We start from the raw sequence: 54807 nt of genomic DNA, 5'->3' as shown, positions 1-54807 counted from the left end.
GCATCACCGATCCCGCGGAAGCGGTCACCGAAGGAATCGCCACCGCGCTGGAGTGGCTACCCGCGGACAAACACATCGGTCTACTGCTGGCCCGAGATCGCGCCAACGCATTCACCGCGGACGTCACCTCGGAGGTGGCCCTGGGATTCGCCGCCGCGATGTTGCGACGCTTCGACGTCGATTGGGGCGCAGCCGGTTTGACCGATGACGACTTGACCGAGCTCGGCGAGCACCTGCTACGGATCATCCAGTCGTTCGTGATCGACCCCGGGCGCCCGCCCCGGCAGGGTGTCGAGCTGCGGCGATATCTGCGCCGCTGGGTCGGCCTCACGGTCGCGAAGGAGCAGCCACGAGGGGAAGACCCGTCGAACACCGCCGGAGGCTAGCCCCGGTCCTTGCCCGTGTGCATCTTGACCGCGGCATCGACGTTGGCCTTCTTGTCCTCGCCGGCGCCTTTCGCCGCGGCCTTCTTGCGCTTCGCCATGACGGCACCGACCGCGCCGTTGAACGCTGACCCGAGGGGAAACCCGAGATAGTGCGTGAGGAAGACCGCCATCTCCTTGAGTTCATCCTCGGTGAGTTCCTCGTTGAGCAGCGCGGCGTTGATCTGAATTTCGGCCAGATCGCGACTTCCCAGGGCGGTCACGGCCGTCAGCGTCATGATGCGTTTGTCGCGCATCGACAATCCCGGTCGGGTCCAGATGCTGCCGAACAGGTGGTCGACGGTCAGATCGAAGTACGCGTCGCCCTCGATGTTGGGCATCTCCCAGCCATAGACCTCGTTCATCTTCTCGAGGCCCTTGCGGCGCAATTCGTCCATCATGTCTCTTTCTGTGCGTGTGGTACTCCCAGGCCGGCCGCCAGCCGCTGCAACGCCACCTCGGCGAGCGGCAGGTCGACCGCTACGGCCTCGCCGAGAGCCAGCGCCAGGCTGAGATCCTTCTCCCCCAGCCCGCGGGTGTGCAGGAACGGCTGGTACAGAAAGTGGTCGGGCTCAAGGTCTTTCATATCGTCGCGCACCATTATCGCTCCCGGGCCACCCGTCAGCGCATCAGTGTGCCGTACCACTCGGCCCAGCGCTTGCAGGTCCAGCCCTGCCGCATCGGCCAGTTTCATGGCCTCGCACGCCGCGACGTAGGAGGTGAAGGTCAACATGTTGCGGGCCAGCTTCATTCGCGTCCCCGCGCCCGGCTCACCGGCATGGATAACCATGGATGCCCACTGCTTGAACGCCGGCTTGGCCCGCTCGTAAACTTCGCGCTCGGCGCCCACCATGACGGCGAGCTCACCCTTGTCTGCCGCACCCCCGCCGCCGCTGACCGGCGCGTCGACGACATGGATCTGTCGCTCTTTCAGTTCGGCGGCCAGCTCGACTGCGGTGGTGTCGCTGATGGTCGAGTGGATCGCGATGATGGTGCCGGGCTTGGCGTGGGCGGCGAGCTCGCCGACGACCTCGCGCACCTGCGCGTCGTCGAGCACGGTGACGCTGATGAGATCGGCACCGGCAACGTCGGTGACGCTGTCGGCTAGCGTCGCACCGGCTTCGGCCAGCGGTGTCATCGCCTCGGCTCGGACGTCGTAGACGATCACCCCGCCCGGCCAGTCGACCAGCCGTTTGGCCATCGGCGCGCCCATTTTGCCGAGGCCGATGTACCCGAGCTTCATGTCTGTCATGAGCGGATTATCTGCCCGCCGTCGACGTTGAAGATCTGCCCGGTGATCCAAGACGCCTCGTCGGACAGCAGGAACAGGCACATCCCGACCAGGTCCTCCGGAGTTCCCATGCGGGACAAGGGAAGACCCTTGACGATGTCGCTGACGATCTCTTGGGGGGTGGTGGTGCGGTTGGCCTCGGTGTCGATGGGGCCGGGCGCGATCGCGTTGATCCGGATCTTCTGGCCGCCCAGTTCGCGGGAGAGCTGTTGGGTGAGGCCGTTGATGCCGACCTTCGCCAGGCCGTAGAAGTTCGAGTACAGCCACGCGGCGGTGGAGGACTGGTTGACGATCGCTCCGCCACCGCGTTTGGCCATCTTCTTGTAGACCGCACGCGTGCACCAGAGCGCGCCGTCGAGGTTCACGCTCATGAACCTCTTGTAGTAGTCGGGGTCGACGGTGAGCAGGAAGTCCAACTTCATGCCCCCGAAGATCGCGGCGTTGTTCACGAGGTAGTCGATGCCGCCGAACTCGGCCAGCGTGCGGTCGGCCATCGCCTTGGCCGACGCCGGGTCGGAAACATCGACCGGAACGGCCAGCGCCGTGCCGCCGTCGGCGACGATCTGCTTCGCCACGCCCTCGGCGGCCTCGGCCTTGATGTCGGCGACCACCACCGCGGCGCCCTCACGGGCCAGCGCCTCGGCGTACGCCTGCCCGATGCCTCCCCCGGACCCGGTGACGATGGCGACTTTGTTCTCGAATCGCATGCTTTCGAACTCCTCTAGTTGACCGCTGTCGCAATGGTCTTGATTTCCAGGTACTCCTCGAAGCCAGCCACACCCATCTCGCGGCCGTTTCCGGATTGCTTGTACCCGCCGAACGGTGCGTCGGCGGAGTACCAGACGCCGCCATTGACGTTGATCGTGCCCGCGCGGACCCGCGCGGCAACCCTCGCCGCCCTATCCGGGTCGGCGCCGAACACGGTGCCCGACAACCCATATGGCGAGTCGTTGGCAATGCGCACGGCGTCGTCGTCGCCGTCGTGCGGAATCACGGTCAAGACGGGGCCGAAGATCTCTTCGCGGGCGCAGCGGGCGTCGTTGCCCAGCCCCGCTATCACGGTGGGCTCGATGAAGAACCCGGCCTCACGGTCGGCCGGCCGGCCTCCCCCGCAGGCGAACGTCCCGCCCTCGGCGATCGCCGAGTCGAGATAGCCCAGTATCCGGTCGCGTTGGCGGGCCGAAATCACTGGCCCGCAGATGGTTCCGGGGTCGGTGGGGTCGCCGGCCTTGATGCCTCCCATCGTTGCCGCCGCGATGGCGACCGCTTCGTCATACCGCGCCCGCGGCACCACCAGCCGGGTGGTGATGGCGCATCCCTGCCCGGCGTGCATGCACACCGAGAACCCCGCCACGCCCACTGCACCGCCCAAGTCGGCGTCGTCGAGCACGATGAACGCCGACTTGCCGCCCAGCTCGAGGAAGACTTTCTTGATCGTGGCGGCGCCGTCGGCCATCACGCTGCGGCCGGTGGCGGTCGACCCGGTGAACGAAATCATGTCCACCCGAGGGTCTTTGGCCAACAGCGCACCCACGCCGTGGTCGCTGGACGTGACGATGTTGATGACGCCGGGCGGAAAGTCGGTGTGCTCGGCGATGAGTTCCCCCAGCACCGCGGCGCACCAGGGGGTGTCCGGGGCGGGCTTCAGCACGACGGTGTTTCCGGCGGCCAGGGCGGGGCCGATCTTGGCGAGGTTGATCTGGTGGGGAAAGTTCCACGGGGTGATGGCGCCGACGACACCGACGGCCTCGCGCGCGATGGTGCGCCGGGTGGCGATGCCCATTGGCGACGCCTCGCCGAGATCCCGGCTGTACTCGTAGGATTCGGCGGTATCCGCCGCGAATGCCAGGTCGTTGACCGGGACTTCCAGCTGTGCGATCGCGGTGAGCATCCGCGGCGCGCCGACTTCGGCGATGGTCAACTCGCGCAGCTCTTCGAGGTGCGACTGCATCGCTTCGCGCAACTGCCGCACGCACCGCACCCGCAATTCGGTGTTGCGGGACCAGTCCGTGTCGTCGAAGGCGCGCCGCGCGGCATCGATGGCGCGGCCCATGTCGCCGGCGTCCGCGTCGGCGGCCACCCCCAGCACTTCCTCGGTAGCCGGATTGATCGTCGGGAAGGTCCCCGCGCTTCCCGGAGATAGCTTGCCGTCAATGAACAGTGCGCTCGCGCCGTCGGCCAGCAGCGTTGTTTGGGCCATTTCGCTCCCACCTTTGGGATGACAGGAAAACAGTCGAATGGACAGTTGTCCGATATTGTCCCTTCGAACCATAGCCGTGGGCCGGGCACGGGTGCAAGAGCCGATACCGCCAGGGGCCCGATGTCCGCCACAAATACGCAGTTCACTGGCATATTTACGGACCGGCCTTGCTTCGTGCCCGCCGCGTCCGATAACGTGGACACGTGTCCAGCGATGCACTGGCTACGGTCGCATCCCACGCCGAGCGCCAGACCGGAGCGACCTTGCGCAACCGCCGCCAGGAGGAGACCTTCCGCAAGGTCCTGGCCGCCGGCATCGAAACGCTGCGCGAGAAGTCCTACGCCGACCTGACGGTGCGCGCGGTAGCGGCCCGCGCCAAGGTGGCTCCTGCCACCGCCTACACCTACTTCTCGTCGAAGAACCACTTGATCGCCGAGGTGTACCTCGACCTGGTGCGGCAGGTCCCCTACTTCACCGACGTGAACGATCCGATGGCGGTCCGGGTAGAGCAGACGTTGCGCCACCTGGCGTTGGTGGTCGCCGACGAGCCCGAGGTGGGCGCGGCGTGCACGACGGCGTTGCTGTCCGGCGGCACCGATCCCGCGGTGCGCGCCGCGCGCGACCGGATCGGCGCCGAGATCCACCGCCGCATCGCGTCCGCGATCGGGCCCGGCGCCAACCCTGCCACCGTCTCCGCGCTCGAGATGGCCTTCTTCGGCGCGCTGGTGCAGGCCGGCAGCGGCCAGTTCACCTACCGCGAAATCGCCGACCGGATCGCCTTCGTGGTGAACCTCGTCCTGGCCGGCGCCGACCAGCCAGGGGGCGATGGATGACCGTGCACGTCGGGGACCACGAGTTGGTCCTGGATCCCTACGACTACAACTTCCACGAGGATCCCTACCCGTACTACAAGCGGCTGCGCGACGAAGCCCCGCTATACCGCAACGACGAGCTGAAGTTCTGGGCGTTGTCGCGGCACCAGGACGTGCTGCACGGCTTCCGCAACAGCACCACGCTGTCCAACAAGTACGGCGTCTCGCTGGACCCGGCGTCGCGCGGTCCGCATGCCAGCAAGACGATGTCGTTTCTGGCGATGGACGATCCGGCCCACCTGCGCCTGCGCACGCTGGTCTCAAAAGGTTTCACGCCGAGGCGCATTCGTGAACTCGAGCCGCGCGTCACCGAGATCGCGACACAGCACCTCGACGCGATGCTGGAAAGGGCTGGGTCTTCAGCGGACGGCGCTGACGACTTTGTCGACTATGTCGACGAATTCGCCGGGAAGCTGCCCATGGATGTCATTTCCGAGCTGATGGGTGTTCCCGAGCCGGATCGAGTTCAGGTCCGGGCCTGGGCCGACGGGGTGATGCACCGCGACGAGGGTGTTACCGACGTGCCGCCGGAGGCGGTCGAGGCCTCCATCAACTTGATCGTCTACTACCAGGGGATGGTGGCCGAGCGGCGCAAGAAACCCACCGACGATCTGACCACCGCGCTGCTTCAGGCCGAGATCGACGGCGACCGGCTCACCGACGACGAAATCCTCGGTTTCATGTTCCTGATGGTGATCGCGGGCAACGAGACCACCACCAAACTCCTTGCCAACGCCGCGTTTTGGGGGCACAAGAATCCCGATCAGCTGGCCCCGGTCTACGCCGACCTGTCCCGGGTGCCGCTGTGGGTCGAGGAGACCCTGCGCTACGACACCTCCAGCCAGATCCTGGCCCGCACCGTGTCCGCGGGGCTCACCCTCTACGACACCACAATCCCCGAGGGCGACGTGCTGCTGCTGCTGCCGGGGTCGGCCCATCGCGACGAGCGGGTGTTCGACAATCCCGACGACTATCTGATCGGGCGCGAAATCGGGCCCAAGCTATTGAGTTTCGGTAGCGGCGCACACTTTTGCCTGGGCGCGCATTTGGCCCGGATGGAAGCCAGGGTTGCGCTCACCGAGTTGTTCAAGCGAATCCGCGGATATGAGGTCGACGAGGCCAACGCCGTCCGCGTCCACTCCAGCAATGTCCGCGGATTCGCTCACCTACCCATGCGCGTGGAGGTCCGCTGAATGCCCCGCTTTGACCCCTTGCCCGAACGTCGACCGGCGATCGTGGCCGGCGCCTCCTCCGGCATCGGAGAGGCCACCGCGATCGAGCTCGCGGCGCACGGCTTCCCGGTCGCCCTGGGTGCCCGCCGGGTCGAGAAGCTCAACGACATCGTCGGGAAGATCAACGCCGATGGCGGCGAGGCGGTCGGATTCCACTTGGACGTCACCGACCCGAACTCGGTGAAATCTTTTGTCGCACAGTCAGTCGCCGCGCTCGGCGACATCGAGGTGCTGGTGGCCGGCGCCGGCGACACCTACTTTGGCAAGCTCGCCGAGATCACCACCGACGAGTTCGAATCACAGCTGCAGATCCACCTCGTCGGCGCCAACCGGTTGGCCGCCGCGGTGCTGCCCGGCATGCTCGACCGGCAGCGCGGTGACCTGATCTTCGTGGGATCCGATGTGGCCCTGCGCCAGCGGCCGCACATGGGCGCCTACGGCGCGGCCAAGGCCGCACTGGTCGCGATGGTCACCAACTTCCAAATGGAGCTCGAGGGCACCGGCGTGCGTGCCTCGATCGTGCACCCCGGACCCACGAAGACAGCCATGGGCTGGAGCCTGCCGGCGGACAAGATCGGACCCGCCCTGGAGGACTGGGCCAAGTGGGGACAGGCCCGCCACGACTACTTCCTCCGCGCGGCGGACCTGGCTCGAGCCATCACCTTCGTCGCCGAGACACCCCGCGGGGGCTTTATCGCCAACATGGAGCTTCAACCCGAAGCACCGTTGGCCGACAAGAAAGACCGCCAGAAGCTCGCGCTCGGGGAAGAAGGGATCCCAGGACAGTGACCTCTTCGCGAACCGACGATGCGGCGCGAGGCACGCGCGCCGAGGAGGAGTGAGCAAATGACTCCGCGAACCGACGATGCGGCGCGAGGCACGCGCGCTGAGGAGGAGTGAGCAGATGACCACAGCTATCGTGCCGCGGGTTTCCGGTGGCGAAGAAGAGCACGGCCACCTCGAGGAATTCCGCACCGACCCAATCGGTTTGATGAAGCGCGTCCGCGAGGAATGCGGCGACGTCGGCTGGTTCCAACTGGTCGACAAGCACGTCATCCTGCTGTCCGGCGCCGGCGCGAACGAATTCTTCTTCCGCTCCGCGGACGAGGATTTGGACCAGGCCGAGGCGTACCCGTTCATGACGCCGATCTTCGGCCAGGGCGTGGTGTTCGACGCCAGCCCCGAGCGGCGCAAGGAGATGCTGCACAACTCGGCGCTGCGCGGCGAGCAGATGAAGGGCCACGCCACCACCATCGAGGGCGAAGTCAAGAAGATGATCGCCAACTGGGGCGACGAGGGCGAGATCGAGCTGCTCGACTTCTTCTCCGAGCTGACCATCTACACCTCGACGGCCTGCCTGATCGGGCTGAAATTTCGCGAGCAGCTCGACCACCGGTTCGCCGAGTACTACCACGAGCTAGAACGTGGCACCGACCCGCTGTGCTACGTCGATCCCTACCTGCCGATCGAGAGCTTTCAGCGCCGAGACGAGGCCCGCGTCAAGCTGGTTGCGCTGGTGCAGGAGATCATGAACCACCGGCTGGCCAATCCGCCGAAGGACAAGGCAGACCGCGACATGCTCGACGTGCTGGTCTCGATCAAGGATGACGACGGTAATCCGCGTTTCTCGGCCGACGAGGTCACCGGCATGTTCATCTCGCTGATGTTCGCGGGGCACCACACCAGCTCGGGAACCTCGGCGTGGACGCTGATCGAGTTGATCCGCCATCCCGAGGTCTACGCCGAGGTGCTGGCAGAGCTCGAGGAGCTGTACGCCGACGGCCAGGAGGTGAGTTTCCATGCGTTGCGGTCGATTCCGAAACTGGACAACGTGGTCAAGGAAACCCTGCGCCTGCATCCGCCGCTGATCATCCTGATGCGGGTCGCCAAGGGCGAGTTCGAGGTCGAGGGCTTCCCCATCCACGCCGGTGACTACGTCGCGGCCTCCCCGGCGATCTCGAACCGAATCCCCGCGGACTTCCCCGACCCGGACGCGTTCAAGCCCGATCGCTACAACAAGCCCGAGCAGGCCGACATCGTCAACCGGTGGACATGGATTCCGTTCGGCGCGGGGCGGCACCGCTGCGTCGGGGCCGCCTTCGCCCAGATGCAGATCAAGGCGATCTTCTCGGTTCTGTTGCGCGAGTACGAGTTCGAGATGGCGCAGCCGGCGGACAGCTACCACAACGACCACTCCAAGATGGTCGTGCAGCTTGCCCGGCCGGCCAAGGTGCGCTACCGCAAGCGCAATGCGTAAGGAGTAAGTCCTATGGGCGGATTCAGGATCGAAGCGGATCTGGATTTGTGTCAGGGCCACGCCATGTGCGAACTGGAGGCGCCCGATTACTTCCGGGTGCCCAAACGGGGCAAGGTCGAAATCGTCGACCCCGAGCCGCAAGAGGACGCCCGCGACGAAGTGGAGCGCGCGGTCGATATGTGCCCGACACATGCACTGTCCATCAAAGAGAAAGAAGACTGACCCATGAATTCACCGGCGTCATTCCCGCGTGAGGAACTCGACGAGTGGGTGCAATCCTGGCTGCGGGCCAACAAGGACTGCGAGAAGGCGGGCGACTGGCGGCCGCTGGCCGGCTTCTACGCCGCCGACGCCACCTATGGCTGGAACATCGGGCCCAAGGAAGACGTGATGTGCGTGGGCATCGACGAGATCCGCGACATCGCGCTCGGCCTGGAGATGGAGGGCCTCGAAAACTGGCAGTACCCGTACCAGAAGGTCCTCATCGACGACCGCCAGGGCGAGATCGTCGGTTTCTGGAAGCAGGTCGTGGTCGACGGCGACGGCGGCCGGCAGGAGATCTACGGCATCGGCGGCAGCTGGTTCCGGCTCAACACCGACAAGCTCATCGAATGGCAGCGCGACTTCTTCGACTTCGGCCACGTCCAGGCGCTGTACCTGGATTTGATGAAGGCCGGCAAGCTGTCCAAGGGCATGCAGAAGCGGATCGAGCGCAGCCTCGCCGGCGAAAGGCTGCCTGGCTACTACCCGCTCGGCAAGGCGCCCGTCCCGATTTGGTGATCCCCCCGACCGGTTGGTGGTCCCCCGCTTGTCTACACTCCGGTGACGCACGTCATAATGGTGTGACGAACGAGAACACGTTCTACAAATGCCGTCGGGGCCCTGACCGGCCGTCTTTCCGAACTTTCGGTCAGAGCTTGCTAATGGAGGTCGTTCATGAAGACAAAAGGCGCACTGATCTGGGAGTTCAACCAGCCGTGGTCGATCGAGGAGATCGAGATCGGCGACCCGCAGGCGCATGAGGTCAAGATCCAGATGGAAGCGGCGGGCATGTGCCACTCCGACCACCACCTGGTCACCGGCGGCATCCCGATGGCGGGCTTCCCGGTCCTCGGCGGTCACGAGGGCGCCGGGATCGTCACCGAGGTCGGGCCCGGCGTGGACGACATCGCCCCCGGCGACCACGTGGTGCTGTCCTTTATTCCGTCGTGCGGGGCATGCCCCACGTGTCAGGCGGGCCTGCGCAACCTGTGTGATCTCGGCGCCGGGCTGCTCGGCGGCGCCGCGGTATCCGACGGCACCTTCCGCATCCAGTCCCGCGGCCAAAACGTCTATCCCATGACGCTGCTGGGCACGTTCTCGCCGTACATGGTCGTGCACCGCAGCTCGGTGGTGAAGATCGACCCGTCGGTGCCCTTCGAGGTGGCCGCCCTGGTCGGCTGCGGCGTCACCACCGGCTACGGTTCGGCGGTCCGCACCGCCGACATCCGGCCGGGCCAAGACGCCGCCATCGTCGGCGTCGGCGGCGTCGGCATGGCGGCGCTGCAGGGTGCGGTCAGCGCCGGCGCCCGCTACGTCTTCGCGATCGACCCGATCGAGTGGAAGCGCGACCAGGCGCTCAAGTTCGGTGCCACCCACGTCTACCCCGACATCAACGCCGCGCTGGCCGGCATCGCCGAGGTCACCTACGGCCTGATGGCCCACAAGGTCGTGGTCACCGTGGGCGAGCTGCACGGCGCCGACGTCGACGCGTACCTCAACATCACCCAAAAGGGCGGCACCTGCGTGCTGACCGCCATCGGCAGCCTGCTGGACACCAACGTGACGCTGAACCTGGCGATGCTCACCCTGATGCAAAAGAACCTGCAGGGCACCATCTTCGGCGGCGGTAACCCGCAGTACGACATCCCGCAACTGCTGTCGATGTACAAGGCCGGCAAGCTCAACCTCGACGACATGATCACCCGCCAGTACCGGCTCGAGCAGATCAACGACGGCTACCAGGACATGCTGGAGGGCAAGAACATTCGCGGCGTCATCCGGTACACCGACGCCGATCGGTAGCCGGCCATAGGTGAGCCGGTGACCGCCGGCTTCCCGAATCTGTTGACGCCGGGACGAATCGGCGCCATGACGGTGCGCAACCGGTTGGTCATGTCTCCCATGGAGACGATGTACGGCACCCCGGACGGGCTGCCGTCGCAACGCACCCGCGACTACTTCGCCGCCCGCGCCGAGGGCGGCGTGGGGCTGATCACGGTGGGCGCCACCGGCGTCGACCATCGGCATCCCGAGACCCCCGGCGGCCTGCACCTGGGCACCGACGACGCGGTCGGCGCGCACCGGGCGCTGGTGGAGGCGGTGCACGAGCACGGCGCCAAGGTCCAGCCGCAGATCGTGCACGCAGGACCCGACGGCCTGGGCCCGGAGATCTTCGGGGTCACGTCGCTGGGGCCGTCGGTGATCCCGTCGTATCTGACCGGGCGACCATCGGCCGAGATCAGCAAGCCGCAGCTGTGCGAGGTGCTCGATCTGTTCAAGGCCGCGGCGCGCCGCGCCGCCGAGGCGGGCTACGACGGCATCGAGTTGCACGCCGCGCACGGCTACATGCTGCTCGGGTCTTTCCTCGCGCCGCAACGGAATCGGCGCACCGACGACTACCGCGGCGACTCGCCGCGCGGCCGGGTGCGGGTGCTGCTGGAGGCGCTGGCCGCGATCCGCGCCGAGGTGGGCGACGACCTGCCCATCACCTTGCGCATCTCCGGTTACGAGCGCGTAGCGGGAGGGCGGCCGATCTACGAGACCGCGCTGCTAGCACCACAATTGGTGGCCGCCGGCGTGAACGCGTTCCACGTCAGCGGCGGGGTCATCGACCGGCTCGTCACCGGCATGGTCAACGGCGCCGACGACGGCGAGGAGGTCAACGTCGGCGCGGCGGCGGCGGTCAAGCAGGTGGTCGACGTACCGGTGATCGCCGTCGGCCGGATCCACGACCCGGTTGCGGCCGAACGGATCCTGGCCGACGGGCGCGCCGATTTCGTCGCGATGGGGCGTCCGCTGCTGGCCGACCCGCAGCTCCCGCGCAAACTGCGGTCCGGGCAGGCGCACCGGATCCGCAAGTGCATCTCGTGCGAAAACTGCATCGACGCAATGGAGCAACGCTTCTCCGTCGACTGCGCCGTCAATCCCCGCACCGGCAAGGAGCGCGAACTGGCCGCGCCGCCGGCCGACCGTGCCAAGCGCGTCGTGGTGATCGGTGGCGGGCCGGCCGGGCTGGAGGCCGCTCGGGTGGCCAGCGAGCGCGGCCACCGCGTCACGTTGTTCGAGCGCAGCGGCCAATTGGGGGGCGCTGCGCTGGGCGTCGGTGCTGCATCCCGAAAACCAGCCGTTCCTGCGCTACCTGCGCGACGAGATCCGGCTGAGCGCGGTGGAAGTTGTCTTGGGCCAACGCGTTTCGGCCGACGACATGGTCCGGGCCGCGCCCGACGCGGTGGTGGTGGCGACCGGTGGCCACGTCGCGGTGCCCACCATTGCGGGCGACGACCTGCCGCACGTGCATACCGGGCCCGGGCTGCGCGAGTTGCTCGGCGGTCACGCCGAATCCAGCGACCCGGCCTGGCAGCGGCTGGGCGCTTCGCTGCTGGCCGGCTGGAGGCAGCGGCTGGTGCGCCCCGCCGCGGTGCGGCTGGCCACCCGCGCCTGGATGCCGATCGGCCGGCGCGTCGCCATCATCGGCGGCGACCTGGTCGCCCTCGAGCTCGCCGAGTTCCTCGCCAGCCGGGGCCGGCTGGTGTCGATCCTCGAGGCCGGCAAGGACATTGCCCCCGAAGTGGGCAACAAACGCAAGACCGAGCACATGGACCGCCTGGACCGGCTCGGCGTCACCGTGCATGTGCGGGCCGTCGTCGAACGGATCACAACCGAGGCGGTGGTGTTCACCCCCGCCCATGGCGCCACCCGCGGGCTTGCCGCCGACAGCGTCGTCATCGCCGGAACGGTCCAACCCGACACCACCCTGTTCGACGCGCTCGTCGCCGTCATGCCCGGCGCCGAGGTGCACGCCGCCGGCGACTGCAGCGGCCTTGGCCTCATCCGCAAAGCCACCGAGGAGGGCGCGCGCGCCGCGTGCGCGATCTAGAGACAGGAGAAGAATAATGACCGACACCGCAGAATCCCAGGCATCTCAGGCCTCACCCGCGCTCGCCGCGTCGCAGAATTCGTGGCGGTGCGTGCAGGCCCACGACCGGGAGGGCTGGCTGGCGCTGTTGGCCGACGACGTCGTCGTCGAGGACCCGATCGGCAAGTCCGTCACCAACCCCGACGGCATGGGGGTCCGCGGCAAGGAGGGCGTCGCCGCGTTCTATGACAACAACATCGCGGCCAACCAGCTGACCATCACCTGCGAGGAGACGTTCCCGTCGAGCTCGCCCAACGAGATCGCCCATATCCTAGTGCTGCGCAGCAGGTTTGAGGGCGGGTTCACCAGCGAGGTGCGCGGGGTGTTCACCTACAAGGTCAACGACGCCGGGCTGATCACCAACATGCGCGGCTACTGGAACCTGGACGCGATGAAGTTCGGCAAGGAGGAGTGAGGCGGCCATCGGCCGGCAGCGATTTTCCTAGCGGCGCGTAAAAGTCAGGTGCGTGACGCCGCTGGGACTGCTCACCGACTCCACCCCGAATCGCCGCTCGAGCCCTTCCAGCCGCTCCCACAGTGATTCCCCGCGCCCCAGGATGATGGGCACCAGCACGACGTGCAGTTGGTCGACGAGGTCGGCGGCGAGGAATTGGCGGATGGACGAAGGTCCCCCGCCGAGGCGAATGTCTAGATCTCCCGCGGCTTTTCGGGCCAGTTGAAGGGCTTCCTCGGGACTGGCGTCGATGAAGTGGAAAGTGGTGCCACCTGCCATCTCGATCGAAGGTCGGGGATGGTGGGTGAGCACGAAGACCGGGGTATGAAATGGCGGGTCGGCGCCCCACCAGCCCTTCCATTCCTCGCCACCGTCTTGGCCAGTCCATGGGCCGCGCTGCGGCCCAAACTTGTTGCGTCCCATGATCTCGGCGCCGATTCCCGGCCCCCACTTGCTGGCCATGGCGTCGTCGATGCCGGTAGTGCCGCCCGGCTCGCCGTGCATCGCGTGGAAGGCGCGCGTCGCGAAAAACCACTCGTGCAACCGATGCCCGGCATGCCCGAACGGCGCGTCCAGGCTTTGGCCACTACCGGTGGCGAAGCCGTCGAGGGAAACCGAGAGGTTGTGCACGCGCACCTGTGACATGGCGAAATCTCCTGAGCATCTATCCGCGTTGTGGATCCTTGCCAGGATTGACCATCACCACCCGTCGAACTCATCGCCGAGATTGCCGTCACGGTCGTGGTGTGGACGGCGACCACAGCCGTGGCGGCAATTTCGCCGCACATATGCTGGGGCCATGGCGTCGATCTTCACCAAGATCATCAACCGTGAACTTCCCGGCCGCTTCGTCTACGAGGACGACGACATCGTCGCGTTCCTGACGATCGAGCCGATGACCGAAGGGCACACGCTGGTGGTGCCGCGCGCCGAGATCGATCAGTGGCAGGACGTCGACGGCGCGGTGTTCGCCCGCGTCATGGCGGTCAGCCAGCTGATCGGCAAGGCCGTGTGCAAGGCGTTCAGGACCGAACGTGCCGGGATGATCATCGCCGGGCTGGAAGTGCCGCACCTGCACGTGCACGTCTTCCCCACCCGTAGCCTGAGCGACTTCGGCTTCGCCAACGTCGACCGCAATCCGTCACCGGATTCCCTGGACCAGGCGCAGGCCAAGATTAAGGCGGCGCTGGAGCAACTGACCGGCTAAACGGCCGCGGGCACGTCGCTCACGCGGGGCAGCGTGACCCGGAAACAGCAGCCCTCGCCCGGCGCTGTCGTCACGCAGACAACGCCGCCGTGCGCACGCACCAACGAGTCGACGATGGACAGCCCCAGCCCGGTGCCGCCGCTGGCCCGCGCCCGCGACGAATCGGTCCGATAGAACCGCTCGAACACCCGCGACGCGTCCTGCTGGCTCATGCCGGGACCCTTGTCGGCCACCTCGAGCACCGCGTCGTCGCCTTCGGTGCCGACCCGGACGACGACGTCGGCGCTGGGCGGGGTGTGCTGCAGGGCGTTGGCGACCAGGTTGCTCAGCACCTGCCGGATCCGCGGTTCGTCGCCGAGCACCTCCGGGGTGCCCGGGCCGTCGAGCACTTCCATCGTGGTGGTGCGCCCGGGGTCGATTGCCTGGGCGTCGTGCACGGCGTCGCTGGCCAGCGCCAGCAGGTCCACCCGGTTGTGTTCCAGCGGCCGTTGGACATCCAGCCGCGCCAGCAACAGCAGGTCGTCCACCAGCAGGCCCATCCGGCTGGCTTCGCTCTCGATCCGGTTCAGCAGCATGGCCACGTCGCGGGCGGCGCCCTGGCGATACAGTTCGGCGAAGCCGCGGATGGTGGTCAGCGGGGTGCGCAGTTCGTGGCTGGCGTCGGTGATGAACCGCCGCATCCGCTCCTCGGAACCGCGGGCCTTCTCGGCCGACGACTCCGACGACGCCAGCGCCTGCTGGATCTGGGTCAGCATTCCGTTGAGCGCCAACGAAAGCCGGCCCACCTCGGTGCGCGGATCACGCTCGGGAACGCGGCGATCCAGCTGGCCGGAGGCGATGGCCGCGGCAGTCTGTTCGACCTCGGTCAGCGGCCGCAGGCTGCGATGCACCACCGCGAAGCTGGCGATGCCGACCACGACCAGCACCACCACCCCGATGCCGATCTCCAGCCACACCAGGGAGCTGACGGTGTGCTGGACGTCCGACAGGTCGATCGCGACGGTGGTCAGGCCGTGCGGGCCGCGCACCGACACCGCCCGCCACAGGATGTCGGAGCCGTTGACCGAGGGCAGCGTCGTCGGGTTGGGGCCCACGTCGTTGTCGGGCGGCAGCGCCGGTTCGGCGTTGCGATCGTTTATGGCTGTGAGCGGGGTGCCGTCGGTGCCGACGCCGCGCACGTAGAACTTCGACGGCGGGCGGCCGGGGTCCGGGCCCTCGTAGGGCGGCGCCGATTGCCGCCGCGGGGCCTGCGCCCAGCTGCGCGAGGCTTCCAGCAGCGTCTGGTCGATGCGGCTCACCAGGACGTGCCGCAGGATCGAGGTGACGGCGACACCCGAGACCGCCAGACCGCAGGCCACCAACAGCAGGGTGGCCGCCACCAGACCCACCCGCAGTGGTAATCCGCGTCGAACCTGTATCGCCATCCCCGTATTCTCGCTGCCCTGCCGGAAACGCCTGCTCAGCGCGGCTCCCGCAGCACATAGCCCACCCCGCGGAGCGTGTGCAGCAGCCGCTTTTCGCCGGTGTCGATCTTGCGTCGCAGATACGACACGTAGGACTCGACGACGTTGACGTCGCCCCCGAAGTCGTAGCGCCAGACATGGTCGAGGATCTTCGGTTTGCTCAGCACGGTGCCCGCGTTGATCACGAAGTAGCGCAGCAACGTGAACTCGGTGGGTGACAGCGACACCGGTTCGCCGGCCTTCCACACCTCGTGGGTTTCTTCGTCGAGTTCGATGTCGGCGAACGTCAGGCGGGCGTTGCGGGGTTCGGCCCCGCCCTTGCCGGCGCGCCGCAGGATGACGCGCAGCCGGGCGACGACCTCCTCCAGGCTGAACGGCTTGGTGACGTAGTCGTCGCCGCCCAGCGTCAGGCCGGCGATCTTGTCCTGCAAGGAGTCGCGGGCCGTCAGGAACAGCGCGGGGGCGTCGATGCCGTCGGCGCGCAGCCGGCGCAGCACCCCGAAGCCGTCCATCCCCGGCATCATCACGTCGAGGATCACCGCGTCGGGGCGGGCGTCGCGCGCGCGATCGAGGGCCTGGGCGCCATTGGTTGCGGTGTAGACCTCAAACCCCTGGAACTTCAGGCTGACGGAAAGCAGTTCGACGATGTTGACCTCGTCGTCGACCACGAGGACACGAGCCTCCGGTTTGGTTTCGCTGGGGGTAGCCGCTGTCATGAGGTCACTTCTGTCCTTTGTTTGAACCCCTAGTTGGGGACGCCTTTCCGATTATTGTGTGATTCCTGAAAGCTCGATGCCAGTCGTCTGCTAACAGTCTGCCAAGAATCTTTGCGTCAGCTTGGAACGGTCCCGGCTCACCCGGGGCGCGTCGTGCATAGACTCTGTTGACATGGACTTCGCCAAAGGCATCGTCGCGCTTGCGACCGCTCCCGCACGTGTCGGGCTGGCCGCCGCCGACGCGAGCCTGAGCGTCGCTTCCGCGGCGGTGGGGGTGGCGAAGCGTGCGGTCAATGAGGTCGAAGCGGGCTCCGGCACGAGCGCGGTGGCTTCCATGTTCGGCATCGACGAGGCGATCGTGCGCGCCAACCGATTGGCCCGGCTGATGGATGACGACGCCCCGCTGGGACGCGCCGTGGCGCCCGACGGGCCGTTGGATCGCTTGCTGCGCCCGGGTGGGGTGGTTGACCTGCTGACGTCGGAGGGCGGTTTGCTCGACCGCCTGACCGCCGAGGGCGGCGGGTTGCAGCGCGCGCTGCAGCCCGGCGGGCTGGCCGACCAGCTGCTCGCCGAAGACGGCTTGATCGACCGTGTGCTATCCGAGGACGGGCTGGCCGAGCGGCTGCTGGCGGAGGGTGGGCTGATCGACAAGCTGACCGCCAAGCACGGTCCGCTGGATCAGCTCACCGACGTCGCCGACACCCTGGCCCGGCTGACACCGGGAATGGAAGCGCTGGAGCCGGCCATCGCCACCCTGCAGGATGCCGTCATGGCGCTGACGATGGTGGTCAACCCGCTGAGCAACATCGCCGACCGCATTCCGCTGCCGGGACGCCGCGCCGGCCGGCGTCCGTCGTCGCGGACCGTGCGCTCTACGCGCATCATCGAAAGCGAAGAGTGACCGGTTAGGCTGGCAGCTTGATTTACCCGGCCTCCTTAGCTCAGTGGTAGAGCACTCGCCTTGTAAGCGAGCGGTCGTCAGTTCAATCCTGACAGGGGGCTCGAGTTGTTGAGCGACCTTTGCGCTGGTAGAGCCGCTTTTCGCGTCGGATATGTATGCCATTCAGCACGCCGTGAGCACATTGTGAGCACAATTTCATCCTTGGTTTCGCTGGTAGCGGCGGACGGGAACATGGCCCCTGATCTGGACGTCGACTTCGGCTCCCGCCCCGACCTCCTTCACGGTGAATTTGTAAAGATCGCCCAACGGGCTGCCAAGCATAGAGTCCCCTAGCTCCTCGACGTACCACAGCACGCCCGGCTGGTCGCAAGGGGGCTTCGATGCTCTGTCCTCTTCGACGTACCATTTCACGTCCGGGTGGCTGGAAGGGAACTCGATGGTGTCACCCCGCTGGATCTCCTCTGCGCGAATGGCGTCATGTCGATCAGCCATAGCTAACCTTCCTCTCCCCGCCGAGGGTCGGCGGTGCAGTGTGTCGAACCGGTCGGCCACCGCATCAAGATCGGAATCGAACAAGTCTGCGTACACGTCCAGGGTCATCATGCTGAGCGATCTTGTAAGCGAGCGGTCGTCAGCTCAATCCTGACAGGGGGCTCCGCTGATATGCGAGGCGCCGACACTCTCCGGCGCCCGTCCCAAAGTCATCTGCGGGCCCCTGCTCGTGCTGGGTTGCGCTGAGGTGGCAGCCCGGCGAATCATCACATCCATGAGAGCGCGCGCCGACAAGGAGTTAGCTGCGGCATTAGCAGTTTCACTGGCGTTGATGGTTGAGCGTGCCACTTAGGCGTGTTGACGAATTGAAGCCCGGAGACAGGATCCGCATGAAGACCGGGCACGCAACCGTCGTAGCGACCGAGGCCCTCGACGAGGACCGAACACTGCTCACCTTCCTCTACGGTACGAAAGGGCCTGCCGACAACTCCCTCACCGTAGATGTCTTGGACGATGACGAATGGGGTTGGTAAACGAGGATCTTCAGTGGTCCGGCAACGTGCCGAATCCACCTGCGTCGCAACGCTCCTCCGCAAGGCAAGCCCGGAGCCGCCGTAAATGAGTCCGTTGGATGATCACGACTTCTTCGATGGAATGACGATTACGACGATCAGCGTCAGGATCGAGAAGAACAATCCGAGAATGCCCCAGAGAATGGCGCTGCGGCCCTTCATGCCGGCGATTACGGCGCACACGATGGCGGCAATGATGCTTCCGATCGCGACGAAGATGCCTTTGATCCCCCTGAGGATGAGGCCTGCGGCCTCGGGCTGTTGTGTCGCCGCAAGGACAACGCTGTGCAACATGATGCCTCCATCCGGAACCACACAGTCTCGGCGTCCGCCGACCTCACTGCATATACCCAAGCGGGCAAGCAACCAAGCCGGCCGGATCGAAACGCTCTCGTGGGTATTGGCCCGGCCGGCGGCAAAGATCGCTGGAGTAGTACCGGCCGTAGCGGGTAGCCGATATCCCAAGACTTGCTGTTCAGACGGGAGGTCGCACGATGCCGGTGACGGCCGGGCACGTTCCCGGGTTGACGTCTGGGTTGCGCAGGATCCGCACGGACCCGGAGCGCTTCCGCAGCGGGCGTTGGTTCCTGTTGGCCGAGGGAGCGCTGGTGAGCGCCTTTGGCATCGCCGGGCTGGTCTCGGCGGCCGTGCATCCACATGCCGGGCCCACCGGCGCCCCAGTTTTCGGCCTGGCATCGACTCCGGCACACAGCGCGATGCTGCTGGCGTTCGGCGTGGTGGGCATTGCGGCTGTCGTCAATCGCCGCGCGGCGGTGACCGTTACCGCGTTCAGTTCGGTGGCCTACCTGATGTTGTTGTTTTTCAGCAGTGTCGCCACAGCACGCGAAAAGCCGACGCCAATGGGATTCCACGCCGCCGACATCGTGCTGCACGGAGTGCTGGCGGTGGTCAACCTCGCGCTGCTGATGTGGCTCATTCCCGACGAATTAGGAGACGAAGCCTGGGTGCCGCGCCGGCGGCGGGGGCGCGAGCGCGAGCGGCGGCAGCCCTCGGCCTCCGAATCGGTCACCGAACCGGCAGCTGTATCTCCGAGCACGGCTTCGACGAATCGAGGATCATCACCGCCCGCAGCAGCGGCTGCGCGCCCGCCGGAGTCGGACGCTCATCGAGGCCCACCCCAACGTACGGTGGCGCAGCCGATGAGCCAACAACCGAACGATCCTCCGGCCCAAAACACCGAAGAGTCAACGCATTTGGAGAACGCCGCCGCCCGGTCGACCAATCCGCTGGTATTACGTCGTGTCATGGTCCCGGCGGTCCTGGCGACCGTCGTCGGCATCGTCATCTGGATGCGCCGCCGCTGACACTACTGGCGGCCCGGGATGGCTGGTAGGCCGTCGCGGATGCCCTGCAGATCTCCTTGGATGCGTTGCAGATCTCCCTGGACGGCCTGCAGGTCGGAGAGCGCGTCTTGAAAGCCCGGCTGTATCTCGCCCGGACTCGCGGCGGCGGTTTCGTACTGAGGGCAGTACGACACGACGGCGCCGGCGGTGAAGTTGGCGCTTTGATCGGCATCCCAGATCGTCGATCCCTGCACGAAGCGGACGGCCTCCGCGAGATTGGCTTGGCGCGCGAGGAAGTCGCAGACCGCATGCCCGTGCGTCGTCACGTACTCCTGGCTGGGCACCGGCACACCGTCGTGCGTCAGCGCGGCGACGAACGCCACGTCGACGATGTCAACCGGCGGAACGGGTGCCTTCGGCGCGGCCGGGCTGGGTCGCGCGGTCGACGGTGGGACCACCGTCGGTTGCGCCGCCGGATCTGGGTGGTGGGCAGCGAACATCACCACCAATACGGCGGCCACGGCCAACAGGGACAGCGGCGGCACCGCGAGGGGACCGAAGCGGAGCAGCGACCCCTTGCGGCGCCGCGGCCTGGCGACGACGCCGTGCTCACTCGCTTTAACGGGCCCGCTTTCGGCGGCCTCCGCGCGGTGCCCCAGGCGCTCATCGAGCAGGGCGTCGGCCTGCCCGTACGACGGCTGTCCACCCCGCTCGCGAATCGATCGACGCGCGGAAGCGATGCGCCGCAATTCGGAGTCGATCGTGTCGCGGTCGCGCATATGAGCAGTCTGATGCTGCGACGACGTTGTCACAAGTCTCGGTACTCAGCGGCCGCGCTGACAACAAGTTGCGGCCAGTCGCGACTTAATTCAGACTCGGCAGATCAGCTTCCTCGGGGAGGGAACACAATTGGCCGAACCGATCATGCGATCGGTGCTTCGGCGGTCGACGGGCGGGCTCGCGTGAAGTTCGTCGCCGATCTCGTCTGTCCGGCGGTGGTTGCCGCGATGTTGGCGCTTCCGATTGCATCAGCTGGCTCACCGAAAGTGGTGCCGGTGGGATGCGAGATCAATTGGACGCGCACCGGGGGTGTGTGGATCTTCACACCCGACTGCTCACGTCAGTCACCGCCGCCCGATGGCCTGCCCGATAGCCCGCCCCCGGGGGACCCCGCCGGGCCTCCACCGGGACCGTCACCAGCCAACTGAAATGACGGCGTGCGCCGTCAGGGCAGCAGGCCGGTCAGTTCGGTGGAAAGCCCGGTGACGCTGGTGTTTTCGATGGCGTGGATCAGGTCCCGGGTCACCGCAATGGGGAAGTGGACCGTCGCCGCGGCGACCTCGCCGACACCGCCACCAACCGCGTCGACGATCGTCGTCGGATCGCCGGTGCCCAGCGCCGCCCAACTGTTCCAGGCCGCAAATTGCGGGGCGGTGATCAGGTCACGCACGTCGACGAAGAGCTTGGTCGGCAACGTCGCGGGCCCGACGGGAATCCCGTCCCAGCTGACCATTGTCCAGCCGCCCTGGGGACTGCCCTGCACGACGACGGTCCCGGTGTTGGGCAGCGGATGAGTCAGCATCAGAAGGGGATTGGGGTTGTTGACGTTCATCAGCGTCCCGACCTCGATCGCGAATTCGCTGGAGAATGCCACGTCGGTGATCTGACCGTTTCCTGCGACGACCGGGTTCGCCATGGCGCTGCTGTACATCGTTTGCAGCGCGCTGGTGAAGCCCTGGTCGAACACCACGCCGTTGATGTGGGCGGTGCCCGGGGCCAGCATCGGCACGAGGGGGAACCCGAGCGTCCACGCCACCGGGGCCACCAGATACAGCAGGCCCTGCGGGCTGATCTGCGGTGCCCCATCGAAGATGCCGGCGTTGACCTCGTTGAGCCCGGCCAGCTGCGGCACCTGCATCCCCAGCGCCGTCGCGAGCGGCGCGGCGGTCTGCTGCACCCTGATCAACTGCGACGCGAATATTCCGGCAAACGGGCCCTGACCCTGGAGCGCGCCGCCGACGGCCAGCGCCTGCTGCTGGCCCAGCGGGGTCAGCGGCAACCCGGGCACGGCCGTGTCGATCAGGTTGGCCGCGTTGCCGATCGACTGCCCGTGCCGGACGAAATCGATCACGATCGACCGCCCGTTGCCGCCGGTGGGCGGATTGATGATCGGGTCGAGGGCGCGGCCGAGCGTGCTGGCGATCCAGGCTTGGTTGATCGCGTGCAGCGGGGCGGCGGCGAACGTCTCGATCTCGGTGAGCAGCGGACTCGTAGCTGCCTGGGCGGGCGCTTCGGCCGCACCGAGCGCCCCTTGCAGCGTCCCGGCGATCGCGGCCTCCGTGTCCGCGTACGCGGCCGCCGCCGCACCCAGGGTGCGCACGAACTGCCCGTAATACGTCGCCGCCCGCGCGGCGCCCGCCTGGTACTCCTGAGCGTGGGCGCCGAACAGCGCCGCGATGGCCGCCGACACCTCGTCGGCGCCCGCCGCCGCCAGCTCGGTCGTCGGAATTGCCGCGGCGAGATTGCCGGCCGTAACCGCCGAACCGATCTCCGCTACGTCCGCTGCGGCCGTCTCCAACAGGTCCGGCGCTACGAGCACAAGTGACATCCCCTACCCCCGGTGCTATGGCGTACTCCATGATGGAGCCAACACCGGAAAAAGAAGCGTGGATCGAGAGAAATCTAGGTTTCGAAGTGAGCCGTAACCCTGTAGTCGCCACTACCTCGCTGCTTTTCGGCGCGGTGGTGCTGGCCCTCGCCGGATGCACCCACTCGACGGCGACCGCCACACCGGCGGCGTCGATTCAGGCTCCGGCGCCCGCCGCGCCGAACCTGCCCCGAGGGGCGCAGCCCCAGCTGGCCACGGATCCGGTACAGCTGGCCGACGACCTCGTCGCCGACGAGCGCGCGCTGCGTGACCCGTCGACGGCCGAACCCGCCCTGGCGGCGGCCGCGCACCGCCAGCAGGCGGCCTACCGGGCAATCGGGCACCACCCCGACTGGGATGCGGTGACGCGACCGCGAATCCCGGCGGAGCTGCTCGACTTTTACGACCGCAACGTCGACGCCCGCCGGCAGCTGAACGCGATGGCACAGGCGAAGGACACGCTGCCCGCCTGGCGCATTGACCCTCCGGTGCCGGCCGACGAGCTGATGGGCGACTACCACGCGGCGGAGTCGGAGTCCGGTGTCGGGTGGAACTACCTGGCAGCGATCAACCTGGTCGAGACGCACTTCGGCAGCATCGTCGGCCTGAGCACCGCCGGCGCCGACGGACCGATGCAGTTCTTGCCGTCGACGTTCGCGACCTACGGCCAGGGCGGCGACATCCGCTCGCCGCGCGACAGCATCATGGCGGCGGGCCGCTACCTCGCCGCGAACGGCTTTGCCGGCGACCGTGATCACGCCATTTACCAGTACAACCACTCGCACCAATACGTGCAGGCCGTCAGCCAGTACGCCGCGGTGCTTGCCGGCGATCCCGCCGCGTTCCCCGACTACTACCGGTGGGACGTCTACTACTACACGACCGCCGGCGACGTGCTGCTGCCGATCGGTTACGCCGCCTACTCCCCCATCCCGGTCGGGGAGTACCTGACGGCCCACCCGCAGTAAACCGGCGCTATCAGCTGCCTTTCTTCCGGGCGAGGAACGCCCGCATGTGCTGCTGGGGCTCGCCGGTCAAAAACGCCAGGCCGAACTGCTCGACACTGTCTTCGATCGCACCGTGAACTGTCATGTCGAACCACCTGTTGAGGAGGCGCTTTTGTTGGCGGACGGCGTGCGGGCCGAATCCGGAGAGTCTCGTCGTGAGCTCGTTGATGCGCGCGTCGAGCGCGTCTAGGGCAACGACCTCGTGCACCAGACCCCAGGTGGCGGCGGTGTCGGCGTCGATCGTCTCGCCGGTCAGTAGCAGCCAGGCCGCGTGCGAGGCGCCGATCAGCGCGGGCATCAAGGCCGAATGGATTACCGAGGGGATGCCGACGGCCACCTCCGGCATGCCGAATGTAGCGCCGGACTCGGCGATCCGCAGGTCGCAGCACATCGCGACCTCCAGGCCGCCGCCGAGGCAGTAACCCGCGAGCCGGGCGATGACGGGCGCGGGGCATTGGCGAATCGCCTCGCAAAAAGCTGCGAGCCGGCGGATGAACGCTTCGCCGCTGGACCGGTCGAGGGTGACCATTTCGTTGATGTCGGCGCCCCCGATGAAGGCCCTGTCGCCGGCCCCGCGCAACACGACGACCCGCACGTCGCCGTCATTCCCGACGGCGCGGAACGCCTCGGTGAGCTCCTCGATGGCGCCGGTGCCGACGATGTTCAGCGATTTGGAGTTGATCAGCTCGATGGTGACCAGGCCACCGTCGCGACCGAGCCGGACGAACCGTTCTTCCCTCGTGTCCATGCGTTCATCCTGACCTCGGTTGGTGAAAGCCGCCCCGGCGCGTGCCGGGGCGGCTTTCACAAAGGGCCGTCAATCAGTACAGCGGAACCCAGACACCGAAGAACCAGTAGCCCCAGCCCCCGTACATCCAGTTGAAGACCGGGAAGACGGTGAAGGTGTCGTAGTTGAAGGGGCCGTAGTCATACCGACCGCGATCCCAGTCGCGGTCCGGCCTGTCGCCCCACGGCCGGTTCCAGCCACCGGGAGGCGGCGGGCCGTCCCAACCGCCCGGCGGGGGCGGGCCATACCAGCCGGGCGGCGGGTGGTGCGGTGGCGGTCCGTCGTTCCAGCCGAATCCACGCTCCCGGGGAGGAGGTGGCGCTCCGCGATCCGCGAGGACGAATTCGACCTTCGCCCCCCCGGGGCCCGGAGCCGTTGGCCCACCTACTTGCGCGCTAGCAGTGACGACGTCTCGGCGCGGAACGTACGCCGGGTGCGGCGGCTGTGTGCTCGGCGCAGCAAGGGCCGGGCGCGCCCCGGGGCTGGACGGCGGCGTGGTTTGCCCGTTCGCCGGCGCGGTGGATTGCCCGCTCGGCGGCGTGGTCTGCGCGCCCGGCTGGGTGGTTTCGGTCCTCGGCGGCTCGCTGCCCCGCGTCCACGACGGCTGCGTGCTCTGGGTGGCCGGGGGCTGCGTGCTCTGCGTCGCCGGCGGCTGTGTGCTCTGCGTGGCCGGTGGCTGCGTGCTCTGCGTGGCAGGCTCGTGGGTCTGCGGAGCCGGCTCGTGGGTCTGCGGAGCGGTTTGCGGGGCCTGCGACCCACCGCCCGGCGCGCCACCGGGACCGCCCGGATTGCCGCCGCCGCCACCGCCACCGCCGTGGCAGTTGGGGCAGGGGGGTGGGGGATCCAGCGGAGCGGAGTTGGCGGACACCGGGCTCAGCGTCAGTGCGGAGAAGCTGAGGCCCGCCGCGACCACCGTGGCGCTGACGATGCGTTTCATAGACATAGCTGCGTCCCTTCTGGGTATGGATCGCCCGCGCTAGGGGCAGGTCACGTCCAGCTCGAATGGCTTGGTCACCGTTTGCGGCTGGTTCGGGTTGCTCATATCGACCCCGGTCGCCGTGCCCTTGATCGCGTAGGACTTGCCGTTGACCGCGGCCCCCGCGTTGCTGCCCTGGTTCGGAGCGGCGTCGGAGAAACCCAGCGTCACGCCGTTGACGCTGCCCAGTCCGACGGAATGCACGATGGGCGGGTTGTCATTGCTGACCACGGCGCCGACGCCGGCTGTCGCGTCGCCGATGCCGATGGTGGTGTTGCCGTTGGCCGCATTGCAGGTCACCTGACCGGTGACGTTCTGCGCCTGCCCGTCAACGATGACCTGAGGGCCGGCCGGTGGTGGCGCCGAGCTCGAGGCGCCGGTGTTGGATTTGTTGCTGGAACAGCCGGCACACGCTGCGGCCATGACGGCCACTCCCGCTATGCCGACCACGATTCCACGCTGCACTACCGCTCTCCTTCGTGTCGCTGGTGTCGCGCTGCCTGTTCATCTTGGCCTCGTCAACGTAGCGGACCCCAGACCGGCCCTCAGGGGCGGACGCTTACAACGCCGCTGACGCAAATACCCGATGCGGCAACCCGCAAACGTCTGTTCTCAGACCGGCGAAGTGCCTCTGTTTGCCGGCCGACCTCACGGCAGGAGGTGCAGACCCCACCTGCCCAGCAGTGGGCTCACCAGCGCGAAGTACGTGGTGTTGTCGTCACCGTCGGGCGATGACATCAATAGACCGACCGCGCTCACGGTGCCGTCGGGGTTCTTCACGAAACCGGGACTGCCGCTGTCGCCGTTGAGGCTGAAGACGCTGGCTTCGACGACGTCGCCTGCGACGTCTTTGACCACACCGCAGGTTTCGCCGGTGACCGCACCGATCTTGCAGAACGGCATGCCAACCTGAATCTGCGTGGCGCTCAGCACATCTCGGACCGCATACCTGCCCCCGACGTCACCGGCGGGCGCACCGACGCTCGGATCGAGGAGGATGATCGCCGCGTCCCTCTTGTCGCCCTCGTGCTCGCTGGCGGTGATCTTCCCCAGCGGGAGATTGTCACCGTAGGTCCATTGCGACCCGTCGTGGGCGTCGCAGTGCCCGCTGGTCATCAGGTAGTAGCCACCGTCGTTGCCTTGGGCGGCGAAACCCGCTGTGCACGAGCTGCTTTCGTCCTCGACCTTGATGCCCGGTGCGACCCCCGGATCGGCCCGCACCGGGAACGCCAATGCGGTCGCGGCCATCACCGCCGCGCCAAATAGCCCCAACCCTCGCACCCAGCGCACGGCCACGCCGCCCCCTCGTTCTTGTGTAGGGCAGCATGTTAACAGCGCGGGGCGGGCGGTTCGGGGCGCCTGCCGCGGTGTGTGCCGCAGGCCGAGAGTCAGTTACGCAATCGACGGGCCGACATGCGCGTCATCCGCCGTCGACGTGCCGGGCCAGGAAATCCAGGACCGCCCTGGCGAAGACGTCGTTGCGGTCGCCGGCGACCATGTGGCCCGCGCCGCGCACGTCGGTGAACTCGACCTGGGGGAAGCGCGCGAGAAATTCGTCGGCGCGCTCCTGGCTGACCAGGTCGCTCATCTGGCCCCGGATCAACAGCATCGGCACACCGCTGCGCAGGATCGCCTCGACGGCGGCGTGCATGCGATCGGGGTCGGTGACCTCAAACGGCGGGAATGCCGCTGTGCCGCTGATGAATTGGGGATCCCAATGCCAGTACCAGCGATCCCCGCGGCGGCGCAGGTTGGTGGTCAGGCCCTCCAGGTCGGTGGGGCGGGGCCGGTGCGGGTTGTACTCGGCGATCGCGTCGGCGACCTCTTCCAGCGAGCCGAACCCCGATTCGACCCGGTCGGACATGAAGGCATGGATCCGATTGGCCCCGGACTGCTCCATGTTCGGCACGATGTCGACCAAGACGACGGCGCTGGCAATGCTTGGCGCCAACTCGCCGGCGAGCAGCATCGAGGTGAATCCGCCCAGCGACGCGCCGACCAGCACGGGTTGCGGGGGCAGCGTGCGGAGCACCTGTTGGACGTCGCGGGCGAAGCTGACGACACGATAGTCGCCCTCGGTTGACCAATCGGATTCTCCGTGGCCGCGCAGATCGATCGTCACGGCCTGCCACCCCCGCTTGGCGACGGCGGCGGCGGCCTTGGCCCAGGACCGGCGGGTCTGCCCGCCGCCGTGCAAGAACACCACCGCGCGCGCCTGGGGATCGCCCTGGCGATCGGCGACGATGCGTACGCCACCTGTCCCCTGGGCCGAGAACGTCTCGGGTGCGGTCGCCATCAGGTGATCGTAAGACCCGGACGTCAGTGAATGGATTGTCCGGGCTGGTTACTCGCTGCGAAAGAGCCTGGTGAGGCGGCGCACCACCCTGCCAAAGGGGCTGCCCTGGCGTTGGGAGTCCTTGATTCTGCCCAGTGTCTGCTCGCCCTTGGCGGCGTAATCGTTGACCGTTTCGTCGCCTTCTTCAGCGCGCATGTCGTCCTCCTCTCATGCCGGCCTCTGGCGCTCCGGCGGATCCACCGGCGTCAGCCGCTCCGGCGGTTCAGCCGGCGTCAGCCGTTCGGGTGGTTCCGCGGGCGTCAGCCGTTCGGGCGTATCTCCCGGGGTACCGGGCTCCGTCGGCTGCGTATCGAACATGATCGGTCCTCCAATCGGCTCCGGGTTGCGTACCCGTCGGGGACCCAGATGAAAACGGCCGGGTTCCGGTGGATTGAGCTACAACGAATTTGGCTTGTCGCACGGGCCGGACGCCGGCTGAGGCGCTTACACTCCTGTGATGCATCCGGTGCGAAAGCAGGCGTCGATCAAGGCCCCGGTGGTGGCCGCGATTGCGGTCCTGCTGGTATTCGCCGTGCTGGCGCTACCGGTCAAGCAACGGTGCGGCGCACCGGGCTACTCGTGCGCGACGGCCGTGGATACGCGCGGCAACGTGCACTACTACTACGAGGTTGAACCGCTTGGGGTGTACCTCGCCGAGATTTTCACAGGTTCCAACATTCGCCTCTTCTACACGTCCGGCCAGGACGTCGTGAAGGCCACCTAACCATGTGGAAATACGTCGTAGCGTGCCTCGCCGTGACCACCTTTCCGGCTTTCGCGCCAGCCGATGCCGCGCTCGCCGATGCGCCCCAAAGGGTTTGCGGCACAACGGCATTGTGCTCGCTCGATCCGGGCCCCGACGCCGGCGATCAAGCCACCGCCGAGCAGAAGGTCATCGACGGCTACGTCCAGAAGCAGATCAACTGCACGGCGGACCTGCCGCCGAATCCACAGTCCCTGACCTGGGATCCACCCGGATTCGCGCCATACGTCGGGGGCTCCGGTGTCGTCCACGACGCCAATCCGCAACTGGGCGGCCAATATCGGGCCGATTATGTGGATGGCAGGTGGCACATCGAATACCCCTACTGCTGAACGGCATTCGGCGCCGAACGTCGACTAGCCGGGGCAAACCGCGAAATTCGCGCGGCATGTCGACGTTCGACGGCGAAGGGGTAACGAGTTGGCTTCGGCGTCCGTGACGCCCGGGCCACCACACCCTGCGCGGTTGGGCCATAAGCGCTGGTAGACGGCGGATCGACGCGGTCAGACCCGCCCGTATCGCCTAGGTGAGTCTGCTTACACCCAAAGTGCTTAATTGGAGCCTTCACGGCAAGCTACCGCATACTTGACGTCATGCTGCAAGCGACATCACCGCAATCCGCTCTTGCGGTGACAGGTGGTGCGCTGGTAGTGGGCCGAGGTTTTTGATGGGACGCTCGGGCGGGGCGCATCACCGCCATCGCGCCGCTCGTGAACCGTCGCGCTTTCGCAAGGCTTTGGCGCGCGGCTTCATGACCGTGGTGTCGGCGGCGGCGGTGCTGATGACCGGGGCCGGCTACTACGTGGCCCACGGAGCCCTGGGCGGCATCACCGTCTCGGAGGCGCTGTCGCCGGAGGACCCGCGGTCCGGCGGTGACAGCATGAACATCTTGCTCATCGGGCTGGACTCCCGCAAAGACCAGGACGGCAACGACCTGCCCTGGTCCATCCTGAAGCACCTGCACGCCGGCGAGTCCGACGACGGCGGCTACAACACCAACACCCTGATACTTGTACACATCGGGGCCGACCAGAAGGTCGTCGCGTTCTCCATCCCCCGCGACGACTGGGTGCCCTTCAACGGCGTCCCGGGGTACAACCACATCAAGATCAAAGAAGCGTACGGGCTCACCAAGCAATACGTCGCGAACAAGCTCGCCAACCAGGGCGTCGGCAGCCAAAAAGACCTCGAGACGCGGGGCCGCGAGGCCGGGCGGGCGGCGACCCTGCGCGCGGTGCGCAGCCTGACCGGCGTCCCGATCGATTACTTCGCCGAGATCAACCTGGCCGGCTTCTACGACCTGACCCAAACCCTGGGGGGCGTGGACGTGTGCCTGAACCACCCCGTCTACGACTCCTATTCCGGCGCCGACTTCCCCGCCGGGCGGCAGACCCTGGACGCCGCCCAGGCGCTGGCGTTCGTGCGGCAGCGCCACGGCCTGGAAAACGGCGACCTGGACCGCACCCATCGGCAGCAGGCGTTCATTTCGTCGGTCATGCAGGAACTGCAGGCCTCGGGCACGTTCACCAATATTGACAAGCTCAAGGGTCTGATGGCGGTGGCGCGCAAGGACGTCGTGCTGTCGTCGGGCTGGGACGAGGAGCTGATCCAACGGCTGGGCGCGCTGGCCTCCGGCGGTAACGTCGAGTTCCGCACGCTGCCCGTGGTGCGCTACGACAACATCGACGGCCAGGACGTCAACATCATCGACCCTGCCGCGATCAAGGCCGAGGTGGCCGCCGCGATCGGCGCCCCGCCACCGACGACCACCCCGGCCACCACGGCCGCCAAGCCCAGTCCGTCCACGGTCGTCGACGTGATCAATTCGGGCAGCTTGAGCGGGATGGCCAGCGAGGTGTCACGTGCCCTGAAAAAGCACGGCTACACCCCCGGCCAGGTGCGCGACCGCAATTCGGGTGAGCCGTCGACGACCACGATCGCCTACGGCGCCGGCGCGGAAACCGACGCAGGCAACGTGGCCACCCTGCTCGGACTGGACGCCCCCAAACAACCCGACCCCACGGTCGTGCCGGGACATATCCGGGTGACCCTGGATACCAACTTCTCGATGCCGGCAACCGACGAAACCACGACGGACGAAACCACCACCACGACCACCACCACGACGTCGACCAAGGCCAAGACCTACTACTACAACGGCACCACGACGACGTATCCGACGCCGGATCAGGGAAAGCCGATCGACGGCGGCGGCGTGCCCTGCGTCAACTAGCCAAGCGCCGGGGGGTTGACTCAGGCGTGGGTCCCGCCGTCGATGCGGATTTCGGTGCCGGTGATGAAGGCGCCGTCTTCTGACACCAGCATGGCGATCACGCCGGCGACCACGGAAGGGTCGGCCATCCCGGTGCCGCTTGATTCCACCGTGGTGGGCAGCACCGGCATCAGTCGCGAAAACAGCGACCAGTCAGCATCTTTCGGGATGTAGCCGCCGGTGGCGTCGGTGATCCCGGACTTGATGCTGCCCGGCGCCACGCACACCGCGCGCAGGCCGTCGCGGGCGTACTCGAGCGCCAACGAATGGGTGAAGGCCTGAATGCCTCCCTTGCTCGCCGCGTAGGCCGCCATGTAGGGGTGGGCGAACGACGCCGATGTCGAGCTGAAGTTCACGATCGCGCTGCGCGAGTTGGCCAGCAACGCCGGAAGCGCCTCGCGCACCACCAGGAAGGTCCCGGTCAGGTTGACACCGACGATCTGATTCCACAGTTCGAGGCTGGTCTGGTGGGTGTGTGCGGCGCGCAACATCCCGGCCGCGTTGACCAGCGAATCCAGCCCGTGGAGCGTTTGGGCGGCCGAGCACACGCCGTCGATCACCGAATCCTCGTTGCCCACGTCCATCGGCATGGTGGTGAGGCGGTCGGCGGTCTTGGCCTCCTCGGCGCGGCCCCGGGTGGCGTCCAGGCCGTCGACGGAGATGTCGGAGGCCACCACGGTGGCGCCCTCGTCGAGCAGCCGCAGCGCGGTGGCCTGGCCGATCCCGGACGCGGCGCCCGTCACCAGAATCCGCTTGCCCTCGAGTCGCTTCATCTGCTGCTCCTGTCGCTTGGCGTGCCCATCATGGTAAGGAGCGGGCCAAGCAGGGCAGGCTGGATGCATGGACATCGGATTCATCGGCCTGGGAAAGATGGGCCGCGGCATGGCCGCGAACTTGATCAAGGCGGGTCACCGCGTCACCGTGTACAACCGCTCTCCCGGTAAGGCCGAAGCTCTCGTCTCGCAGGGCGCGACCGCGGCCGGCACCGTCGCCGAGGCGAGCCGGGCCGAGGTGGTGTTCACCATGCTGGCCGACGACAGCGCCGTGGAGGCGGTGACGTTGGGCCACCCTGATCTCGGAGGCGGCATCATCGCCTCGCTGGGGGCGGGTGCGACGCACGTGTCGTCGAGCACCATCAGCGTTGCCCTCTCGGAGCGCCTGGAAGCCGCGCACGCCGAAGCCGGTCAGCGGTATGCCGCGGCGCCGGTGTTCGGCAGGCCCGAAGCCGCCTCGGCGGCAAAGCTTTTCGTCATCGCGGCCGGCGCCCCGCAGGTTCTGCAGCCGTTGTCGCCGCTGTTCGACGCGATCGGCCAGCGGACCTTCGTGGTGTCCGAGCAGCCGCACACCGCCAACCTGGTGAAGCTGAGCGGGAACTTCCTGATCGCCTCGGCCATCGAGGCCATCGGCGAGGCGGTGGCGCTGGTCGCGAAGGCCGGCGTCGACAAGCAGCAGTACGTCGATATCCTCACCTCGACGCTGTTCGCCGCGCCGGCCTATCAGACGTATGGCGGGCTGATCGCGCGGGAGCAGTTCGAGCCGGCCGGCTTCGCGGCCAGCCTCGGCCTCAAGGATGTTCGGCTGGCGCTCGCCGCCGGGGAGCAGCTGCAGGTGCCGCTGCCGCTGGCCAGCCTGCTGCGCGACCGCTTCCTGACCCTGGTGGCGACTGGTGGCGGGCACCTGGACTGGTCGGCGCTGGCGACGCTGTCCAGTCGAGACGCGGGCCTGGCCTCAGACGACTCCGCGTAGCCCGTCGGCTCCGAATGCGGGTTCCAGCATCGCGGAGAAGTCGGGGCCGCGTCGCAGGATGTGGCCGCCGTCGACGTTGATGCACTGTCCGGTGATCCAGCTGGCCGCGTCGGACAGCAAGAAAATCGCCAGGTTGGCGACGTCCTCGACCTCACCGGGCCGCGGCAGCGGCGTGCACATCCGGTAGTCCGCGCTCAGCTCCGGCGATTCCGTAATGGGCGCAACGAGATCGGTGCGAATCAATCCCGGGCGGATGCTGTTGACGCGGACCCATGACGGGCCGAGCTCATCGGCGGCCAGCTGCATCATGTGGTCGACGGCCGACTTGGTGACGCCGTAGGCGCCGAACCAGCGGTGGGTGTTGCTGGCCGCGATCGAGGAGATGCCGACGAATGAACCGCCGCCGCCGCGGACCAACTCGCGAGCGGAGTGCTTGAGCACGTACATGGTGCCGTTGACGTTGAGGTCGACCGTGCGTCGCCAGGCCTCCGAGTCGATCTGGGTGATCGGACCGATGGTCTCCGACCCGCCCGCGCAATGCACCACGCCATACAGCCGGCCGTGCCACGCCGTTGCGGCGTCCACGGCGCGGGCGGCCTCATCCTCGTTGGTGATGTCGGCGGGCTCATAGCGGATGGAGCCGTGGGCCTTGAGCAGCTCGATGTCCTCGACGGCGGCCGCCAGCCGGTCGGCGTTGCGCCCGATGATCATGACCGAGGCCCCGGACGCGACCAGCTCCGCGGCGACACCCTTGCCGATTCCGCTGCCGCCGCCCGTGACCAGGTACGTCCGGTTGTCGAAAGAAAGCTGCACGAGAGCTCCTCACGGCCAAACTGAAACAGGTTCTAGCATGCTGCCACACCCGCCACTCGGGCCTCTCGGCGAGGTGGGCGACACTCGTGGGACCTCTGTGACCGGCGGGGCGGCGAGTATTACGGCGTGTCCCGGCGGGCCAGCCTCGTCGGCTTGGCGTTGCGCCAGTCCTCGACGTCCGGCGGCAGGCCGACCGGGTACCTGTTCTCGTTGTGGGCCGCCCAGTGAGCGTGCCCCAGCTCGTGAATGTGGAACGCGTGACGCAGCGCCTCGGTGAAACCCATCGCGTCGGAGGCGGCGTTGACCGAGTCCTTGATCAGCATCGCCGCCATCGTGGGCCGCTCGGCGATGCGGCACGCGAACTCCAGCGTCTTGTCGGCCAGCTCGGCGACCGGGAAAACCTTGGACACCATGCCAAGCCGGTAGGCCTCGTCGGCGTCCAGCGCGTCACCGGTCAGCAGCAGCTCCTTTGCCTTACGCGGTCCGAATTCCCAAGGGTGAGCGTAATATTCGACGCCCGGCATGCCCATCCGCACCCCGACCACGTCGCTGAACTTCGCGTTGTCGGCGGCGACGATCAGGTCGCACGCCCAGATCAGCATCAGGCCCGCCGAAATCGCGTTGCCCTGCACCTGCGCGATGGTGATCTTGCGCAAATCGCGCCAGCGGCAAGTGTTTTGGAAGAAGTAGTGCCACTCCTGCAGATAGGTCTTCTCGGCGATCGGGTCGCGGGTCGCGCCGTTGATCCGGAAGCTGGGCAGCTGCGCGGGCCCGGGCTGGCGCTCGGCCAGCGCCAGCTCCGAACCCAGGTCGTGACCGGCGGAGAAGTTCTTGCCGCGCGCGGCCAGGATCACCACGCGCACGGTGTCGTCGGCCTCGGCGCGCAGGAACGCCTCATCGAGCTGAACCAGCAAACCGCGGTTTTGGGCGTTGTGGGCCTCGGGCCGGTTGAGCCAGATCCGGGCGACGCGACCCTCGTCGAGGGTCTCATAGGCCACCAGCTCGTCGGCTTCGGCGTCGGTGGGGGCCGCGCCGGCTTGTTCGGAGAGTGTCATTTCCGCCCGCCTCACATGGTCGTCAGATCCGCCTTGTTTACACATTACGGACCATGTGTAAGCGGGGCCCCGTCGGGTAGCGCGGGAGACGCCTGCGGGCGAATTTCCGCGTCGCCTACAGTTGGGGTATGCCTACGAAATCTGATCCTGGCGAACTCGGCGACGTGGAGCCCCTGGCCGACAGCACCGCAAGCCAGGCCAGGCGGGTCGTCGCCGCTTATGCGAACGACGCCGACGAGTGCCGCGTTTTCTTGTCGATGCTCGGTATTGGACCGTCCAAACTCGACACATAAATGGCTCCCAGGGGAGGCCAGTCTTCGACGAAGACGTCAAAGTCACCGGATTTCGGGAATTCCGACTTCGTGGTGGTAGCCAACCGGCTGCCCGTTGATCTCGAGCGACTCCCCGACGGCAGCAGCACGTGGAAGCGCAGCCCCGGCGGGTTGGTCACGGCTTTGGAGCCGCTGCTGCGTCGCCGCCAGGGGGCGTGGGTCGGATGGCCTGGAGTGGCCGATGACGACGACGAGCTGGACTACCGGCCCGTCCTGCAGGACGACCTGCACCTTCACCCGCTGCGGCTGACCACCGACGACGTCGCCGAGTACTACGAGGGATTCTCCAACGCCACGCTGTGGCCGCTTTACCACGACGTCATCGTCAAGCCGATCTATCACCGCGACTGGTGGGAGCGCTACGTCGACGTCAACCGGCGCTTCGCCGAGGCCACCTCCCACGCCGCCGCCCACGGCGCCACCGTATGGGTGCAGGACTATCAGCTGCAGCTGGTCCCCAAAATGCTGCGCGAACTTCGGCCGGACCTGACCATCGGCTTCTTCCTGCACATTCCGTTCCCACCCGTGGAGCTGTTCATGCAGCTGCCGTGGCGCACCGAGATCGTCGAGGGGCTGCTGGGCGCCGACCTGGTGGGCTTTCATCTGCCCGGCGGCGCGCAGAACTTTCTGTTCCTGTCCCGGCAGCTGACCGGCGTCAACACCTCCCGGGGATCGGTCGGGGTGCGGTCGCGGTTCGGTGAGGTCGAGCTCGCATCGCGCACGGTTCGGGTGGGCGCCTTTCCCATCTCGATCGACTCGACCGCGCTCGATCAAGCGGCCCGCCACCGCGACGTCAGGCGCCGCGCCCGGGAGATCCGCGCCGAGCTGGGCAATCCCCGCAAGATCCTGCTCGGCGTCGACCGGCTGGACTACACCAAGGGCATCGACGTTCGGCTGAAGGCGTTCTCCGAGCTGCTCGCCGAGGGCCGCGCCAAACGCGACGACACCGTCCTGGTTCAGCTCGCGACACCCAGCCGCGAACGCGTGGAGAGCTATCAGATCCTGCGCAACGACATCGAACGCGAGGTCGGCCACATCAACGGCGAATACGCCGAGGTCGGTCACCCGGTAGTGCACTACTTGCACCGTCCCGTGCCCCGCGACGAACTGATTGCGTTCTTCGTGGCCAGCGACGTCATGCTGGTCACCCCGCTGCGCGACGGGATGAACCTGGTGGCCAAGGAATACGTCGCCTGCCGCAGCGATCTCGGCGGTGCGCTCGTCCTGTCCGAATTCACCGGCGCGGCAGCCGAACTCAGGCAGGCGTATCTGGTCAACCCGCACGACACCGACCGCGTCAAGGACGCGATCGAGGCCGCGCTCAACCAGCCCGCCGAAGAAGGCCGGCGCCGTATGCGTGCGTTGCGCCGCCAGGTGCTCGTCCACGACGTGGACCGCTGGGCGCGGTCTTTCCTGGACGCACTCTCCGAGTCGCACCCGCACGACGGGAGCTAGCTGCTCCGGGCGACCCATGGTGCAGGGCGGCGAACGCTGTGATACTCAAGGCAGCAGTGGAAGGGAGGGGCCCGTGGACGTTCGTCGCACGCTGGCCGCCGGAGCCGGCATCTGCTCGGCCGTTGCCATCGGCATCGCGCTGGTATCGGAGGATCCAGCGCGCGCGATCGGACCTCCGCCGGACGGCACCTACACGTTGAACGAGGCCGGCGTGTCAGGGGTTACCTGGACCATCGGCGCGCTGTGCGATCAGCCGTCCGGCACCCGCAACATGAACGACTACAACGACCCGATCGTCTTCGCGATGAACTGCGCTCTGAACGTGGTGAGCGCGACCCCCGAGCAGATCGCGCTCAAGGACCAGCAGCAGAACTTCACCGGCAGGGCCCGAATGACGAGCATGCTGTGGACCTTCACGGTGAACAAGTCGAACGGCGTCGTCTGTCCGGATGGCAGCACCGCGCCGTCCAGCGACACCTATGCGTTCAGCGACGAAACGATGACCGGTACCCACACCATTGTGCGCGGCGCGGTCTGCGGCATGCAGCCCTCGATGACCAAGCAGCCGTTCTCGCTGCAGCAGACCGGGCCGCCGCCCAGCCCCATCCAGCGTTATCCGTTGTACTGCAACGCCATTGCGATGTGCTACTGAGCATTTTCGCGGCGTCGAGCGTCACGCTGGGTGACATTCGGCTCTTACATGCCCCCTAGATGGGGGTGATGTAGGAGATCAGCCACTGCTTGCCGATCTTTTTGAAGTCCACCCGCAACCGGCTGCCGTCGTAGAGCGGCTGCCGCGACTTGTCGGTCACCGTGCGGTTCATGTAGACCATCACCGACGCCGACTCCCGCCTGGCCGACATCACCCCAACGCCAACGACATTGGCCTGCACGACCACCTCGCGCTTTTTCGCCTCCGGAATGATCTGCGCGTTGGCGCTTCGCTGAAATTCCTGGCGATAGTCGGGCGTCAGCAACGGATACGCCGCCGCCAGGCTGCGTTCCACGGTCTGGTAGTCGTAGGCGAACACCTTGGGTATCTCGTCCGCGGCTTTACCGGGCAGCACCGCCCGCGCAGCCGCCTCGCCGCGCGTCTGCACCCGATCCCAGTAGACCCAACCCGCCGCAGCCGACAAGCCGACGATCGCCGCGACGAGCACGCAACCCGCGACGGCGAGAAGCCACCACCGAAGCCGCGGCCACCGCAGCCGACCCATCTAGTTGCCCCCGTCCGGGTACTTCAGGTCGTAGCCCGTCATCTTGCCCTGCTCGTCCTCGTGCACGATGACGCGCAGCCGGTACGGCATGGACGGCTTGTTGACCCCATCGATGTCGGCGACCGTCACCCGCACCGACACCAGCACCGAGGCGTTGTCGGTCACCGAATCGATGCCCTCCAGGGCGGCGCCGTTGACGACGGCCTCCGAGGTCGCGTTCGTGGAGCGGAAAAGGCCCTTGAGGTTCTCGATGTTGTTGTTGGCGCCGAGCATCCCGTGCAGCGGGCCGCTGGTGCCGTTGTAGAACCGGTTCACGCTTTCGTCGATGTTGTCCTGCTTGTAGCTGAACATGTTGACCACCGTCTGCGTGGCGGTGTCGACGAAGCGTTGGTCGCGCGCCTGCTGCGCGTCGGCGTGCCGTTGCTGGACGACCAGCGCGATCAGGCAACCCGCCAGGGCGCCGACCGCGAGCAGGGCGGCCGCGAACGAGATCCATCCGACCAGGGCTCGATGCGACTGCCGCCGTGGCGGCGGCTTGACCGGCTTCAGCCCCGTGACCCCCTTGGCCCCCTTGGTTTTTGCCGGCGGCTTTGGCGCCGCGGCGGCGTCGACCCGAACCGTGGCGGTCTCGCTGGACTCGATTTTGGCCGGACCCGCCGCGCGGGAAGCCCGCCGGCGAACGCGTTGCGTCGTCGTGTGTTGATCTGTCACTACATAGGCCTTGGATCAAGCATCAGGTCCACCCAATTCTCGGCGCTGGATGCGCCGGTCGCGCCGGCCGCGAAGATACCAGTGCCGCCGGCCGGGTCCCTGAAGGCTCCGGTCTGTTGGTCGTAGGTGGTGTAGGCCGGGCCGGCGGCCTGCGGCTGCGGGCCGGGCGGCGGCCCCCACGGCTTCTCCGGTCCCGGGCCCGCCGGCGGAGGATTGATCCCCTCGGGCGGTGGGGGCGGCGGCAGCCACTTCGGATACGGCAGCTGCGGCGGCACCGGCGGGATCCCCGGCGGCTGCCACGAGGTAAACGGCGGCGGCGGGCCGTTGTTGTTGGGTGGCGGCGGATCGTACGCCGGCTGGTTCGGCGCCGGACCCGGTCCGGGCACCACACCGGGTGGGGGCGGCCCGACGATGGGCGTGCCCGGATCTGGATCGGCGCCCGGGGGGATGTACGGAAACTTGTTGGGCGGCAACACATTCAGCCCATTGGTCACCGGCGTGTCGTAGGGCACCGGCGGCCCCCGCCACGGGTTGCGGCCGACGGGCACATAGCCCTTCGGGTCACGGCACAGCTGGATGGTCGGCGCCCGTTTGCCAGGGAACTCCTGGCACGGGTAGTTGCGGGCGCCCCGCACGGTGCTGGGATCGTTCTGGGCGGCCTTGCAATACATGTCCTTCGGGAGCTCGCGCAGCGTCTCGTCGGCCGGTGTGCGCATCAGCGGTGGCGGCAGGAAGCCGACGGCGCACGGCGGCGGGTCGTTCAGGTCGAGCTTGAAGTCCAGCTTGGCGCCCTCGTCCTGCGGGGCGCCGCCGGCGGCCGTGGTGATCGCGGCGAACAGCGCCGGCAGGACCACCAGCAGCTGCTCGATCGACTTGTGGTAGATCACACCGACCCGGCCCAGGTTGGCCAGGCTGGCGGCCAGCGCCGGGAACGACGGGCGGATGCCGGAGAACGCGGTGCTGGCCTCGTCGGCCGCGCCGGGCGCGGTGGCCAGCGTCTCGCGAAGCTGCGGGTCGGCCTGGCGCACCTCGGACGTGAACCGCGCCAACCCATCCGAGAGCGACTTGATGTCGGCGCCGGCGCGGATCTGGGCCTGCAGGAACGGGCCGGCCTGGTCGATCAACTGCGAGACCTGCGGATAGTTCACGTTGGCTTCGTCCACCAACAACCGGGCCGACTCGATGAGTCGGGCCAGCTCGGGACCCGAACCGTTGGCGGCGATGAACGTTTCGTGCAATAGCTCGCGCAACCGGGTGTCACCCAGGCTGTTGACCAGCGCCTCCGCCCGCTTCAGCAGGTCGGCGACGTCCTGGCCGATCCGGGTGTTCTGCCGCTCGATGCGAGACCCGTTGCGCAGCTTGCCCGGCGACGGATTGGCGGGCGGCACCAGGTCGATGTACTGCTCGCCGACGGCCGAGACGCTCTTCACGGTGGCGGTGACGTTCGACGGGATGGGAGTGCCGCTGTTGAGCCGCATTTCGGCGGTGACGCCGTTGGGGTTGAGCCCCACCGACTCGACCCGGCCGACCGCGACACCCCGGTATGTGACGTTGGCGTTCTTGTACAGCCCGCCGCCCGCGACGAAATCGGCGCTGACGCCGTAGGTCCCGAGGCCGAATGTCGCGGGCAGCCGCAGGTAGAAGATGCCCATGATGGTCAGCGTGAGGACGGTGATCACCGCAAAGATGACGAGTTGGATCTTGGTCAGTCTGTCGAGCATGTGCGCCCCCCCTAGTGCCCGTCAGAACCCGAAGCCGTGCCGGGCGGAATCTTGAACGGATCGGCCGCCTGACCGGACAGGTTGGCCAGCTCGCCGGTCAAGAAGTCTGGCGCGTTGAGGATCTCGTTCATGTGGGCCATGTTCGGGTCGAAATACGCGGTGGTGAAGAACGTTTCGCCGATCCGGCGCAAGGTCAGGTCGAAGGTGGTGAACACGTTGAGGTAGTCACCGCGCACGGCCTGCTTGATGCCGAAGTTGGGGAACGGAAACGTCAGCAGCAGCTGCAGCGACGTGACGAAGTTCTTCCTGTTGTCGTTGAGCGCCTTGACGACCGAGTAGAGGCCCTTGAGGTCTTCGGCGAAGTCCACCTTGGTCTTCGCCAAGACATTGGAGGTGACCATTGCCAGCCTCTTGAGCGCGGCGAACGCGTCGACGATGTGGCCACGGTTCTTGTTGAGCACGCGGATCGCTTCAGGCAGGGTGTCCAGCGCCCGGCCCAGGTTGTCCTTGTCGCGGGCCAGCGTCGCGGAGAACCGGTTCAACCCGTCGACCGCATCGATGATGTCGTTGACCTGCCGGTTGAGTCCGGCCGTCAATTCCGCCAGCCTGGGGATCAGGTCGACGAACTGGTCTTGGCGGCCGGCGACGGCCTGGTACGTCTCGTCGGTGATCTCTTCCAGCGCGCCGAGATTGCCCTTGTTGACCACGACGCCAAGCGCCGAAAGCACCTCTTCGGTGGTGGGGTAGCGACCCGTGCGCGACTCCGGGATTTTCGACCCGTCGCTCAGCCTGCCGGTCGGCGGCTTGTCCTTGGGACGGACCAGGTCGATGTGCATCGAACCGAGCAACGACGTCTGCGCGACGGTCGCCGTCGAGTTGGCCGGCAACACCACGTTCTTGTCCAGCGCCAGTTTCACTGCGGCGTAGAAGGATCCGTCGGCGCGCTGCTCGGCAGAGATCCCGGCCACGCTGCCGACGGTGACGTCGTCAACCATGACCGGGGAGTTTTGCGGCAGCGTCGCCACGTCGGGCATCTCGACGGTGATCGAGTAGGCGCCGCCGCCATGCCCGGCGGTGCCCGGCATCGCCAGGGAGTTCAGCCCATTGAACTGACAACCGGCCAGCAGAGCGCTGCCCGCGGCTAACACGCCGCCGCGCAACCAGATTCGCCTCATTGGCCACCGCCCTGGTCCGCCGGCGGCGGCTCCGCGGGCGCCGGGAGGGGCGCCTGGCCGGGCGGCGGGCCCGGCAACGGACCGAATGCCGAGCCGGGAAGGGGCCCCGGCGCGGGACCGGGGCGCGCGCCGGGCGGCGTGGGACCCGGAGGGGATCCGGTCTGCGGTGCCGTCGGGACCAGCAGCGCCTGCAGGTCCGCAGGGTTCTGGGCCGGTGCCGGCGTGTGCGCGCCCTGGGCCGGTAGCCAGGTCAACTGCGGGACCGGGGTCGCCGCCTTGGCCTGGGTTTCCGGGGTGTCGTAGATGATCTGGCCCTTGTAGGCGGTGATCGTGTTGAGCGGGTGGAACATCACCGGCGGGTAGTTCACCGCGAGCCGGCGCAGCACCGGGCCCAGCCGCTCCCGACACAGCTCGGCGCGCTTGAAGTAGTCGGGCGCCCTTGGGCCGCCGGCGGTCTCGAAGGAGCCACCGCAGATGAATTGCACCGGGTTGGCGAACTCGGGTATGGACAGCAGGCCGTTCAGCGTGCCCTGCGCCGGGTCGTAGATGTTGTAGAAGTTGGCGATGCCGGGGCCGGCGACGTGCAGCACCTGCTCGATGTTGTCGCTCTGGTCGCTCAGCGTCTGGGTCAGGTCACTGAGCTTGTTGACCGTGTCGATCAGCGTCGAATTGTTTTCGTGCAGGAATCCCCGGATGTCCGAGAGCGCCTGGTTGAGCGTGCCCAGGGTGTTGTCGAGGTGGCGCGAGCTGTCGGCGAGGACCTGCGACACCGACGCGACGTTCCCGGCGAACTGCACGATCTGTTCGTTACTCGCCGACAGCGCGTTGACCAGCACCTGCAGGTTCTTCACCGTGGTGAAGATGTCGCTGCGCGAATCCCCCAGCCGCCCGGCGACCTGGGAGAGCTCGCGCAGCGCGTTGTGGAAGGACTGCCCGTTGCCGTCGAGCGTGTCGGCGGCCTGGTTGATCGCCGCGCCCAGCGGTCCCTGCATCGACCCGGTCGTCGGGCCCAGCTGGACGGCCAGCTGGGTCAGCGCCTCCTTCACCTCGTCCCATTCCACGGGGACCGCGGTGCGGGCCAAATCGATGCTTCCGCCGTCCGGTAGCACGGCGCCGCCGGTGTAGACCGGCGTGAGCTGAATGAACCGCGCCGACACCAGGTTTGGCGAGACGATGACGGCTCGCGCGTCCTTCGGGATCTTCAGGTCCTTGGGCACCGACATGATGATCTTGACGTCGGAGGGCCGCGGTTGGATCGTCTCGACCTGGCCGAGCGGCACACCGAGCACGCGGACCTGATCGCCGGGGTAAAGCCCGACGGCGGACGTGAAGTATCCGACGAGGATGCGCTTGTTGCCTTGGTTGTTGGCCACATACACGCCGCCGATCAGCACCACGATCAGCGCGATGATGATGGTGTAGCGCAGCGCCCTGCTGCCGGCAATTCGCTGCGTCATGGCGACTTCGGCCTGATTATCCAGCGTTCCTGGATCAACCCGCGCAGGTAGTCGGCCAGGCTGGCCGGCAGCTTGCCGGGCTGATAGAAGAAGTCGAACACCATCGCGACCATGGGCGCCGGCAATACGGAGAAGACGTTGACGTTGAACCCGGGCCCGGAACCGACCACCTCGCCCAACGAGGTCGCGTAGGCGGGCAGCCGCTTGAGGGCCTCAGTGATGTAGTCGCGGCGCTCGTTGAGGGTGTCCAGCACCGAGTTGAGCTTGCCCAGGGACGGGCCGAACTCCTTGCGGTTGTCGGCGACGAAGCCGGAGATCTGTTGTGAGAGAGGGGCGATGCCCGCGATCAGCTGACCGATCGCGGCACGCCGCTCGTCGAGCGCGGCGAACAACTCGTTGCCGTCGTCGACCAGCTTGTTGACCTGTTCGGCGCGCTGCGACAACACCCCCGTCACCGACTTGGCATGCGCCAGAAGGCCTTGCAGCGCCTCGTCACGACGGTTCAGCGTGCGGGACAGCGACGTCACCCCGTCCAGTGCTCCGCGCAGCTCCGGGGTGGCATCGCGCAGCGTGTCGGAAAGCACGTTCAGCGCCTGCTCGAACTGCGGCTTGTTGAGATTGTTGGCGTTATTTCCGAGGTCCTCGAGCGCCCCGGCCAGGGTGTATGGCGTGGTGGTCCGGCTCAACGGGATGGTGGTCGCCCTGCCGCTGCCCGCCGGGGTCACCGCGATGGAGCGTTCACCGAGGATGGTGTCGGTGCGGATCGAGGCCAGCGACTGGTCGCCGACGGTGACGTGCCGGTCGACGCTGAAGGTCACCTTGGCACTGTCTCCGGCCAGCCCGACGGACTGCACCTTGCCGACCTTGAAACCCGATACGTAGACGGCATTCCCGGGGTTGATGCCACCGGCATCGCTGAAGTACGCGTCATACGTCTTACCCTGCGGCCAAAACGGCAACCCGGCGTACCCGAACGCGACCAGCATGACGCAGACCACCAGCACGACGCCGAAGATGCCGGTGCGCAGCGGGTCGCGTTCACGCCGTGCGTCACTTGGCAAAAGAGCACCTCCCCTTGCTGGGGTCCACTTGGCCACCGAACGGTATCAGGATGTCGCTGCCGGCCGGCCCGTTGATCTTGATCGTCACCGAGCAGAAGTAGATGTTGAAGAACGACCCGTAGGCGCCCAGTGCGGACAGCCGCAGGTAGTCCTCGCCGAGTTGCTCGACGTCGTTGGCCACCTCGGCCTTGCGGTTGTCCAGCTCGGTGGCCAGCGGCCGGGTGTTTTCCAAAATGCCCTGCAACGGCCGGCGCGAATTCTTCAGCAGTTCAGTCAGATCCGTCGTCGTCGACGCCAACGGTGGGATCGCGCCGGCGATCACATCCTTGTTGTTGGCCAGCCCGGTGATCAACTGCTGCAGTTGGTCGACGCTGGCCGAGAACTGCGCGCTCTTCTGGTCGACGGTGCCCAGCACCGTGTTGAGGTTGGTGATCACGTCTCCGATGAGCTGGTCGCGCTGGCCCAGCGCCGAGGAGAACGCACTGGTGTCGGCCAGCACGTTCGACAACGCCCCGCCCTGGCCCTGCAGCAACTGGATGACGGCGCTGCTGATGGTGTTGACCTTGTCGGCGTCGAGGCCCTTGACCAGAGGCTTCAGTCCGCCCAGCAGCGCATCGAGATCCAGCGCGGGCTGGGTGTGTTCGGAGTTGATGGTGCCGCCCGCCGGTAGCTTACGCAGCTCCCCCGGACCCGACGTGATCTCCAAAAAGCGGTCGCCGACGAGGTTTTCGTAGCGGATGACCGCGCGCGTCGACGAATACAGCTGGTAGCGGCGATCGACCCCGAACTTCACATCAATGGTGTTGTTCGGGTTGAGCTTTATGCCCGACACCGCACCGACCGGCACGCCCGCGATGCGGACCTTTTGGCCGGCCTTCAGCCGCGAAACGTTGGTAAACGTTGCGTGGTAGGTATTTTCGGCGCCGAACCGGAAGTCGCCGAACACGACGACCAGGGCCGCGGCCACCAGCAGCATGGCGACAGTGAAGACGCTGACCTTGATCACCATCGACCGGTGCGACGGCATTCCCGCGGCCGCCATCAGAAATCGTCCCGTTCCGCGAAGGCGCCGTGGAACAGGAACTGCAGCGTCGAGGGCGCGTCGAACTGCAGCTCGGTGAACGGCTCATACGGGAGGTAGGCGTTGTCGGTGACCAGGAACGGCGCCCGGTAGAACGACCCGCCGGTCTGCTTGGTCGGGATGTCGGGCAGCCCACGGCAATTCGGGCCGCCGGAGGCGTTGACGATCGGCAGCGACTCCGGGTAAGTGTACGACGGCGCGCCCAGCACGAAGCTCGACGATGTGAACAGGCCCGCTTTGCGGACACCGATCAGCGGGGCGAACTCCTTGATGCCGCGGTCGATCCCGCCGAATAGGCAGCCGAATTCCGGCGAATAGTCGTGGGCCACCTTGATCGGGGCCCGCAGCCGGTTGATGGCGTCGATGAGGTTCTGCTCGGCCGGCTCCAATGTCTCATAGGCGTTGTTGGCCAGGCCGATCGTGGCCAGCAGCGTGTCGTTGAGGTTGCGCTGCTGGTCGACGACCGTCTTGTTGATCGTCGGCAGGTTGTCGATGACGGTGGTCAGGTCGGGGGCGGCGTCGGCGTAGGTGTTGGTGACAATCCCCGCCTTGCGGAAGTCCTCCTGCAGGGCGGGCAGCTTCGGATTGGACTGCCGGGTCAGCGTATTCAGGCCCGACAGCAGCGAACCGAAGTCGTCGCCGTGGCCGCGCAGGCCCTCGGCGAGCGCGCTCAGCGTCCCGTTCAATTCGACCGGGTCGACCTTGTGCAGCAGGTCGATGAGCGACTGGAACAAGGTGTTGACTTCCAGGGCCACCGCGGAGGCCTCCACGTGCGCGTCGGGGCGCAGCGACGTCGGCGAAGGCGTCTGGGGCGGAATGAATTCCACCGACTTTGCGCCGAAGATGGTGTTGCCCGCGATGTGCACCGTCGCGTTGGAGGGAACGTAATGCATCTGGTCGCTGTTGATGGACAGCTTCAGGCGCGCCTGGTCACCCGCATAGCTGATGTCGTCGACCTTGCCGATCTGAATGCCGCGGTACTTGACCTTGGCACCCTTGTCCATCACCAGCCCGGCCCGCGGCGACGAAACGGTGACGGTGTCGGTGGAAGCGAAAGCCGCTGTGTATGAAAGGTATGTCAGCACGGCGAAGGCCACGATCAAGCTGGCCAGCAGCGCCGCTGCCAGCCGGACCGATGTGCGTCGCGATCCCGTGTCTGCCATGTTTCGTCAGGGGTCCCCTTATCCGGAGAGGTTGAAGTTACCGGACGCGCCGTATACCGCCAGCGAGATGAACAACGTGATGACGACCACCACGATCAGCGATGTCCGCACGGCCTGGCCGACGGCGATGCCGACGCCGATCGGGCCGCCGCTGGCGTTGTAGCCGTAATAGGTATGGACGAGCATCACCGCGATTGACATCACGATGGCCTGCAGGAAAGACCACAGGAGGTCGGTGGGTATGAGGAAGGTATTGAAGTAGTGGTCGTAGAGGCCCTTGGACTGCCCGTTGATGTAGACGGTGGTGAAGCGGGCGGCGAAGAACGCGGCGAGCACCGACAGCGAGTACAGCGGGACGATCGCGACCAGGCCTGCGATCAGCCTGGTCGACACCAGGTAGGACACCGAGTGGACCGCCATGCACTCGACGGCGTCGATCTCTTCGGACACCCGCATGGCGCCCAGTTGGGCGGTGGCGCCGGCACCGATGGTGGCGGCCAACGCGATTCCCGCGATCACCGGCGCGACGACGCGCACGTTCAAAAACGCCGACAGGAAGCCGGTCAGCGCCTCGATGCCGATGTTGCCCAGCGACGAGTACCCCTGAACGGCGATGACTCCCCCGGATGCCAAGGTGAGAAACGCCGCGACCCCGACCGTGCCGCCGATCATGACGAGCGCCCCTGCGCCCATGGTCATCTCGGCGATGTTGCGGATGGTCTCCTTGCGGTAGCGGGTGATCGCGTTGGGGATGTAGCGCAGGGCTTCGCCGTAAAACAGCGCCTGCTCGCCGAAGTCGTCGACCGGCCCCTGCAGCCTGGCCGCGAGGTTGCGCAGCCGGTAACTGACGTCGTAGCTCATGGCACGCTCACTTGGCCGTAATCCGGACGCCGATGGCGGTCATCACCACGTTGATGACGAACAGGCAGATGAACGCGTAGACGACGGTTTCGTTGACCGCGTTGCCGACGCCCTTGGGGCCGCCCTTGACCGTCAGACCGCGGTAGCAGCCGACCAGCCCGGCCATGATGCCGAACAGCAGCGCCTTGGCCTCGGCGAGGACCAGCTCGCGCAGCCCGGTGAGCACGGTCAGGCCGTTGATGAACGCGCCCGGGTTGACACCCTGCAGGAACACGGAGAACACGTAGCCGCCAGACAGGCCGATGGCGCACACCAAGCCGTTGAGCAGCAGCGCCACCACCGTGGACGCTAAAACCCGCGGCACGACCAGCCGTTGGATCGGGTCGATGCCCAGCACGCGCATCGCGTCGATCTCCTCACGGATGGTGCGGGCGCCGAGGTCGGCGCAGATCGCGGTGGCGCCCGCGCCGGCCACCACGAGCACGGTCACCACCGGGCCCAGCTGGGTGATGGTGCCGAATGCCGTCCCGGCGCCGGACAGGTCGGCCGCGCCGATTTCGCGCAAGAGGATGTTGAGGGTGAACGCGACCAGCACCGTAAACGGGATGGACACCAGCAGCGTCGGAACCAGTGAGACGCGGGCGATCATCCAGGTCTGTTCCAGGAACTCCCCGAACTGAAACGGCCGTCGAAAACTCGCACGGCCGGTATCGATCATCATTTCGAAGAACCCGCCTACAGCACGGGCGGGAACCGCCAGTTGTTGTCTCAACGTGGCACCCCTCAGCTGCTCGCGGCGAAGCCTATGTGTCGCCTTCGCGTTGTCTTCGGTCGCATGCGGCTCGGTGCGAGCCGGATCATATTAACCCAGAAGAAGTTCACGGTGTCAATGAACAGCATTTCGCTGTCAGAACCGTTAATTTGTCCAGGTCAGACCGTTTCTTTCGTTATCAATCTGACACATGTTCTACTTGCCTATTCTCCCCCCGGAAAGCGGCCTTATATCGTTATTCCCCCATCAGTCCGACCGCGGAAAAGTTCCGCTCCGGATCTCGGCCAGCAAAGTATTCCTGCAGCGCGCCGCTGAGTTCGGCGGGCTCCCAAGCCCCCCCGTCGGTGCGGAATCGGTGCTCGGCGGTCGGTGCGGCCACCAGTGTTACCTGGGGACCGTAAACGATGAACACCTGACCGTTGACTTCTGCGGCGGCCGGCGATGACAAAAACTTGACCAGGCTCACCACGTGCTCCGGCGACAGCGGGTCGATGCCGCCTTCTTCTATATTGGGCACCGCGCCGAACACATCGGCCGTCATGGCGGTGCGCGCCCGCGGGCAGATCGCGTTCGCGCACACGCCGTAACGACCCAGCGCCCGCGCGGCCGACAAGGTGAGGGCGATGATGCCCGCCTTGGCCGCGCCGTAGTTCGCCTGCCCCACCGGGCCCACCAGCCCCGCCTCCGAGGAGGTGTTGACGAGGCGGCCGAAGATCTTCGCGTCGGCGGCCTTTTTGGCTTTGCCGCGCCAGTAGGTGGCCGCGTTGCGGGTGAGCAGGAAATGGCCGCGCAGGTGCACGGCGATGACCTGGTCCCATTCCTCGTCGGACATGTTGAACAGCATGCGGTCACGGGTGATCCCGGCGTTGTTGACGACGATGTCCAGGCCGCCCAGGCCGTCGGCCGTGGCGACCAGCTCGTCGGCGGTCGCCCGCTGGCTGATGTCACCGGTGACGGCGATTGCCTTCGAACCAGAGCTGCTGATCTCGTCGATGACGTCGGAGGCGTCCAGCGCCGCAGCGATGTCGTTGACCACGACGGTGGCGCCGAGCCGGGCCAGGCCGAGCGCCTCGGCGCGGCCCAATCCCGCGGCCGCGCCGGTGACCACCGCGACCTTTCCGGACAGATCGGTCGCGTTTGTGCTGCTAGTCAATTTATGAATACCTCTAGTCTTCGCGCAGCAGCGCGGCGCGCGGGCACTCCGCGATCGCCTGTTCGGCCAGCTGTTCCCGGTCGGAGGGAATCGGATCGGTCTTCACGACGGCGTAGTCCTCATCGTCCAGGTCGAAGATGTCCGGTGCGATTCCCAAGCACACCGCGTTACCTTCGCACCGGTCACGATCCACGATCACCCGCACGACACCCTCCTCGAGCCTGGCCTTCAATCTGAGCACGCGCCCTTTCGGTTTGTAGCTACACCATAGGGCCCTCGCGCGTCAGGGCAAACGGTCGCTGGATTCCAAGACTAGAACGTGTTACAACCGGGGAGGCGAACGGGTTGCCGTTGGTCGCGCTCGGGCTTTGTGACGGGCCGTGACGTGGCTTGTGATCGAGACAGAAGGACGGCTTGCAATGCGCATCAGTTACACCCCTGAACAGGAGGAGCTGCGTCGCGAGCTGCGGTCGTACTTCACCACGCTCATGACGCCGGAGCGCCGCGAGGCGCTGAGCTCGATCGGCGGCGAATTCGGCGTCGGCAACGTCTACCGCGAGACCGTCGCGCAGATGGGCAAGGACGGGTGGCTCACCCTGAGCTGGCCCAAGGAGTACGGCGGCCAGGACCGCTCCCCCATGGATTCGCTGATCTTCACCGACGAGGCGGCCATCGCCGGGGCGCCGGTGCCGTTCCTGACGATCAACAGCGTGGCGCCGACGATCATGGCGTACGGCACCGACGAGCAGAAGAAGTTCTTCCTGCCCAAGATCGCGGCCGGCGACCTGCACTTCTCCATCGGCTACTCCGAGCCGGGCGCCGGCACCGACCTGGCCAACCTGCGCACCACCGCAGTTCGCGACGGCGACGACTATGTGATCAACGGCCAGAAGATGTGGACCAGCCTGATCGCCTACGCCGACTACGTGTGGCTGGCGGTGCGCACCAACACCGAGGTCAAGAAGCACCGCGGCATCTCGGTGCTGATCGTGCCGACGACCGCCGAGGGTTTCTCCTGGACGCCGGTGCACACCATGGCCGGCCCCGACACCAGCGCCACCTATTACTCCGACGTGCGGGTGCCGGTGACCAATCGGGTGGGCGAGGAGAACGGCGGGTGGAAGCTGGTGACCAACCAGCTCAACCACGAGCGCGTCGCCCTGGTGTCCTCCGCGCCGATCATTGTGGCCCTGCGTGAGGTCCGCGAGTGGGCGCAGAACACCAAGGATCCCAGCGGCGCCCGGCTCATCGACTCCGAGTGGGTGCAGCTCAACCTCGCCCGCGTGCACGCCAAGGCCGAGGTGCTCAAGCTGATCAACTGGGAGCTGGCGTCCTCGCACAGCGACTCCCTGGGGCCGGCCGACGCGTCGGCGGCCAAGGTGTTCGGCACCGAACTGGCCACCGAGGCCTACCGCCTGTTGATGGAGGTGCTGGGCACGGCGGCGACGGTGCGCCAGGATTCGCCGGGCGCGTTGCTGCGCGGCCGGGTCGAGCGAATGCACCGGGCCTGCCTGATCCTGACCTTCGGCGGCGGCACCAACGAGGTGCAGCGCGACATCATCGGGATGGTGGCGCTGGGGCTGCCCCGAGCCAACCGCTGACCTTCTTTCACTAAGGACTGACTTTCATGGACTTCACCACAACCGAAGCCGCGCACGACCTCGGGGGTTTGGTCGACACCATCGTCGACGCGGTGTGCACGCCCGAGCACCAGCGCGAGCTGGCCGGCCTCGAGCAACGATTCGACCGCCAGCTATGGGGCAAGCTCGTCGAGGCCGACATCTTGACCAGCGCGGCGCCGTCGGCCCTGGGTGGCGACGGCTTCGGCGTCCTCGAGCAGGTGGCCATCCTGGTGGCGCTGGGCCACCAGCTGGCCGCGGTGCCGTACCTGGAATCGGTGATGCTGGGCGCCGGGGCGCTGGCCCGGTTCGGTTCCGAGGAACTGCAGCAGGGCTGGGGCGCGCCGGCGATCCGGGGCGAGAAAATCCTCACCGTCGCGCTCGACGGCGAAATGGGTGAGGGGCCGGTGCAGGCCGTCAAGGGCGGCCAGGGTTACCGGCTGACCGGCACCCGCACCCAGGTCGGCTTCGCGCCGGTGGCTGACGCATTCCTGGTTCCGGCCGAAACCGATTCCGGCGCAGCGGTTTTCCTGGTTGCTGCTGCTGATCCAGGTGTCGCGGTGACCGCGATGGAGACGACCGGGTTGGGCAGCGTCGGGCACCTGACGCTGGATGGCGTTGCGGTGGATTCGGGGCGCCGGGTCGGCGACGGCACTGACGGCATCGTGGCCGCGTGGCTCGAGACCCTGGCCGCATTGGGCCGCAGCGCCTTTCAGCTCGGGGTGCTCGAGCGGGGACTGCAGCTGACCGCCGAATACGCGCGCGAGCGTGAGCAGTTCGACCGCCCGATCGGCAGCTTCCAGGCGGTGGCGCAGCGACTGGCCGACGGCTACATCGACGTCAAGGCGCTGCGGCTCACGCTGACCCAGGCGGCCTGGCGCGTGTCGGAGGACATCCCCGCCGAGATCGACGTGGCCAGCGCGGCGTTCTGGGCCGCCGACGCCGGGCATCGAGTGGCGCACACCGTCGTGCACGTGCACGGCGGTGTCGGCGTCGACACCGATCACCCGGTGCATCGTTACTTCCTGGCCGCCAAGGAAATCGAGTTCGCGCTACGCGGCGCCACCGGGCAGCTGCGCCGGATCGGCCGTGAACTGGCGGAAACCCCGGCCTAGTTTTCGCGGGCCCTTGAACGCGCCATTTAACCTCCCGCCCGACCCGACGGTCACCAAACTGCTGGTGCCACTGGCCGAGATCGACGACCGAGGCGTCTTTTTCGAAGACTCATTCACCAGCTGGCGGGATCACCTCCGGCATGGCGCGGCCATTGCGGCCGCGCTGCGCGAGCGCCTCGACCCCGCGAAACCGCCGCACGTCGGGGTGCTACTGGAGAACACCCCCTTCTTTTCGGCGATGCTGGTGGCGGCGGGAATGTCCGGAATCGTTCCGGTGGGCCTCAACCCGGTGCGCCGCGGCGATGCGCTGGCCCGCGACATCGCCCACGCCGACTGCCAAATGGTACTGGCCGACGCGAATTCGGCTGGCTCCCTTGGCGATATCTCGCATGTGAACGTCGATTCGCCCGAGTGGGCTTGCCAGGTGGCGGCGCATGGCGACGCCTCGCTGTCTTTCCAGCCGGCGTCAGCTTCCGATTTGTTCATGCTGATCTTCACGTCGGGCACCAGCGGTGAGCCCAAGGCGGTGAAGTGCAGCCACGGCAAGGTGGCGATCGCCGGCCTCACGATGGGGCAGCGATTCGACCTGGGCCCATCCGATGTGTGTTATGTGTCGATGCCGCTTTTTCATTCCAACGCGGTGCTGGTCGGCTGGGCAGTGGCGGCGGCGTGCCAGGGCTCGATGGCGTTGCGGCGCAAGTTTTCCGCGTCGGGCTTTCTTGTCGACGTGCGCCGTTACGGCGCCACCTACGCCAACTACGTCGGCAAGCCGCTGTCGTATGTGCTCGCCACGCCCGAGCGGCCCGACGACGCCGACAACCCACTGCGCGCGGTGTACGGCAACGAGGGCATCCCCGACGACATCGAGCGCTTCGGCCGCAGGTTCGGCTGTGTGGTCCAGGACGGGTTCGGCTCGACGGAGGGCGGGGTGGCGATCGCCCGCACCCCCGACACCCCGGCGGGCGCGCTGGGGCCGCTGCCCGAGGGGGTCGAGATCGTCGACCCCGACACCGGCGAACCCTGCCCGGTGGGGGTGGTCGGCGAGATAGTGAACACCGCCGGGCCGGGCCGGTTCGAGGGCTACTACAACGACGCCGCCGCCGAGGCGGAGCGGATGGCCGGCGGCGTCTACCACAGCGGCGACCTGGCCTATCGCGATTCGGCCGGTTACGCGTATTTCGCTGGACGCCTTGGCGATTGGATGCGGGTCGACGGCGAGAACCTGGGCGCGGCCCCGATCGAGCGGGTGCTGCTGCGCTACCCCGACGCCGCCGAGGTGGCGGTGTACGCGGTGCCCGACCCGGTCGTCGGCGACCAGGTGATGGCCGCGCTGGTGCCGGCGCCGGGTGCGCAGTTCGATCCCGAGAAGTTCCGGGCCTTCCTGGCCGAGCAGCCCGACCTGGGGCCCAAGCAGTGGCCGTCGTACGTCCGGATCAGCGCGGAGCTGCCGCGGACGGTGACCTTCAAGGTGCTCAAGCGCCAGTTGTCGGCGCAGGGTGTCGACTGCGAAGATCCGGTGTGGCCAATTCGCCGGTAGCAGAAAGCTTCGAGGAGCTGGCGGCCGTCGCTGCGGCGGGCGCGACCGTCGGCATCGCGATCGCCCACCCGGAGGGGGCCCAACCGCTGTCGCTGGGCCGCTGGTCGTCCGGCGTCGCGTGGTCGACGATCAAGGTGCCGTTGGCGATAGCGGCGTTGCGCCGCGATCCGGCGCGGGCCGAGGGGCTGGTCGTCAAAGCCATCACCTCGTCGGACAACCACGCGTCGGAGCGCCTGTGGTCTCTGTTGGGCTCGCCTGTAGAAGCCGCCCGGCAGGTGCAGGCCGTCGTCGAGGCATGCGGCGACGCCGACACCGTGGTCGAATCGCGACGACTTCGCCGGGGCTACACCGCATTCGGTCAGACGCAATGGCCGCTGGGCCGGCAGGCCCGCTTCGCCGCGAGGCTACCGTTGCTCGACGATGCGGCCACCGTCATCTCGCTGATGCGCGACCTCACCCGCGTCCAGCGCTGGGGCCTGGCCGCCAAAGGCTTTGCCGCCAAGGGCGGTTGGGGACCGGGCGTGCGCGGTGACTACCTGGTCCGGCAGTTCGGCGTGGTGCCAGCGGTGTCCGGGCAGGTGGGGGTGGCGCTGGCGGCGCAAGCGCACGCGTTCGAGAGCGGGGTGGAAGTGCTCAACGCGGTGACGGACTGGCTCGTCGCGCACCTTCCAGAGCTAACCGAGCAGTGACGGCACCACCGCGTCGATCAGGTGCGGGCCCGGCTCGGCAAAGGCCGCGCGCAGGGCGTCGGCGAACTCCTCCGCGGTGCTGGCGCGCCGCGCGGGAACGCCCATCCCCTCGGCGATCTTGACGAAATCCATTGTCGGACACGATAAGTCGAGCAGATCCTGGGCCTTGGGGCCGGGGGCGGACCCGGCGCCGACGCGTTGCAGCTCGACCCGCAAGATGTCGTAGGCGCTGTTGTCGTAGATCACGGTGGTGACGTCGAGGTTCTCGCGCGCCTGCGTCCACAACCCCGAAATGGTGTACATCGCCGACCCGTCGGATTCCAGGCACAGCACCGGACGATCGGGGGCGGCCACCGCGGCGCCCACCGCGGCGGGGATGCCGTAGCCGATCGCGCCGCCGGTCAGCGTCAACCAGTCGTGGGCCGGCGCACCGGCGGTGGCCGGCGGCAGCAGCAACCCGGACGTGTTCGCCTCGTCGACGACGATCGCCCGCTCGGGCAGCAGCGCCCCGATCACGTCGGCCGCCGACGCGGACGTCAACGCACCGGCCGGCAGCTGCGGGCGCGACGCGGCCGCCACCGGCGCGACCGTGCCGGGCGCCAGTTCGTCGGCCAACGCCTTCAAAGCCGCTGCGGCGCCGTGGTTTCCGGCGAGCGAGTGCACCTCGCAGCCCGCCGGCGCCAGGTCGCTGGGCATGCCCGGGTAGGCGAAGAAGGACACCGGCGACTTGGCGCCCGCGAGCACCAGGTGCTTGGCGCCGTCGAGCTGGGCCGTGGCGGCCTCGGCGAAGTAGGCGAGCCGCTCGACGGCGGGGACGCCGGCGCCGCGCTCGAGGCGCGTCGGGAACGTCTCGCACAGCACCCGGACGCCCGTGGCCTCGGCGATGCGCGCGGCGGCCGCCAGCCCGTCGCGCCGGGTGGCGTCGCCGCCGACCATCAGCACCGTCGGCTCCCCCGAGCGCAGCACCTCGAGCACCTCCGGCGCCAACAGCGGGTCGGCGCCCGCCGGTTGGGCTTGGGCCGTGGCGGCGGGTCGGGCCCCGTCCGACCAGGAAACGTCGGCGGGCAGGATGAGCGTCGAAATCTGCGAGCCGGCCCGGCCGGCGGCGATCGCCTCGGCGGTGTCGGCCGCGACGTCGGCGCTGTCTTGGGTGCGGCGCACCCATCCCGAGACGGTGCCCGCCAGCGCGTCGATGTCGGATTCCAGTGGGGCGTCGTACTTTTTGTGATAGGTGGCGTGGTCGCCGACGACGACGACCATCGGCACCTGGGCGCGCCGCGCGTTGTGCAGGTTGGCCAGGCCGTTACCCAGTCCCGGGCCCAGGTGCAGCAGCACCGCGGCCGGCCGATCGGCGATGCGGGCGTAGCCGTCGGCCGCGCCGGTGGCCACTCCTTCGAAAAGTGCCAGCACGCCACGCATTTGGGGAACGGTGTCCAGCGCGGCCACGAAGTGCATCTCCGACGTGCCGGGGTTGGCGAAGCACACGTCGACGCCGCCGTCGACGAGGGTGTTGATCAGGGCCTGAGCACCGTTCACCTGTTTGCCTCCAGTCCGAAGACACGCTCGGCGTTTCCGCGTAGGAAGTCGTGGCGGGCCTCGCCGCTGAGCCCGAGGTCGTCCAGCCCCGCCAGAGCGTGCGTGTGGGTGATCATCGGGTAGTTGGTGCCGAACAAGACTTTGCGTTGCCCGGTACCGGTTTTCATGAAGCGTATGAGCTCGTGCGGCAG

At 67.4% G+C, this 54807-nt stretch carries 60 protein-coding genes, 1 tRNA gene and 1 pseudogene (2 of these 62 cut by a window edge); 28 read left to right on the top strand and 34 right to left on the bottom strand.

Features of this window, described 5'->3' with window-relative positions; translation table 11 throughout:
* Positions 1 to 386: the 3' portion of a TetR/AcrR family transcriptional regulator gene (locus tag A5764_RS01170; protein WP_067107228.1), read on the top strand. Its footprint begins 250 nt before the window's first position; only the last 386 of its 636 coding nucleotides appear in the window; the start codon falls outside the window, past its left edge; the stop codon is at positions 384 to 386.
* Here the strand turns inward: A5764_RS01170 and A5764_RS01165 are convergent.
* Genes A5764_RS01165 through A5764_RS01150 form a run of 4 tightly spaced genes read right to left on the bottom strand, consistent with a single transcriptional unit; the run spans position 383 to position 3913 of the window.
* Positions 383 to 820, bottom strand: coding sequence for a carboxymuconolactone decarboxylase family protein (locus A5764_RS01165; RefSeq protein ID WP_067107226.1), 438 nt, complete (start codon positions 818 to 820; stop codon positions 383 to 385). The two genes, A5764_RS01170 and A5764_RS01165, sit on opposite strands and share 4 nt — an antisense overlap.
* The gene (locus tag A5764_RS01160; RefSeq protein ID WP_067107224.1) at positions 820 to 1674 is read right to left on the bottom strand and encodes an NAD(P)-dependent oxidoreductase; all 855 of its coding nucleotides are present in this window, start codon (positions 1672 to 1674) and stop codon (positions 820 to 822) included. The genes A5764_RS01165 and A5764_RS01160 overlap by 1 nt, the downstream gene beginning before the upstream one ends.
* Positions 1671 to 2420 (bottom strand): SDR family oxidoreductase, encoded by a 750-nt coding sequence (locus A5764_RS01155; RefSeq protein WP_067107212.1) that lies wholly within the window; start codon positions 2418 to 2420, stop codon positions 1671 to 1673. The genes A5764_RS01160 and A5764_RS01155 overlap by 4 nt, the downstream gene beginning before the upstream one ends.
* 14 nt (positions 2421 to 2434) lie before the next feature.
* Positions 2435 to 3913, bottom strand: coding sequence for an aldehyde dehydrogenase (locus A5764_RS01150; protein ID WP_067107210.1), 1479 nt, complete (start codon positions 3911 to 3913; stop codon positions 2435 to 2437).
* A 203-nt stretch (positions 3914 to 4116) separates the two neighbouring features.
* On the opposite strand from A5764_RS01150, the gene A5764_RS01145 reads away from it, so the two are divergent.
* The 10 genes and pseudogenes from A5764_RS01145 (at position 4117) to A5764_RS01105 (ending at position 12866) form a co-directional block, all read left to right on the top strand.
* Positions 4117 to 4746 (top strand): TetR/AcrR family transcriptional regulator, encoded by a 630-nt coding sequence (locus tag A5764_RS01145; protein WP_067107208.1) that lies wholly within the window; start codon positions 4117 to 4119, stop codon positions 4744 to 4746.
* Positions 4743 to 5978, top strand: a complete 1236-nt coding sequence (locus tag A5764_RS01140; RefSeq protein ID WP_067107206.1) for a cytochrome P450 — start codon at positions 4743 to 4745, stop codon at positions 5976 to 5978. The genes A5764_RS01145 and A5764_RS01140 overlap by 4 nt, the downstream gene beginning before the upstream one ends.
* Positions 5979 to 6806, top strand: coding sequence for an SDR family oxidoreductase (locus A5764_RS01135; RefSeq protein ID WP_067107202.1), 828 nt, complete (start codon positions 5979 to 5981; stop codon positions 6804 to 6806).
* 115 nt (positions 6807 to 6921) lie between these two features.
* Positions 6922 to 8274, top strand: a complete 1353-nt coding sequence (locus A5764_RS01130) for a cytochrome P450 (RefSeq protein WP_067107198.1) — start codon at positions 6922 to 6924, stop codon at positions 8272 to 8274.
* A gap of 12 nt (positions 8275 to 8286) precedes the next feature.
* Positions 8287 to 8496 (top strand): ferredoxin, encoded by a 210-nt coding sequence (locus tag A5764_RS01125; protein ID WP_067107195.1) that lies wholly within the window; start codon positions 8287 to 8289, stop codon positions 8494 to 8496.
* Positions 8497 to 8499: 3 nt separating this feature from the next.
* Positions 8500 to 9054 carry a hypothetical protein gene (locus A5764_RS01120; RefSeq protein WP_067107192.1) on the top strand — a complete coding sequence of 185 codons (555 nt, stop codon included), beginning with the start codon at positions 8500 to 8502 and terminating at the stop codon, positions 9052 to 9054.
* Positions 9055 to 9210: 156 nt separating this feature from the next.
* Positions 9211 to 10338, top strand: coding sequence for an NDMA-dependent alcohol dehydrogenase (locus A5764_RS01115; protein WP_067107189.1), 1128 nt, complete (start codon positions 9211 to 9213; stop codon positions 10336 to 10338).
* Positions 10339 to 10404: 66 nt separating this feature from the next.
* Positions 10405 to 11580 (top strand): annotated as a pseudogene (locus tag A5764_RS29090) (tRNA-dihydrouridine synthase); the annotation flags it as partial.
* 58 nt (positions 11581 to 11638) lie between these two features.
* Positions 11639 to 12412: an FAD-dependent oxidoreductase gene (locus A5764_RS29085; protein WP_255360996.1), complete on the top strand. Its 774-nt coding sequence runs from the start codon at positions 11639 to 11641 to the stop codon at positions 12410 to 12412.
* A 16-nt stretch (positions 12413 to 12428) separates the two neighbouring features.
* Positions 12429 to 12866, top strand: coding sequence for a ketosteroid isomerase family protein (locus tag A5764_RS01105; RefSeq protein WP_067107186.1), 438 nt, complete (start codon positions 12429 to 12431; stop codon positions 12864 to 12866).
* Positions 12867 to 12893: 27 nt separating this feature from the next.
* Here the strand turns inward: A5764_RS01105 and A5764_RS01100 are convergent, their stop codons facing one another.
* Positions 12894 to 13550 (bottom strand): dihydrofolate reductase family protein, encoded by a 657-nt coding sequence (locus A5764_RS01100; RefSeq protein WP_067107184.1) that lies wholly within the window; start codon positions 13548 to 13550, stop codon positions 12894 to 12896.
* A 154-nt stretch (positions 13551 to 13704) separates the two neighbouring features.
* Between A5764_RS01100 and A5764_RS01095 the strand changes: the two genes are divergently transcribed.
* Positions 13705 to 14112 (top strand): HIT family protein, encoded by a 408-nt coding sequence (locus A5764_RS01095; RefSeq protein WP_067107181.1) that lies wholly within the window; start codon positions 13705 to 13707, stop codon positions 14110 to 14112.
* On the opposite strand, the gene A5764_RS01090 is transcribed toward A5764_RS01095, so the two are convergent.
* Both A5764_RS01090 and phoP read right to left on the bottom strand, forming a co-directional pair.
* Positions 14109 to 15536 (bottom strand): cell wall metabolism sensor histidine kinase WalK, encoded by a 1428-nt coding sequence (locus tag A5764_RS01090; protein ID WP_067107178.1) that lies wholly within the window; start codon positions 15534 to 15536, stop codon positions 14109 to 14111. The two genes, A5764_RS01095 and A5764_RS01090, sit on opposite strands and share 4 nt — an antisense overlap.
* A gap of 35 nt (positions 15537 to 15571) precedes the next feature.
* A complete protein-coding gene (phoP, locus tag A5764_RS01085; protein WP_067107175.1) occupies positions 15572 to 16291 on the bottom strand; it encodes a two-component system response regulator PhoP in 720 nt (239 codons plus the stop codon).
* Between the two features lie 172 nt (positions 16292 to 16463).
* Between phoP and A5764_RS01080 the strand changes: the two genes are divergently transcribed.
* The gene (locus A5764_RS01080) at positions 16464 to 17192 is read left to right on the top strand and encodes a hypothetical protein (RefSeq protein ID WP_067107172.1); all 729 of its coding nucleotides are present in this window, start codon (positions 16464 to 16466) and stop codon (positions 17190 to 17192) included.
* A 29-nt stretch (positions 17193 to 17221) separates the two neighbouring features.
* Positions 17222 to 17293: transfer RNA gene (locus tag A5764_RS01075), tRNA-Thr, on the top strand.
* A gap of 94 nt (positions 17294 to 17387) precedes the next feature.
* Here the strand turns inward: A5764_RS01075 and A5764_RS01070 are convergent.
* The gene (locus tag A5764_RS01070; protein ID WP_067107170.1) at positions 17388 to 17795 is read right to left on the bottom strand and encodes a hypothetical protein; all 408 of its coding nucleotides are present in this window, start codon (positions 17793 to 17795) and stop codon (positions 17388 to 17390) included.
* A 278-nt stretch (positions 17796 to 18073) separates the two neighbouring features.
* Here A5764_RS01070 and A5764_RS28690 point away from each other — a divergent pair, with 278 nt between their 5' ends.
* On the top strand, positions 18074 to 18217 hold the full coding sequence (locus A5764_RS28690; RefSeq protein WP_197501160.1) for a hypothetical protein: 144 nt from the start codon (positions 18074 to 18076) through the stop codon (positions 18215 to 18217).
* A 102-nt stretch (positions 18218 to 18319) separates the two neighbouring features.
* Here A5764_RS28690 and A5764_RS01065 read toward each other — a convergent pair whose 3' ends face one another.
* Positions 18320 to 18550 (bottom strand): deoxyribodipyrimidine photolyase, encoded by a 231-nt coding sequence (locus A5764_RS01065; RefSeq protein ID WP_067107587.1) that lies wholly within the window; start codon positions 18548 to 18550, stop codon positions 18320 to 18322.
* A 200-nt stretch (positions 18551 to 18750) separates the two neighbouring features.
* Between A5764_RS01065 and A5764_RS01060 the strand changes: the two genes are divergently transcribed.
* Positions 18751 to 19581 (top strand): DUF4383 domain-containing protein, encoded by an 831-nt coding sequence (locus tag A5764_RS01060; RefSeq protein WP_067107166.1) that lies wholly within the window; start codon positions 18751 to 18753, stop codon positions 19579 to 19581.
* A 2-nt stretch (positions 19582 to 19583) separates the two neighbouring features.
* Here the strand turns inward: A5764_RS01060 and A5764_RS01055 are convergent, their stop codons facing one another.
* Both A5764_RS01055 and A5764_RS01045 read right to left on the bottom strand, forming a co-directional pair.
* Positions 19584 to 20339, bottom strand: a complete 756-nt coding sequence (locus A5764_RS01055) for a DUF732 domain-containing protein (RefSeq protein WP_067107163.1) — start codon at positions 20337 to 20339, stop codon at positions 19584 to 19586.
* 446 nt (positions 20340 to 20785) lie between these two features.
* Positions 20786 to 22168 carry a PE domain-containing protein gene (locus A5764_RS01045; protein WP_067107157.1) on the bottom strand — a complete coding sequence of 461 codons (1383 nt, stop codon included), beginning with the start codon at positions 22166 to 22168 and terminating at the stop codon, positions 20786 to 20788.
* Between the two features lie 86 nt (positions 22169 to 22254).
* On the opposite strand from A5764_RS01045, the gene A5764_RS01040 reads away from it, so the two are divergent.
* The gene (locus A5764_RS01040; protein WP_231989565.1) at positions 22255 to 23175 is read left to right on the top strand and encodes a lytic transglycosylase domain-containing protein; all 921 of its coding nucleotides are present in this window, start codon (positions 22255 to 22257) and stop codon (positions 23173 to 23175) included.
* 10 nt (positions 23176 to 23185) lie between these two features.
* On the opposite strand, the gene A5764_RS01035 is transcribed toward A5764_RS01040, so the two are convergent.
* The 6 genes from A5764_RS01035 to A5764_RS28685 form a co-directional block, all read right to left on the bottom strand.
* Positions 23186 to 23962 carry an enoyl-CoA hydratase gene (locus A5764_RS01035; protein WP_067107581.1) on the bottom strand — a complete coding sequence of 259 codons (777 nt, stop codon included), beginning with the start codon at positions 23960 to 23962 and terminating at the stop codon, positions 23186 to 23188.
* A 73-nt stretch (positions 23963 to 24035) separates the two neighbouring features.
* Positions 24036 to 24938, bottom strand: coding sequence for an MAP_0585 family protein (locus A5764_RS01030; protein WP_067107154.1), 903 nt, complete (start codon positions 24936 to 24938; stop codon positions 24036 to 24038).
* A 39-nt stretch (positions 24939 to 24977) separates the two neighbouring features.
* Positions 24978 to 25442, bottom strand: a complete 465-nt coding sequence (locus tag A5764_RS01025; protein WP_067107151.1) for a lipoprotein LpqH — start codon at positions 25440 to 25442, stop codon at positions 24978 to 24980.
* A 183-nt stretch (positions 25443 to 25625) separates the two neighbouring features.
* Positions 25626 to 26273: a S1 family peptidase gene (locus tag A5764_RS01020; RefSeq protein WP_067107148.1), complete on the bottom strand. Its 648-nt coding sequence runs from the start codon at positions 26271 to 26273 to the stop codon at positions 25626 to 25628.
* 124 nt (positions 26274 to 26397) lie between these two features.
* Positions 26398 to 27273, bottom strand: coding sequence for an alpha/beta fold hydrolase (locus tag A5764_RS01015; protein WP_197501159.1), 876 nt, complete (start codon positions 27271 to 27273; stop codon positions 26398 to 26400).
* Between the two features lie 48 nt (positions 27274 to 27321).
* A complete protein-coding gene (locus tag A5764_RS28685; protein WP_197501158.1) occupies positions 27322 to 27468 on the bottom strand; it encodes a hypothetical protein in 147 nt (48 codons plus the stop codon).
* 301 nt (positions 27469 to 27769) lie between these two features.
* Here A5764_RS28685 and A5764_RS01010 point away from each other — a divergent pair, with 301 nt between their 5' ends.
* The 3 genes from A5764_RS01010 (at position 27770) to A5764_RS01000 (ending at position 30308) form a co-directional block, all read left to right on the top strand.
* Positions 27770 to 28036 (top strand): hypothetical protein, encoded by a 267-nt coding sequence (locus tag A5764_RS01010; RefSeq protein WP_067107145.1) that lies wholly within the window; start codon positions 27770 to 27772, stop codon positions 28034 to 28036.
* A gap of 32 nt (positions 28037 to 28068) precedes the next feature.
* Positions 28069 to 28407 carry an integrase gene (locus A5764_RS01005; RefSeq protein ID WP_156664442.1) on the top strand — a complete coding sequence of 113 codons (339 nt, stop codon included), beginning with the start codon at positions 28069 to 28071 and terminating at the stop codon, positions 28405 to 28407.
* A gap of 335 nt (positions 28408 to 28742) precedes the next feature.
* Entirely contained in the window at positions 28743 to 30308 is a 1566-nt protein-coding gene (locus A5764_RS01000) for an LCP family protein (RefSeq protein WP_067107139.1), read from the top strand.
* A gap of 20 nt (positions 30309 to 30328) precedes the next feature.
* Here A5764_RS01000 and A5764_RS00995 read toward each other — a convergent pair whose 3' ends face one another.
* Positions 30329 to 31120 (bottom strand): SDR family NAD(P)-dependent oxidoreductase, encoded by a 792-nt coding sequence (locus A5764_RS00995; protein WP_067107136.1) that lies wholly within the window; start codon positions 31118 to 31120, stop codon positions 30329 to 30331.
* A 67-nt stretch (positions 31121 to 31187) separates the two neighbouring features.
* Here A5764_RS00995 and A5764_RS00990 point away from each other — a divergent pair, with 67 nt between their 5' ends.
* The gene (locus A5764_RS00990; RefSeq protein ID WP_067107133.1) at positions 31188 to 32093 is read left to right on the top strand and encodes an NAD(P)-dependent oxidoreductase; all 906 of its coding nucleotides are present in this window, start codon (positions 31188 to 31190) and stop codon (positions 32091 to 32093) included.
* Here the strand turns inward: A5764_RS00990 and A5764_RS00985 are convergent.
* Both A5764_RS00985 and A5764_RS00980 read right to left on the bottom strand, forming a co-directional pair.
* The gene (locus tag A5764_RS00985) at positions 32076 to 32906 is read right to left on the bottom strand and encodes an SDR family oxidoreductase (RefSeq protein WP_067107131.1); all 831 of its coding nucleotides are present in this window, start codon (positions 32904 to 32906) and stop codon (positions 32076 to 32078) included. The genes A5764_RS00990 and A5764_RS00985 overlap by 18 nt on opposite strands.
* 119 nt (positions 32907 to 33025) lie before the next feature.
* Complete coding sequence (locus A5764_RS00980; RefSeq protein WP_067107128.1) at positions 33026 to 33961, bottom strand: enoyl-CoA hydratase; 936 nt, start codon at positions 33959 to 33961, stop codon at positions 33026 to 33028.
* A gap of 128 nt (positions 33962 to 34089) precedes the next feature.
* Between A5764_RS00980 and A5764_RS27995 the strand changes: the two genes are divergently transcribed.
* The 3 genes from A5764_RS27995 to A5764_RS00970 all read left to right on the top strand — a co-directional run bounded on the left by A5764_RS27995 (position 34090) and on the right by A5764_RS00970 (position 36400).
* Positions 34090 to 34254 carry a hypothetical protein gene (locus tag A5764_RS27995; RefSeq protein WP_156664441.1) on the top strand — a complete coding sequence of 55 codons (165 nt, stop codon included), beginning with the start codon at positions 34090 to 34092 and terminating at the stop codon, positions 34252 to 34254.
* The gene (locus A5764_RS00975; protein WP_067107125.1) at positions 34255 to 35748 is read left to right on the top strand and encodes a trehalose-6-phosphate synthase; all 1494 of its coding nucleotides are present in this window, start codon (positions 34255 to 34257) and stop codon (positions 35746 to 35748) included. It abuts the gene before it with no gap.
* 73 nt (positions 35749 to 35821) lie between these two features.
* Positions 35822 to 36400: a hypothetical protein gene (locus tag A5764_RS00970; protein ID WP_067107122.1), complete on the top strand. Its 579-nt coding sequence runs from the start codon at positions 35822 to 35824 to the stop codon at positions 36398 to 36400.
* Positions 36401 to 36455: 55 nt separating this feature from the next.
* On the opposite strand, the gene A5764_RS00965 is transcribed toward A5764_RS00970, so the two are convergent.
* The 12 genes from A5764_RS00965 to A5764_RS00910 form a co-directional block, all read right to left on the bottom strand.
* Positions 36456 to 36965: a mammalian cell entry protein gene (locus A5764_RS00965; protein ID WP_156664440.1), complete on the bottom strand. Its 510-nt coding sequence runs from the start codon at positions 36963 to 36965 to the stop codon at positions 36456 to 36458.
* Complete coding sequence (locus tag A5764_RS00960) at positions 36966 to 37676, bottom strand: mammalian cell entry protein (protein ID WP_067107119.1); 711 nt, start codon at positions 37674 to 37676, stop codon at positions 36966 to 36968.
* Positions 37676 to 39397, bottom strand: a complete 1722-nt coding sequence (locus A5764_RS00955; RefSeq protein ID WP_067107116.1) for a virulence factor Mce family protein — start codon at positions 39395 to 39397, stop codon at positions 37676 to 37678. The genes A5764_RS00960 and A5764_RS00955 overlap by 1 nt, the downstream gene beginning before the upstream one ends.
* Positions 39398 to 39408: 11 nt before the next feature.
* Positions 39409 to 40572 carry a virulence factor Mce family protein gene (locus tag A5764_RS00950; protein WP_067107113.1) on the bottom strand — a complete coding sequence of 388 codons (1164 nt, stop codon included), beginning with the start codon at positions 40570 to 40572 and terminating at the stop codon, positions 39409 to 39411.
* Positions 40569 to 42029 carry a virulence factor Mce family protein gene (locus A5764_RS00945; protein WP_067107110.1) on the bottom strand — a complete coding sequence of 487 codons (1461 nt, stop codon included), beginning with the start codon at positions 42027 to 42029 and terminating at the stop codon, positions 40569 to 40571. The genes A5764_RS00950 and A5764_RS00945 overlap by 4 nt, the downstream gene beginning before the upstream one ends.
* Positions 42026 to 43090, bottom strand: coding sequence for a virulence factor Mce family protein (locus A5764_RS00940; RefSeq protein WP_067107107.1), 1065 nt, complete (start codon positions 43088 to 43090; stop codon positions 42026 to 42028). Before A5764_RS00940 ends, A5764_RS00945 begins: the two co-directional genes overlap by 4 nt.
* Positions 43080 to 44132, bottom strand: a complete 1053-nt coding sequence (locus tag A5764_RS00935) for an MCE family protein (RefSeq protein ID WP_067107104.1) — start codon at positions 44130 to 44132, stop codon at positions 43080 to 43082. Before A5764_RS00935 ends, A5764_RS00940 begins: the two co-directional genes overlap by 11 nt.
* On the bottom strand, positions 44132 to 45334 hold the full coding sequence (locus A5764_RS00930; protein WP_067107101.1) for an MCE family protein: 1203 nt from the start codon (positions 45332 to 45334) through the stop codon (positions 44132 to 44134). Before A5764_RS00930 ends, A5764_RS00935 begins: the two co-directional genes overlap by 1 nt.
* A gap of 18 nt (positions 45335 to 45352) precedes the next feature.
* A complete protein-coding gene (locus A5764_RS00925) occupies positions 45353 to 46195 on the bottom strand; it encodes an ABC transporter permease (RefSeq protein ID WP_067107097.1) in 843 nt (280 codons plus the stop codon).
* Between the two features lie 7 nt (positions 46196 to 46202).
* The gene (locus A5764_RS00920; protein WP_067107094.1) at positions 46203 to 46967 is read right to left on the bottom strand and encodes an ABC transporter permease; all 765 of its coding nucleotides are present in this window, start codon (positions 46965 to 46967) and stop codon (positions 46203 to 46205) included.
* Positions 46968 to 47202: 235 nt separating this feature from the next.
* Positions 47203 to 48120 carry a 3-oxoacyl-ACP reductase gene (locus A5764_RS00915; protein ID WP_067107090.1) on the bottom strand — a complete coding sequence of 306 codons (918 nt, stop codon included), beginning with the start codon at positions 48118 to 48120 and terminating at the stop codon, positions 47203 to 47205.
* A 13-nt stretch (positions 48121 to 48133) separates the two neighbouring features.
* The gene (locus tag A5764_RS00910; protein WP_067107572.1) at positions 48134 to 48325 is read right to left on the bottom strand and encodes a ferredoxin; all 192 of its coding nucleotides are present in this window, start codon (positions 48323 to 48325) and stop codon (positions 48134 to 48136) included.
* Between the two features lie 214 nt (positions 48326 to 48539).
* Here A5764_RS00910 and A5764_RS00905 point away from each other — a divergent pair, with 214 nt between their 5' ends.
* From A5764_RS00905 to A5764_RS00890, 4 genes are read left to right on the top strand one after another with little or no spacing between them, the layout of a single operon-like run.
* Positions 48540 to 49721, top strand: coding sequence for an acyl-CoA dehydrogenase (locus A5764_RS00905; protein ID WP_067107088.1), 1182 nt, complete (start codon positions 48540 to 48542; stop codon positions 49719 to 49721).
* A gap of 26 nt (positions 49722 to 49747) precedes the next feature.
* A complete protein-coding gene (locus A5764_RS00900; protein ID WP_067107085.1) occupies positions 49748 to 50854 on the top strand; it encodes an acyl-CoA dehydrogenase family protein in 1107 nt (368 codons plus the stop codon).
* A gap of 13 nt (positions 50855 to 50867) precedes the next feature.
* Positions 50868 to 52391: a long-chain-fatty-acid--CoA ligase FadD17 gene (gene fadD17, locus A5764_RS00895; RefSeq protein WP_067107083.1), complete on the top strand. Its 1524-nt coding sequence runs from the start codon at positions 50868 to 50870 to the stop codon at positions 52389 to 52391.
* Positions 52373 to 53080 carry a hypothetical protein gene (locus A5764_RS00890; protein ID WP_067107080.1) on the top strand — a complete coding sequence of 236 codons (708 nt, stop codon included), beginning with the start codon at positions 52373 to 52375 and terminating at the stop codon, positions 53078 to 53080. The genes fadD17 and A5764_RS00890 overlap by 19 nt, the downstream gene beginning before the upstream one ends.
* Here the strand turns inward: A5764_RS00890 and A5764_RS00885 are convergent.
* Both A5764_RS00885 and A5764_RS00880 read right to left on the bottom strand, forming a co-directional pair.
* Entirely contained in the window at positions 53066 to 54616 is a 1551-nt protein-coding gene (locus tag A5764_RS00885) for an acetolactate synthase large subunit (protein ID WP_067107079.1), read from the bottom strand. The genes A5764_RS00890 and A5764_RS00885 overlap by 15 nt on opposite strands.
* Positions 54613 to 54807, bottom strand: partial view of an amidohydrolase family protein gene (locus tag A5764_RS00880; RefSeq protein ID WP_067107075.1) — the 3' portion only. Its footprint extends 630 nt past the window's final position; 195 of the gene's 825 nt are visible here — the last part of the coding sequence; the start codon falls outside the window, past its right edge; it ends in the stop codon at positions 54613 to 54615. Before A5764_RS00880 ends, A5764_RS00885 begins: the two co-directional genes overlap by 4 nt.

The organism is Mycobacterium sp. 852002-51057_SCH5723018 (assembly GCF_001667035.1).
GTDB lineage: Bacteria > Actinomycetota > Actinomycetes > Mycobacteriales > Mycobacteriaceae > Mycobacterium.
The sequence above is the reverse complement of the archived record's forward strand: the minus strand, read 5'-3'. Positions and strand labels throughout refer to the sequence as shown.

Excerpts from the sequence above, each read along its gene's own strand:
- A5764_RS01000 (WP_067107139.1), top strand. The coding sequence starts at position 28,743 with ATGGGACGCTCGGGCGGGGCGCATCACCGCCATCGCGCCGCTCGTGAA.
- phoP (WP_067107175.1), bottom strand. The coding sequence starts at position 16,291 with ATGACAGCGGCTACCCCCAGCGAAACCAAACCGGAGGCTCGTGTCCTC.
- A5764_RS00965 (WP_156664440.1), bottom strand. The coding sequence starts at position 36,965 with ATGGGTCGGCTGCGGTGGCCGCGGCTTCGGTGGTGGCTTCTCGCCGTC.
- A5764_RS00955 (WP_067107116.1), bottom strand. The coding sequence starts at position 39,397 with ATGCTCGACAGACTGACCAAGATCCAACTCGTCATCTTTGCGGTGATC.
- A5764_RS00930 (WP_067107101.1), bottom strand. The coding sequence starts at position 45,334 with ATGGCAGACACGGGATCGCGACGCACATCGGTCCGGCTGGCAGCGGCG.
- A5764_RS01140 (WP_067107206.1), top strand. The coding sequence starts at position 4,743 with ATGACCGTGCACGTCGGGGACCACGAGTTGGTCCTGGATCCCTACGAC.
- A5764_RS01130 (WP_067107198.1), top strand. The coding sequence starts at position 6,922 with ATGACCACAGCTATCGTGCCGCGGGTTTCCGGTGGCGAAGAAGAGCAC.
- A5764_RS28685 (WP_197501158.1), bottom strand. The coding sequence starts at position 27,468 with ATGCGCGCTGAAGAAGGCGACGAAACGGTCAACGATTACGCCGCCAAG.
- A5764_RS01015 (WP_197501159.1), bottom strand. The coding sequence starts at position 27,273 with ATGGCGACCGCACCCGAGACGTTCTCGGCCCAGGGGACAGGTGGCGTA.
- A5764_RS00980 (WP_067107128.1), bottom strand. The coding sequence starts at position 33,961 with ATGACACTCTCCGAACAAGCCGGCGCGGCCCCCACCGACGCCGAAGCC.
- A5764_RS01095 (WP_067107181.1), top strand. The coding sequence starts at position 13,705 with ATGGCGTCGATCTTCACCAAGATCATCAACCGTGAACTTCCCGGCCGC.
- A5764_RS01010 (WP_067107145.1), top strand. The coding sequence starts at position 27,770 with ATGCATCCGGTGCGAAAGCAGGCGTCGATCAAGGCCCCGGTGGTGGCC.
- A5764_RS00995 (WP_067107136.1), bottom strand. The coding sequence starts at position 31,120 with ATGAAGCGACTCGAGGGCAAGCGGATTCTGGTGACGGGCGCCGCGTCC.
- A5764_RS01070 (WP_067107170.1), bottom strand. The coding sequence starts at position 17,795 with ATGATGACCCTGGACGTGTACGCAGACTTGTTCGATTCCGATCTTGAT.
- A5764_RS01115 (WP_067107189.1), top strand. The coding sequence starts at position 9,211 with ATGAAGACAAAAGGCGCACTGATCTGGGAGTTCAACCAGCCGTGGTCG.
- A5764_RS01120 (WP_067107192.1), top strand. The coding sequence starts at position 8,500 with ATGAATTCACCGGCGTCATTCCCGCGTGAGGAACTCGACGAGTGGGTG.
- A5764_RS00935 (WP_067107104.1), bottom strand. The coding sequence starts at position 44,132 with ATGGCGGCCGCGGGAATGCCGTCGCACCGGTCGATGGTGATCAAGGTC.
- A5764_RS00925 (WP_067107097.1), bottom strand. The coding sequence starts at position 46,195 with ATGAGCTACGACGTCAGTTACCGGCTGCGCAACCTCGCGGCCAGGCTG.
- A5764_RS01030 (WP_067107154.1), bottom strand. The coding sequence starts at position 24,938 with ATGAAACGCATCGTCAGCGCCACGGTGGTCGCGGCGGGCCTCAGCTTC.
- A5764_RS00975 (WP_067107125.1), top strand. The coding sequence starts at position 34,255 with ATGGCTCCCAGGGGAGGCCAGTCTTCGACGAAGACGTCAAAGTCACCG.
- A5764_RS01105 (WP_067107186.1), top strand. The coding sequence starts at position 12,429 with ATGACCGACACCGCAGAATCCCAGGCATCTCAGGCCTCACCCGCGCTC.
- A5764_RS01080 (WP_067107172.1), top strand. The coding sequence starts at position 16,464 with ATGGACTTCGCCAAAGGCATCGTCGCGCTTGCGACCGCTCCCGCACGT.
- A5764_RS01155 (WP_067107212.1), bottom strand. The coding sequence starts at position 2,420 with ATGCGATTCGAGAACAAAGTCGCCATCGTCACCGGGTCCGGGGGAGGC.
- A5764_RS00990 (WP_067107133.1), top strand. The coding sequence starts at position 31,188 with ATGGACATCGGATTCATCGGCCTGGGAAAGATGGGCCGCGGCATGGCC.
- A5764_RS00945 (WP_067107110.1), bottom strand. The coding sequence starts at position 42,029 with ATGACGCAGCGAATTGCCGGCAGCAGGGCGCTGCGCTACACCATCATC.
- A5764_RS01060 (WP_067107166.1), top strand. The coding sequence starts at position 18,751 with ATGCCGGTGACGGCCGGGCACGTTCCCGGGTTGACGTCTGGGTTGCGC.
- A5764_RS01160 (WP_067107224.1), bottom strand. The coding sequence starts at position 1,674 with ATGACAGACATGAAGCTCGGGTACATCGGCCTCGGCAAAATGGGCGCG.
- A5764_RS01165 (WP_067107226.1), bottom strand. The coding sequence starts at position 820 with ATGGACGAATTGCGCCGCAAGGGCCTCGAGAAGATGAACGAGGTCTAT.
- A5764_RS01125 (WP_067107195.1), top strand. The coding sequence starts at position 8,287 with ATGGGCGGATTCAGGATCGAAGCGGATCTGGATTTGTGTCAGGGCCAC.
- A5764_RS28690 (WP_197501160.1), top strand. The coding sequence starts at position 18,074 with ATGAAGACCGGGCACGCAACCGTCGTAGCGACCGAGGCCCTCGACGAG.
- A5764_RS00905 (WP_067107088.1), top strand. The coding sequence starts at position 48,540 with ATGCGCATCAGTTACACCCCTGAACAGGAGGAGCTGCGTCGCGAGCTG.
- A5764_RS01035 (WP_067107581.1), bottom strand. The coding sequence starts at position 23,962 with ATGGACACGAGGGAAGAACGGTTCGTCCGGCTCGGTCGCGACGGTGGC.
- A5764_RS01135 (WP_067107202.1), top strand. The coding sequence starts at position 5,979 with ATGCCCCGCTTTGACCCCTTGCCCGAACGTCGACCGGCGATCGTGGCC.
- A5764_RS00950 (WP_067107113.1), bottom strand. The coding sequence starts at position 40,572 with ATGAGGCGAATCTGGTTGCGCGGCGGCGTGTTAGCCGCGGGCAGCGCT.
- A5764_RS01100 (WP_067107184.1), bottom strand. The coding sequence starts at position 13,550 with ATGTCACAGGTGCGCGTGCACAACCTCTCGGTTTCCCTCGACGGCTTC.
- A5764_RS01150 (WP_067107210.1), bottom strand. The coding sequence starts at position 3,913 with ATGGCCCAAACAACGCTGCTGGCCGACGGCGCGAGCGCACTGTTCATT.
- A5764_RS01045 (WP_067107157.1), bottom strand. The coding sequence starts at position 22,168 with ATGTCACTTGTGCTCGTAGCGCCGGACCTGTTGGAGACGGCCGCAGCG.
- A5764_RS01090 (WP_067107178.1), bottom strand. The coding sequence starts at position 15,536 with ATGGCGATACAGGTTCGACGCGGATTACCACTGCGGGTGGGTCTGGTG.
- A5764_RS01055 (WP_067107163.1), bottom strand. The coding sequence starts at position 20,339 with ATGCGCGACCGCGACACGATCGACTCCGAATTGCGGCGCATCGCTTCC.
- A5764_RS27995 (WP_156664441.1), top strand. The coding sequence starts at position 34,090 with ATGCCTACGAAATCTGATCCTGGCGAACTCGGCGACGTGGAGCCCCTG.
- A5764_RS01065 (WP_067107587.1), bottom strand. The coding sequence starts at position 18,550 with ATGTTGCACAGCGTTGTCCTTGCGGCGACACAACAGCCCGAGGCCGCA.
- A5764_RS00900 (WP_067107085.1), top strand. The coding sequence starts at position 49,748 with ATGGACTTCACCACAACCGAAGCCGCGCACGACCTCGGGGGTTTGGTC.